This window comes from Halomonas sp. ATBC28 (assembly GCF_005937175.1).
Classification (GTDB): Bacteria; Pseudomonadota; Gammaproteobacteria; order Pseudomonadales; family Halomonadaceae; genus Vreelandella; species Vreelandella titanicae.
The window spans coordinates 1-56,218 of the sequence record NZ_VCQL01000027.1; the positions used below are offsets into that span (position 1 = coordinate 1).

At 54.6% G+C, this 56,218-nt stretch carries 50 protein-coding genes and 1 rRNA gene; 23 read left to right on the forward strand and 28 right to left on the reverse strand.

What is annotated here, in order from left to right; translation table 11 throughout:
• The 7 genes from E0L35_RS22435 to E0L35_RS22465 all read right to left on the reverse strand — a co-directional run.
• A 16S ribosomal RNA gene (locus E0L35_RS22435) occupies positions 1-117 on the reverse strand; the annotation flags it as partial.
• Between the two features lie 356 nt (positions 118-473).
• On the reverse strand, positions 474-1,466 hold the full coding sequence (locus E0L35_RS22440) for an adenosine deaminase (RefSeq protein ID WP_138801480.1): 993 nt from the start codon (positions 1,464-1,466) through the stop codon (positions 474-476).
• A 27-nt stretch (positions 1,467-1,493) separates the two neighbouring features.
• The gene (cydC, locus tag E0L35_RS22445) at positions 1,494-3,224 is read right to left on the reverse strand and encodes a thiol reductant ABC exporter subunit CydC (RefSeq protein WP_009286905.1); all 1,731 of its coding nucleotides are present in this window, start codon (positions 3,222-3,224) and stop codon (positions 1,494-1,496) included.
• Positions 3,221-4,894, reverse strand: a complete 1,674-nt coding sequence (cydD, locus tag E0L35_RS22450; protein WP_138801481.1) for a thiol reductant ABC exporter subunit CydD — start codon at positions 4,892-4,894, stop codon at positions 3,221-3,223. Before cydD ends, cydC begins: the two co-directional genes overlap by 4 nt.
• Positions 4,895-4,897: 3 nt before the next feature.
• Positions 4,898-5,899 carry a cytochrome d ubiquinol oxidase subunit II gene (gene cydB / locus E0L35_RS22455; RefSeq protein WP_009286907.1) on the reverse strand — a complete coding sequence of 334 codons (1,002 nt, stop codon included), beginning with the start codon at positions 5,897-5,899 and terminating at the stop codon, positions 4,898-4,900.
• 2 nt (positions 5,900-5,901) lie between these two features.
• Entirely contained in the window at positions 5,902-7,317 is a 1,416-nt protein-coding gene (locus E0L35_RS22460) for a cytochrome ubiquinol oxidase subunit I (RefSeq protein ID WP_009286908.1), read from the reverse strand.
• A 275-nt stretch (positions 7,318-7,592) separates the two neighbouring features.
• Positions 7,593-8,570 carry a calcium/sodium antiporter gene (locus E0L35_RS22465; RefSeq protein ID WP_138801482.1) on the reverse strand — a complete coding sequence of 326 codons (978 nt, stop codon included), beginning with the start codon at positions 8,568-8,570 and terminating at the stop codon, positions 7,593-7,595.
• A 345-nt stretch (positions 8,571-8,915) separates the two neighbouring features.
• Between E0L35_RS22465 and E0L35_RS22470 the strand changes: the two genes are divergently transcribed.
• From E0L35_RS22470 to E0L35_RS22510, 9 genes are all read left to right on the forward strand, one after another.
• The gene (locus E0L35_RS22470; RefSeq protein WP_249362177.1) at positions 8,916-10,289 is read left to right on the forward strand and encodes a paraquat-inducible protein A; all 1,374 of its coding nucleotides are present in this window, start codon (positions 8,916-8,918) and stop codon (positions 10,287-10,289) included.
• Positions 10,282-11,967, forward strand: coding sequence for an intermembrane transport protein PqiB (pqiB, locus tag E0L35_RS22475; RefSeq protein WP_022523274.1), 1,686 nt, complete (start codon positions 10,282-10,284; stop codon positions 11,965-11,967). The genes E0L35_RS22470 and pqiB overlap by 8 nt, the downstream gene beginning before the upstream one ends.
• Before the next feature lie 10 nt (positions 11,968-11,977).
• Positions 11,978-12,562, forward strand: coding sequence for an ABC-type transport auxiliary lipoprotein family protein (locus E0L35_RS22480; RefSeq protein WP_022523273.1), 585 nt, complete (start codon positions 11,978-11,980; stop codon positions 12,560-12,562).
• Between the two features lie 65 nt (positions 12,563-12,627).
• On the forward strand, positions 12,628-13,134 hold the full coding sequence (locus E0L35_RS22485) for a helix-hairpin-helix domain-containing protein (RefSeq protein ID WP_022523272.1): 507 nt from the start codon (positions 12,628-12,630) through the stop codon (positions 13,132-13,134).
• A 272-nt stretch (positions 13,135-13,406) separates the two neighbouring features.
• Positions 13,407-14,663, forward strand: coding sequence for a DEAD/DEAH box helicase (locus E0L35_RS22490; RefSeq protein ID WP_009286911.1), 1,257 nt, complete (start codon positions 13,407-13,409; stop codon positions 14,661-14,663).
• Between the two features lie 95 nt (positions 14,664-14,758).
• Positions 14,759-15,262: a hypothetical protein gene (locus tag E0L35_RS22495; protein WP_138801483.1), complete on the forward strand. Its 504-nt coding sequence runs from the start codon at positions 14,759-14,761 to the stop codon at positions 15,260-15,262.
• An 8-nt stretch (positions 15,263-15,270) separates the two neighbouring features.
• Entirely contained in the window at positions 15,271-16,479 is a 1,209-nt protein-coding gene (locus tag E0L35_RS22500; RefSeq protein WP_039859021.1) for an MFS transporter, read from the forward strand.
• Positions 16,480-16,504: 25 nt separating this feature from the next.
• Positions 16,505-17,581: an asparaginase gene (locus E0L35_RS22505; RefSeq protein ID WP_009286913.1), complete on the forward strand. Its 1,077-nt coding sequence runs from the start codon at positions 16,505-16,507 to the stop codon at positions 17,579-17,581.
• Between the two features lie 88 nt (positions 17,582-17,669).
• On the forward strand, positions 17,670-17,909 hold the full coding sequence (locus E0L35_RS22510; RefSeq protein ID WP_027957446.1) for a DUF2789 domain-containing protein: 240 nt from the start codon (positions 17,670-17,672) through the stop codon (positions 17,907-17,909).
• A gap of 37 nt (positions 17,910-17,946) precedes the next feature.
• On the opposite strand, the gene E0L35_RS22515 is transcribed toward E0L35_RS22510, so the two are convergent.
• Entirely contained in the window at positions 17,947-18,363 is a 417-nt protein-coding gene (locus E0L35_RS22515) for an SRPBCC family protein (RefSeq protein WP_022523267.1), read from the reverse strand.
• 221 nt (positions 18,364-18,584) lie between these two features.
• On the opposite strand from E0L35_RS22515, the gene queC reads away from it, so the two are divergent.
• Genes queC through E0L35_RS22535 form a run of 4 tightly spaced genes read left to right on the forward strand, consistent with a single transcriptional unit; the run spans position 18,585 to position 21,059 of the window.
• The gene (gene queC / locus E0L35_RS22520; protein WP_138801484.1) at positions 18,585-19,298 is read left to right on the forward strand and encodes a 7-cyano-7-deazaguanine synthase QueC; all 714 of its coding nucleotides are present in this window, start codon (positions 18,585-18,587) and stop codon (positions 19,296-19,298) included.
• Positions 19,298-19,954: a 7-carboxy-7-deazaguanine synthase gene (gene queE / locus E0L35_RS22525; protein ID WP_138801485.1), complete on the forward strand. Its 657-nt coding sequence runs from the start codon at positions 19,298-19,300 to the stop codon at positions 19,952-19,954. Before queC ends, queE begins: the two co-directional genes overlap by 1 nt.
• On the forward strand, positions 19,954-20,805 hold the full coding sequence (locus tag E0L35_RS22530; RefSeq protein WP_138801486.1) for a 6-carboxytetrahydropterin synthase: 852 nt from the start codon (positions 19,954-19,956) through the stop codon (positions 20,803-20,805). Before queE ends, E0L35_RS22530 begins: the two co-directional genes overlap by 1 nt.
• A complete protein-coding gene (locus E0L35_RS22535; RefSeq protein WP_022523263.1) occupies positions 20,802-21,059 on the forward strand; it encodes a YkgJ family cysteine cluster protein in 258 nt (85 codons plus the stop codon). The genes E0L35_RS22530 and E0L35_RS22535 overlap by 4 nt, the downstream gene beginning before the upstream one ends.
• 21 nt (positions 21,060-21,080) lie before the next feature.
• On the opposite strand, the gene E0L35_RS22540 is transcribed toward E0L35_RS22535, so the two are convergent.
• Entirely contained in the window at positions 21,081-24,980 is a 3,900-nt protein-coding gene (locus E0L35_RS22540; RefSeq protein ID WP_138801487.1) for an AAA family ATPase, read from the reverse strand.
• A 27-nt stretch (positions 24,981-25,007) separates the two neighbouring features.
• Complete coding sequence (locus E0L35_RS22545; protein ID WP_022523261.1) at positions 25,008-25,691, reverse strand: tRNA-(ms[2]io[6]A)-hydroxylase; 684 nt, start codon at positions 25,689-25,691, stop codon at positions 25,008-25,010.
• Positions 25,692-26,239: 548 nt separating this feature from the next.
• Here E0L35_RS22545 and acnB point away from each other — a divergent pair.
• The 3 genes from acnB to E0L35_RS22560 all read left to right on the forward strand — a co-directional run bounded on the left by acnB (position 26,240) and on the right by E0L35_RS22560 (position 31,514).
• A complete protein-coding gene (gene acnB, locus E0L35_RS22550; protein WP_009286917.1) occupies positions 26,240-28,843 on the forward strand; it encodes a bifunctional aconitate hydratase 2/2-methylisocitrate dehydratase in 2,604 nt (867 codons plus the stop codon).
• A 190-nt stretch (positions 28,844-29,033) separates the two neighbouring features.
• Positions 29,034-29,528: a ribonuclease E activity regulator RraA gene (gene rraA / locus E0L35_RS22555; RefSeq protein WP_022523259.1), complete on the forward strand. Its 495-nt coding sequence runs from the start codon at positions 29,034-29,036 to the stop codon at positions 29,526-29,528.
• A 42-nt stretch (positions 29,529-29,570) separates the two neighbouring features.
• The gene (locus E0L35_RS22560) at positions 29,571-31,514 is read left to right on the forward strand and encodes a glycerophosphodiester phosphodiesterase family protein (RefSeq protein ID WP_053857049.1); all 1,944 of its coding nucleotides are present in this window, start codon (positions 29,571-29,573) and stop codon (positions 31,512-31,514) included.
• 8 nt (positions 31,515-31,522) lie between these two features.
• On the opposite strand, the gene ggt is transcribed toward E0L35_RS22560, so the two are convergent.
• Together ggt and ppsA are read right to left on the reverse strand one after the other, a co-directional pair.
• Positions 31,523-33,313, reverse strand: a complete 1,791-nt coding sequence (gene ggt / locus E0L35_RS22565; RefSeq protein WP_022523257.1) for a gamma-glutamyltransferase — start codon at positions 33,311-33,313, stop codon at positions 31,523-31,525.
• Between the two features lie 107 nt (positions 33,314-33,420).
• The gene (gene ppsA, locus E0L35_RS22570; protein WP_138801494.1) at positions 33,421-35,790 is read right to left on the reverse strand and encodes a phosphoenolpyruvate synthase; all 2,370 of its coding nucleotides are present in this window, start codon (positions 35,788-35,790) and stop codon (positions 33,421-33,423) included.
• Positions 35,791-36,046: 256 nt separating this feature from the next.
• Between ppsA and E0L35_RS22575 the strand changes: the two genes are divergently transcribed.
• Positions 36,047-36,880 (forward strand): pyruvate, water dikinase regulatory protein, encoded by an 834-nt coding sequence (locus E0L35_RS22575; RefSeq protein ID WP_022523255.1) that lies wholly within the window; start codon positions 36,047-36,049, stop codon positions 36,878-36,880.
• A 40-nt stretch (positions 36,881-36,920) separates the two neighbouring features.
• On the opposite strand, the gene E0L35_RS22580 is transcribed toward E0L35_RS22575, so the two are convergent.
• The 4 genes from E0L35_RS22580 to E0L35_RS22595 all read right to left on the reverse strand — a co-directional run bounded on the left by E0L35_RS22580 (position 36,921) and on the right by E0L35_RS22595 (position 39,893).
• The gene (locus tag E0L35_RS22580; protein WP_009286922.1) at positions 36,921-37,499 is read right to left on the reverse strand and encodes a hypoxanthine-guanine phosphoribosyltransferase; all 579 of its coding nucleotides are present in this window, start codon (positions 37,497-37,499) and stop codon (positions 36,921-36,923) included.
• Between the two features lie 86 nt (positions 37,500-37,585).
• A complete protein-coding gene (nagZ, locus tag E0L35_RS22585; RefSeq protein ID WP_022523254.1) occupies positions 37,586-38,623 on the reverse strand; it encodes a beta-N-acetylhexosaminidase in 1,038 nt (345 codons plus the stop codon).
• 63 nt (positions 38,624-38,686) lie between these two features.
• Complete coding sequence (locus E0L35_RS22590; RefSeq protein WP_022523253.1) at positions 38,687-39,223, reverse strand: L,D-transpeptidase; 537 nt, start codon at positions 39,221-39,223, stop codon at positions 38,687-38,689.
• The gene (locus E0L35_RS22595; RefSeq protein ID WP_022523252.1) at positions 39,201-39,893 is read right to left on the reverse strand and encodes a TetR/AcrR family transcriptional regulator; all 693 of its coding nucleotides are present in this window, start codon (positions 39,891-39,893) and stop codon (positions 39,201-39,203) included. The genes E0L35_RS22590 and E0L35_RS22595 overlap by 23 nt, the downstream gene beginning before the upstream one ends.
• A gap of 267 nt (positions 39,894-40,160) precedes the next feature.
• On the opposite strand from E0L35_RS22595, the gene lexA reads away from it, so the two are divergent.
• Positions 40,161-40,841 (forward strand): transcriptional repressor LexA, encoded by a 681-nt coding sequence (gene lexA, locus E0L35_RS22600; RefSeq protein ID WP_022523251.1) that lies wholly within the window; start codon positions 40,161-40,163, stop codon positions 40,839-40,841.
• An 8-nt stretch (positions 40,842-40,849) separates the two neighbouring features.
• Here lexA and E0L35_RS22605 read toward each other — a convergent pair whose 3' ends face one another.
• Together E0L35_RS22605 and purU are read right to left on the reverse strand one after the other, a co-directional pair.
• Positions 40,850-41,521 (reverse strand): energy-coupling factor ABC transporter permease, encoded by a 672-nt coding sequence (locus E0L35_RS22605; protein WP_022523250.1) that lies wholly within the window; start codon positions 41,519-41,521, stop codon positions 40,850-40,852.
• 24 nt (positions 41,522-41,545) lie between these two features.
• A complete protein-coding gene (gene purU / locus E0L35_RS22610) occupies positions 41,546-42,400 on the reverse strand; it encodes a formyltetrahydrofolate deformylase (RefSeq protein WP_009286925.1) in 855 nt (284 codons plus the stop codon).
• A gap of 230 nt (positions 42,401-42,630) precedes the next feature.
• On the opposite strand from purU, the gene E0L35_RS22615 reads away from it, so the two are divergent.
• Positions 42,631-44,241, forward strand: a complete 1,611-nt coding sequence (locus tag E0L35_RS22615; protein ID WP_138801495.1) for a ribonuclease J — start codon at positions 42,631-42,633, stop codon at positions 44,239-44,241.
• A 217-nt stretch (positions 44,242-44,458) separates the two neighbouring features.
• On the opposite strand, the gene moaE is transcribed toward E0L35_RS22615, so the two are convergent.
• The 10 genes from moaE to E0L35_RS22665 form a co-directional block, all read right to left on the reverse strand.
• Positions 44,459-44,926, reverse strand: coding sequence for a molybdopterin synthase catalytic subunit MoaE (moaE, locus tag E0L35_RS22620; protein ID WP_223827940.1), 468 nt, complete (start codon positions 44,924-44,926; stop codon positions 44,459-44,461).
• A gap of 2 nt (positions 44,927-44,928) precedes the next feature.
• On the reverse strand, positions 44,929-45,726 hold the full coding sequence (moaC, locus tag E0L35_RS22625) for a cyclic pyranopterin monophosphate synthase MoaC (protein ID WP_138801488.1): 798 nt from the start codon (positions 45,724-45,726) through the stop codon (positions 44,929-44,931).
• A 4-nt stretch (positions 45,727-45,730) separates the two neighbouring features.
• Complete coding sequence (mobB, locus tag E0L35_RS22630; RefSeq protein WP_138801489.1) at positions 45,731-46,324, reverse strand: molybdopterin-guanine dinucleotide biosynthesis protein B; 594 nt, start codon at positions 46,322-46,324, stop codon at positions 45,731-45,733.
• Between the two features lie 70 nt (positions 46,325-46,394).
• Positions 46,395-47,627, reverse strand: a complete 1,233-nt coding sequence (locus E0L35_RS22635; protein WP_138801490.1) for a uracil-xanthine permease family protein — start codon at positions 47,625-47,627, stop codon at positions 46,395-46,397.
• Positions 47,628-47,714: 87 nt separating this feature from the next.
• Complete coding sequence (upp, locus tag E0L35_RS22640; RefSeq protein WP_009286930.1) at positions 47,715-48,344, reverse strand: uracil phosphoribosyltransferase; 630 nt, start codon at positions 48,342-48,344, stop codon at positions 47,715-47,717.
• Between the two features lie 95 nt (positions 48,345-48,439).
• Positions 48,440-49,123, reverse strand: a complete 684-nt coding sequence (gene ung, locus E0L35_RS22645) for a uracil-DNA glycosylase (RefSeq protein ID WP_009286931.1) — start codon at positions 49,121-49,123, stop codon at positions 48,440-48,442.
• 2 nt (positions 49,124-49,125) lie between these two features.
• Complete coding sequence (gpt, locus tag E0L35_RS22650; protein WP_009286932.1) at positions 49,126-49,605, reverse strand: xanthine phosphoribosyltransferase; 480 nt, start codon at positions 49,603-49,605, stop codon at positions 49,126-49,128.
• A 6-nt stretch (positions 49,606-49,611) separates the two neighbouring features.
• Positions 49,612-50,157 carry an adenine phosphoribosyltransferase gene (locus tag E0L35_RS22655; RefSeq protein WP_022523244.1) on the reverse strand — a complete coding sequence of 182 codons (546 nt, stop codon included), beginning with the start codon at positions 50,155-50,157 and terminating at the stop codon, positions 49,612-49,614.
• Between the two features lie 39 nt (positions 50,158-50,196).
• Entirely contained in the window at positions 50,197-51,495 is a 1,299-nt protein-coding gene (locus E0L35_RS22660) for an NCS2 family permease (protein ID WP_009286934.1), read from the reverse strand.
• Between the two features lie 228 nt (positions 51,496-51,723).
• On the reverse strand, positions 51,724-52,353 hold the full coding sequence (locus E0L35_RS22665; protein ID WP_022523243.1) for a riboflavin synthase: 630 nt from the start codon (positions 52,351-52,353) through the stop codon (positions 51,724-51,726).
• 565 nt (positions 52,354-52,918) lie between these two features.
• Between E0L35_RS22665 and E0L35_RS22670 the strand changes: the two genes are divergently transcribed.
• The 4 genes from E0L35_RS22670 to E0L35_RS22685 all read left to right on the forward strand — a co-directional run bounded on the left by E0L35_RS22670 (position 52,919) and on the right by E0L35_RS22685 (position 56,088).
• The gene (locus E0L35_RS22670) at positions 52,919-53,977 is read left to right on the forward strand and encodes a methionine ABC transporter ATP-binding protein (RefSeq protein ID WP_022523241.1); all 1,059 of its coding nucleotides are present in this window, start codon (positions 52,919-52,921) and stop codon (positions 53,975-53,977) included.
• Positions 53,958-54,611: a methionine ABC transporter permease gene (locus E0L35_RS22675; protein ID WP_022523240.1), complete on the forward strand. Its 654-nt coding sequence runs from the start codon at positions 53,958-53,960 to the stop codon at positions 54,609-54,611. The genes E0L35_RS22670 and E0L35_RS22675 overlap by 20 nt, the downstream gene beginning before the upstream one ends.
• A 102-nt stretch (positions 54,612-54,713) precedes the next feature.
• Positions 54,714-55,505: a MetQ/NlpA family ABC transporter substrate-binding protein gene (locus E0L35_RS22680; RefSeq protein ID WP_138801491.1), complete on the forward strand. Its 792-nt coding sequence runs from the start codon at positions 54,714-54,716 to the stop codon at positions 55,503-55,505.
• A 97-nt stretch (positions 55,506-55,602) separates the two neighbouring features.
• Positions 55,603-56,088, forward strand: a complete 486-nt coding sequence (locus E0L35_RS22685; RefSeq protein ID WP_138801492.1) for a GAF domain-containing protein — start codon at positions 55,603-55,605, stop codon at positions 56,086-56,088.
• Positions 56,089-56,218 lie beyond the last annotated feature (130 nt).

Below are 56,218 nucleotides of genomic sequence, written 5' to 3' on the forward strand. Positions count from 1 at the left end.
TACTCACCCGTCCGCCGCTCGTCAGCGGGTAGCAAGCTACCCCTGTTACCGCTCGACTTGCATGTGTTAGGCCTGCCGCCAGCGTTCAATCTGAGCCATGATCAAACTCTTCAGTTTAAGATCTATGTGATCCTTACATGTCACCCGAGGGCAACAAAAGCGGATCAAACTTGGCTCAAGGTTCAAACGAATTCATTCAAAACAGATATCAAAGGACGAATCCTTTAAAACCTTATTGCTTGAGTCGCTTGCCTTGATATTTGGTGATTTGTCACCAACGTCAGCAAGCGCCCACATGAATTACCTGATCAAATTGTTAAAGAGCTAGTCGATGAGGCCGTGCCCCGTTGACGTGTGCGTATACTACCCGATTCACCGCCAGGGTCAACAGCGATTTGAATATTTATGAGTAAAAACCTAGCACTGCATCTGATTAAAACAGCGCCTAGTCTGTGTGACTAGGCGCTGTAATGCTATACCCCAGCTAAACGAGCGAGAAGTTCTTCGCGTCGGCCTGGGCTAGTAAAGGCTTCCTCAATGGCGTTGCGGGTTATCTGACGAAAAACCGCCTCATCCCAGTCAAACGCATCGGCGCAAGCAATGTGATTGGTCAACATACCGCCACCAAAATAGGCGGGGTCATCCGAACTAATGGTTACTTTGAGCCCTTCAGCCAAAAGCTTGGGCAGCGGATGATCACGCAAATCCTCTACTACCTTTAAGCTGACGTTTGAAAGTGGGCAAACCGTTAGAACAATCTGTTCACTGCGCAAACGCTCAACTAGCACATCACTTTCTAAACAGCGCACCCCGTGATCAATGCGCTGAACATCAAGGATATCCAGGGCTTCTTTAATATAGTCTGCGGGGCCTTCCTCCCCGGCATGAGCCACGCGCACAAGCCCAAGCTGCTTAGCGCGCTTAAACACCTCAACAAATTTTACCGGTGGATTATTGTGCTCAGCACTATCCAGACCGATAGCATCTAGCATTTTCCAATAGGGAGCGGCTTGCTCAAGTACATGCAACGCCTCCTCTGCGGGACGGTCGCGGAGAAAAGCCATAATCATGCCGATAGAGAGGTCGAGGTTATCCTCTGCTTCCTGCTTAGCTTTTAATAGCCCAGCCATTACCACTTCAAGCGGCACACCACGCTGTAGGTGCGCCTGGGGGTCAAAGTGCATGTCGATATGCACAACACCCTCCTCCCGCGCGCGCTTGAAATAATCCATCGCCAGGTCGTAAAAATCTTCCTCGTTACGCAGCACACTCATGCCCTGAAAATAGAGATTCAGGAACCCCTGCAGATCATTGAAGTGATAAGCATCTTTGGCTTCTTGAACTGTCGTATAGGGCAGTTCAACTCCATTGCGCTGAGCTAGCGCAAACATTAACTCTGGTTCCAGCGAGCCTTCGATATGCAAATGGAGCTCTACTTTAGGAAGATTGCGTAAAAATTCGTGCATGGAGGGCTCCTGGCTATCTCTTATCAATTAATCAATATCGCTCATTACCGATTCTTTAAGTGCGAACTGGCTAAGTCTACCGGCATCTAAATGCCAGTGGTACTCGACCCCAGGCAATGGGTTCAGTGAACCAACTTGATGGACAAAGAATATAACCGTTCGATTAAGCAGCCATTGATCCAGGGAAGCCGCAAGGTGGTTTGCCGTCACCGCATCAACGCCTGCAAATGGCTCGTCAAGAATCACCACTTGAGGACTGCAAAGCATTAGCCGTGCTAATGCCAAACGCCGACCTTGACCACCCGATAGCTGCTGGCCTTTTTCGCCCACCGACGTGGCTAAGCCTTTCGGCAGTTGCTCAACCCAACCATCCAAGGCAACGGCCTTCAATACCTCCCAGAGGTTTTCATCGCTTGCGGTGGGGTTGGCAATACGCAGGTTCTCAGCAATAGAGGCATCAAACAGATCCACCTGCTGAGTGAGCATAGCAAAGTGATTAGCACGGCTTTCGACCGAGAGCTGCCACACTGGCACGCCACCCACCATCGCCTCACCCTGAGTTGCTTGTAAGCGTCCCATCAACACACTGGCTAAAGACGATTTTCCGGCACCAGAATTGCCGGTAATCACCGCTCGCTTTCCAGCGGGTAGTTGAAAATTAATACACCTTAGCGCGGGCTCTAATGTTTGCGCATAGCGCAGAGAGAGCTGATTAACCTGAACGCTGAGATCAACATCTTCAGGTAGCGTAACAACAGGGGCAGCCGACGATGAATCGCTGGTTAGCGCATTTAACCGACGCACCGCTGCATAGCTAGCGCCCAGCTTGATAAAGCTAGCAGGTAGTGCGATAAACGCCTCATTCACCCCCAGCACTATCAATGCAACCATCACCAAAACAGGGCCCGTGACCAGCTGCTGGCTAAATACCAGGCTAGCGAACCACATAACTGCCACTACCATTAATCCGCTTATGACACTCACCAGGCAGTTTATTAGCGCCGCTTTACGCCCCAAGCGGCGCTGATTGCCGAACGCTTGCTGCTCTTGAGTCGCGATCATCGTCCGGTGCCACTGGGTCGTTTGATAGCTCATCAACTCAGCCGAGGCCTGTACTTGGTCGACCACTAGGCGGCGCAACGACTGCTGGTCAACCACCTGCTGATAGCTTTGCGAAAATCCCCAGGCAGCCGCTAACAAGGTCGCTACCAGCCAGAGCAAGCCCAGCGTCACCGCCATCAGCACGGCAATGCTGGGTAACCAAATAGCCACAAAAAGCGACACAGCCAATACACCAAGCAGCGCCACCAATGGTGGCACCAAGAGTCGCAGATAAAAATTATCCAGGGTGTCGATATCAGCCGTTAAACGGCTCAGCCAGTCGCTGGCACGCTCACCCTGCAAGCGAGCGTCGTCGAAGCGTGTTAAATGGCCGAATACCCGATAACGCAAGTCGGCAAGCAGCGTTAACACCGTATTATGGTTATACAGACGCTCAACATAGCGCGCGATAGTGCGCGCCAAGGCGAAGAAACGAATGCCACCACCGGGAACATAAACATCGAGCCGCGCAGGAATACCCAGCGCTAAAGCGATACCGGTCAAAGCACTAGCGGTAATAAACCAACCCGACAACCCCAGCAGCGCAAGCCCGGCCATCAGGGTGACCCAAACCAGCAAGGCGCCCACCAAAAAGCGCCTGCGGCGGCGCACTAAGAGCAGCAGCCAAGGGCGGAAGTCACGGTAAATAGCCATCATGAGTCCACCTCTACCAGTTCACCCTGTTCAAAAGCCAGATGGCGTTGAGCGGCGGCGATCACGGCCGGATGGTGGGTCGCTATGACCAGGGTGCGCCCCTCTTGGGCAAGCTCAAGCAAAGCAGCCATCACGAACTGCTCTGTCTCTTGATCTAAACTCGCCGTCGGCTCATCTAACAGCACCAACGGCGCATTGCTAAGATACACTCGCGCGAGGGCAAGGCGTTGAGCTTGGCCACCCGATAACCCTACCCCACGCTCGCCGATTAACGTATCCAGACCCTCGGGTAGCTGAGTTAACAGAGGCCCAAAACCAGCGCGATGGAGTGCGGCAAGCATTTCTCCACGGGAAGCTTCGGGCGCCGCCAACCGTAGGTTATCGATCAAACTGCCGTGCAAGAGACAGGGCTGCTGATCCAGCCAGGCATAGCGGCTACTTTCTTGTCGAAGGTACTTGCCAGCGCTTGGGGCGATAAAGCCCGCGAGCAGCGCTAACAGCGTTGACTTGCCGCTACCGGAGACACCGCTAAGCACCACTACCTCACCCTGCTGAATGGTGAGATCGATAGGGCCTATCACTTGCCCACGGCTAGGATAAGCAACGCAAGCAGCCTTTAACTCAATGGCCGACCTATCTGACCGCGGAGCCATATAGTGATGCCCACTCACCAAACTTGGCTGATTGAGGATATTCACCACGCTCTCGGCGGCACCGAGTGCCGCCGCGCGATCATGGTAATGCTGAGAAAGCGTGCGCAGCGGTTGGAAAAATTCAGGCGCGAGCAGTAACACCGCTAAGCCCGAAAAAAGCGTCAACGATGCTGCCGGCCCGTACTCGATGTAGCCCAGCAGGCCGAAACCGACATACATAGCCACAACCGCAATCGCGACCGAGGAAAAAAACTCCAGCACTGCCGATGAGAGAAAAGCCAACCGAAGGGTACGCATGCTAAGACGTCGATAACCATCCGTGGCATACCAAACATCCTGCTGTGCGGCTGACGTACGGCCAAAAAGCTGCAGTGTGGTCATACCGCGCACACGGTCAATAAAATGCGCTGACAATCGCGATACCGCAACGAACTGGTCGCGATTAAGGCGCTCAGCCCCCATGCCGACTAATGCCATAAACAGCGGAATTAACGGAGCAGAAAGGAGCAGAAAAACAGCCACCAAGTAATCTAGCCAACCCGCCACCACCAGTATCAACAGCGGCAAGCAAAGCGTAATCCGTAACTGGGGATAAAAACGCGCGAAATAGCCTTCCAGCGCATCGATATGCTCGACCACTTGGTTAGCCAGGGAACCGCTGTGCTCGCTGGTTAGCCAAACCGGGCCTAGAGCGGAAAGTTTATCCAACAGCTGAGCTCTTGCACGCTGTCGAATTCGCAGGCTCGCCTCCAGGCTTAATGTTTCATGCCCCCACTGAAAGGCAGCGCGTAACAGCACACTGCCCACCAGAAGGGAAAATATCGGTAATAGAGAAATGGGTGATCGATGATGCACCACTAGCTGATCAATAAGCCACGCAAGCCCAACCACCACGACTATCGTTTGACTACCTGCCAACACGCCACAAAGCGCTGAACCAAGCAGGCGTTTACGCTCTCCCTTAGCCAACGCTTGCAGCCAACTGCGCGGCGTAAGAGAAAGCGTGTCTTCAGTTACCATGAATCAGTGGTATCCCTCGCCTACACGTACCTTGCCGCGGAACACCCAATAGGTCCAGGCGGTATAGGTCAATATAATCGGGATAACGAATACCATACCTACCAGCAGGAACAGCTGTGACTCCGGCGAAGAAGCCGCATCCCACAGCGTATAATCCGGCGGCACGATCACCGGCCATTTACTGACGATCAGGCCTAAATAGGTGAAGACATAAATGCCGATAGTGGCCAGGAAAGGCACCCCTTCACGCCGTTTTTGCACCGAACGGAAAACCACAAAAGCGCAAGCCAAGGCAGCAAATGGGAAAACCCAAATCAGTTGAATATTGCCGAACCAGCGCTCCCAGACCAAAGGATTCACAAACGGCGTCCAGAGGCTAATCACCGCAAAAACAAACAGCACCAGTGCCAGCAGCAGTGGAGTGATTTTATAGGCCCAATCCTGCACATGCCCCTCTGATTTCAGTATTAGCCAAGTTGCTCCTAACAGCGCGTAGCCTGCCATCAAGCCAAGCCCCGTTAGTACCGAGAAAGGCGTTAGCCAGTCAAAGGCACCGCCCACATAGGCAAAATCTTCAACCGGAAAACCCTGGATATAGGCTCCTACCACGGCACCTTGCGCAAAGGCGGCAACCGCCGACCCCCAGCAAAAAGCGCGGTTCCACCAGCGGCGGTTACGGCGAGATTTAAAGCGAAACTCAAAGGCTACGCCACGGAAGATCAAGCCTGCTAACATTAAGAAAACGCCGATGTAAAGCGCAGGCAAGAACACCGAGTAGACCAGTGGGAAAGCGCCTAATAGCCCAGCCCCGCCGAGCACTAGCCATGTTTCATTGCCGTCCCAAATTGGCGCCACCGAATTCATCATCACATCCCGAGCATCTTCATCGGGAGCAAAGGGGTAGAGAATACCCAACCCCAAATCAAACCCATCCATAAGCACATACATCATGATGCCGAAACCGATGATGAAGGCCCAAACTAACGTTAGATCAAACATTTCCATGTCTAGCTCCTCACCGGGTCAACGTCATCATCAAAAGGTGTATGCGCCGCCGACATAGGCCGCATGGGGCGCTTGAAGTTCTCGTCGGTGGTTTCGCGTTCCTCTTCCGGCAGCATGCCGTTACGCACCACACGGGTGAGGTAATAAATGCCCGCGTAAAACACCACGCCGTAGACCAAGGCATAGCCAATCAGCGTAAACAGCGCCATAGGGCCGGTGAGCGACGGGGTTAAGCCCTCGGCATGGGTCATCATGCCGTACACCAACCAAGGAGAACGGCCTGACTCTGTGACGATCCAGCCCGCCAAAACAGCCACAAACGGCATGGGAATCATTGCCGTCAGGCCTTTTAAGAATAGACGTTTGTCATAGATACGCCCTTTGCGGCGCAACACCAGCCCCGTCAGCGCCACCGCAATCATTAGCAGACCAATCCCTACCATAACTCGGAAGCCCCAGAAGACGATCAGCACTGGCGGCTGCTCTTCAGGCGCCGCTTCATTAATCCCCGGCACCTCCCCATCAACAGAGTGAGTCAAGATAATGCTGGCCAAGTTCGGAATAGCCAGCTCAAAGTGGTTGGTTTGTGCTTCCTGATCAGGAATGGCAAACAGCAGCAGCGGCACATTGCCAGAGGTTTCCCAGTGCCCTTCCATGGCAGCCACTTTAGTCGGCTGGTGCTCCAGGGTGTTTATGCCATGAAAATCGCCGATGACGGCCTGAGTCGGTGCCAAAAAAAGCAGCAGCCAGAGGCACATAGAGAGAGCTCGGCGATTCGCTTCCGGGTCTCGATCGCGCAACAGAAACCAAGCACTCACCCCAGCGACAACGAAGCCACCGGTCAAGAATGAGGCAACGGCCATATGCATAAAGCGGTAAGGAAACGACGGATTAAAGATCGCCTCGCTCCAGGAGGTCACGTGGAAGCGGAAGTCAACTAACTCTACGCCCGCAGGGGTATGCAACCAGCTGTTAGCGGATAGAATCCAGAAAGAAGAAATAAAGGTGCCCACCGCCACCATAATGGCAGCAAATAAATGAACCCCTTGAGGCACCTTACCGCGGCCGAATAGCAGGACGCCCAGGAAGGCTGCCTCTAAGAAGAACGCGGTGACAACTTCATAGCTGAGCATGGGGCCGAGGAAATTCGAAGAGGCCTGGGAAAAGTTGCTCCAGTTAGTACCAAACTGGAATGACATAACGATGCCTGACACCACCCCCATCCCAAAGACAACGGCAAACACCTTTGTCCAGAATAGCGAGAGGCGATCCCATGCAGGGTTCTTCGTTGTGAAGAACAGACCATGGAGCAGCGCAATATAAGACGCTAGACCAATCGTAAATACGGGGAAGATAGCGTGAAACGACACAACGAATGCAAATTGCAATCGCGATAAAACCAGCGGATCAAGTTCCATTTCACTCTCCTAAGACCTGAATCGATATCCCATCAATGGGCTAACACAAGCTTAGTTGAGCCTTTATGGCAGTGCACTTTTAGTTATAAGCACTAAGCTTATTTCTTTACGCTAGTTTTTTACACTACTATCCCTGCGTTACTTTGCTTCACGCAACTTAGCTTCCGTCACTAGCGCCCCTCTTGGACAGCCATTGTATTACAGTAGCCGGATGTCCAAGATGGGTCGCATTGACGCACCAATTACCCTTGCGGTGCGGTATGGCAAAGTAGGCACTATCGCGACATAATAACGACGCTGACCATATAGCTGGTGTACGCGACAAACAGCGCCAGCAGAATCCCCCCCTCCAAGCGATTAATGCGCCGCGGGCGACCACGCCAAGAAAACGCAAACAGGATCATCAGCAGCGTCATACCGGTCATCACGCTCCAGTCGCGCACGAGCACCTCTCGCCCCGCCTCAATCGGCGCAATGACACCGGCGAGGCCGACCACCGCCAAGCTATTAAACAGGTTAGACCCAACCACGTTGCCTAGCACCATATCGTGCTCTTTTCGACGCAGGGCAGTAATCGAGGAAGCAAGCTCAGGGAGCGACGTCCCGATGGCGACTACGGTCAAACCAATAATCAAATCGCTCACACCAAAGCGCAGTGCAATTTCAACGGCTCCCCACACCAGAAGCCGCGAACTAGCGATAAGCAGCACCAACCCCACCAGCGTCCACATGATGGCTTTACCGCGAGACATCGGCTTGCTATCCAGGGTTTCAGCGACCTCAGATACCAGCGCATCGTCGGACTGATTGCGAGAACGCAGAATGCTCACAACGATAAAGACAACCAATGCCAGCAACAGACCAACGGCCTCCCAACGCGCGACGAATCCATCCAGCAGCATTAGGCCCGTTGCTAACATGACCAGCATCAATATCGGCATCTCTTTACGGATAACGCTAGAGTGCACAGACAGTGGTGCAACAAGGGCTACCAAGCCGAGAATTAAACCGATATTGGCAATATTTGAGCCGTAGGCATTCCCCACCGCCAAACCTGGGTTTCCATCCATCGCCGCCAGCACAGACACCATCATTTCCGGCGCCGAAGTACCAAACCCAATCACCAGCATACCGATCAATAGGGGTGACAAACCAAGCCAACGAGAGGTTGCCGCCGCACCGTCGATAAATTTCTCGGCGCTCCAAACCAGTAAGATCAATCCAACTACAACGGCTAATGTGGGAAGCAACATTTCATTTCCTTCATGACATAATGATCGGTACTGTTTATAGGTTGTGCTTCTGAGCAACACTTCATTGCAACGGCAGTAAGATGCTATTGCTAGCAATGCCTGCCACTATGATGGCGACACTAGCACGTAAACCTGACGCGGAAGTACGCGGCCAATCAGGTCGAATCTAACTGTTCGCCATTGCGCCGCAGCATCGTTGTCTAAACTAACCCATTGGTCAAGCGGCTAGACTATGTTTTTAAACATTATTTCAGTGACATAGACTTGCTAAAATGCGTGTTTGACATGCTTAATCCGCCACATCCTAGTAGTTTTGCTAGGGGTTCGCACTGAGAGTTTTGGTTTTTGCGCCCACAAAAATTGATTAAGCGCCGTCCACTGCCCGTCAACGCCCCCATTGTTGACAGCTTGCCGCCTGAGGTTAGAACTCAGCGACGGCGTTTGCGTGCCTGCCACGAATGCGACTGGGTATCCGCGCTACCGCCGTTAAATTCTGGCGAGAAAGCAAGCTGCCCACGCTGCTCACACGTGTTGGTTAAGCGCCATCGCTACCCCGCTCAGCGCAGTATGGCCCTGGCCATCGCCTCGCTTGTCGCACTAATGCTGGCAGTGTCGTTTCCGTTTATTAGCTTTACGGTCAGCGGCGTAAGCAACCGCATCGAGCTGACCCAGACCGCCACCACACTGATTGGCTTTCACCAACCCGTGGTGGCTATCGCCGTTATTATGACCATAGTGGTGCTGCCAGCCGTGTATTTGCTTGGCGTTCTTTGGCTTCAATTTGGACTACTTCGCGATCGCCCCATGCCCTTTAGTCGCGATATTGCACGCTCACTGGCGCATTTAACGCCGTGGATGATGGCCGATGTCTTTATTATTGGCGCCTTGGTGAGCCTGATAAAAATAGCGGGCCTGGCCGATGTGGAAATAGGTATCTCCTTCTGGGCGTTTTGTGCATTTGCGCTGCTGTTGCTGATGACAAGCCAGTCCCTGGATGCCGATTGGATGTGGTTCTCGCTTGAGGGAGAACCACTGGCTCCCGAAGGTACCCGGACAGGCCTACCCGCTGGTGAACAAGGGCTGACCGGCTGCCCAACCTGCGGACTGATTAACCGCCTATCGCCCCAGGGCCGTGGGCATTGCATTCGCTGCCATGAAAAGCTTCATCAGCGTCTTCCTAACAGCTTGCAACGTACTTGGGCACTGCTGGGCGCCTCTGCCATTATGTATATTCCAGCCAATATCTACCCCATTATGACCACTACTAGCCTAGGCAACTCCTCGCCTTCTACGATTATTGGTGGCGTTGTTCAACTGATCCAGATGGGCTCCTGGCCGATCGCAGCGGTTATCTTTATCGCCAGTGTTATCGTACCTGTAGGTAAACTCGTTGCGCTAACTTGGCTTTGTTTGGTGGTTAAACGTAGCAGTGCGCTCAATGCTCAAAGTCGCACGCGGCTGTATCGTCTAACAGAGTTTATTGGTCGCTGGTCAATGGTCGATGTCTTCGTGGTGGCTATCTTAGTGGCACTGATTCGCGCAGGCTCCCTGATGTCGATTACGCCAGGCCCTGCGTCGCTCGCCTTCGGCGCCGTGGTTGTGTTAACCATGCTTGCAGCAATGACCTTTGACCCGCGCTTAATTTGGGATACCCCTCTTCCACATCGTCACCCTCTTCTTCGCCGTAAAGCGGCCACCAAGGAACCTGTTGATGGCTAACGAAACAGAATCGTCAAACACTGACCCGATTAACGATCAGGAGCTAAATAAGGCTAAAACATCGCGCCAGACCAGGTTATCGCCCATTTGGGTGGTACCGATCGTCGCGATTGCTATTGGGTTATGGCTGGTTTACGACAATTACGCTAGTCGTGGAACCCAGGTGACGCTGACCATGGAGAGTGCTGAAGGCATTGAGGCGGGCAATACGCTGATTCGCAGCCGTAATGTTGAAGTAGGCCGCGTACAAAGCGTGCGCCTGTCTGACGACCTTTCCCATGCAGTGCTGACCGCTCGTATTCAGCCGGAAGTGGAGGACCTTCTGCGCGAAGATACCCGCTTTTGGGTGGTTAAACCGCGCATTGGCCGTGAAGGTATTAGTGGGTTGGGTACCGTGCTCTCTGGCGCTTATATACAGCTTGAGCCAGGCACAGAGGAAGCACCACGGCGAGAATTCCCCGTTAGCGATATCCCCCCTGTTGCACCCGCTGGCCAAGCGGGACTGCGTCTTAGCTTGACGAGCCAGTTAGGTAACTCACTACGCGTCGGTGACCCGGTCTCCTATCAGGGCTACACAGTGGGACGCATCGAAGAAAATAGTTTCGAGCCTGAGTCACGCACCATGCAACATCAGCTATTTATTGAGGAGCCATATACAGACTTAGTCACCGACAGCACTCGCTTCTGGACCTCTAGTGGTGTCGATTTCCGCTTAGACGCCGACGGCGTTCGGGTTAACGTTGAGTCATTGGAAGCGCTGCTGGGTGGCGGCGTTACTTTCGGCGTGCCCGAAGATCTGCCCATGGGTCAGCCGGTTGAAGCCAACACACGGTTCACTCTCTACGCTGATGAGGATGCCGCTCGGGAAGGAACCTTTAATCGTTATTTGGAGTATGTACTGCTGGTCGATGAAACGGTACGCGGACTCTCCAAAGGCGCACCGGTAGAGTTTCGCGGGGTACGCATGGGCACCGTTGCCGCCGTACCCTGGAACTTTACCGCTCCGCAGCCCGACTCACGGGCACGCTTTGCCATCCCCGTACTGATCAGAGTCGAACCTCAGCGCCTAGGGATCGAAAATAGCGATATTGACCTGGAAGAGTGGAAGGCGAGATTCCAACGCATGTTCGGCCTCGGACTACGCGCCTCGCTAAAAAGTGGCAGCCTGTTAACGGGCGCTCTGTTTGTAGACTTGAACTTCCACCGCGACCTTGCCGATGAGTATGTCGCCGAGCGCTTCTCAGATCGAGATGTCTTCCCCACCGTAGCAGGCGGCTTTGCTCAGATACAGGCCCAGGTAACCGATCTACTTGAGAAACTAAACGCCCTTGAGGTTGAACCGCTGTTAACCGGTTTGGATAGTAACCTTCAAGCTTCTGAGAGCATGCTGAATGAGGTTCGCGACGTGAGCGCCTCTCTTAATCAATTGCTCAATGATCCTGAAACCCAGGCTGTGGGCGGCAACCTCAACGCAACCCTGGAGGAATTGCGCAGTACGCTACAGGGGCTATCGCCGTCATCGCCGGCCTATCAAGAGCTGACAACCGCCATTGAGCGACTGGATCGCTTGATGCGTGACCTGCAGCCTTTGACTCGCACGCTAAACGACAATCCCAGAGCACTGTTGTTTGATAATCTGGATGCTCAAGACCCCATACCGCGTGCGCCACGTGATTAAGGAGCGAACGATGTTTACATGGATGAGATATTCACTGCTGCTGATCTGCTTGTTGCTATCCGCCTGCGCCAGCAGTGTCACGCCCCCCGCTCGCTATATGCTGCCAAGCGACCCATTGGCTAGCACACCCCGCCAGCCCGAGGGTACGCTTATAGTGAGCGCACCACGGCTAGCCCACTACCTGGATGTCGACGGCATTGTGATGCAGCTAGACGACATTACACTGAATGCCGCTCGGGAACACCAGTGGGCAGAAGGCTTAGGCAGGCAATTAGAGCGGAGAGTGCGCGCCAATCTATCCAAAGCGTTGCCAACACTTAGGGTTATGCGTGGTGAAGGTGATCAATCCAACGCCCTCACCCTGCGCCTGAACGTAGATCAATTCCAGGGCCGCTTTGATGGTATCGCCGTGGCTAGCGGCCAATGGCAATTGCTCAACGATGCCGGCGAGCTGTTAGAGATGGAAACTTTCTATGCCGAAACGCCTCTTGCAGAAGATGGCTATCCCGCCCTGGTGCGTGCATTAAGTGATAGCTGGGATCAAGCTGCCGAACTTATCGCCACTAAAATACGTCAGGGCGATTATTTTGATTAATCAGTGCTTTTCTAAACTGAGTTTGCTGCACTACGCTTAATGCTAACCCTCTCAGGGATGTCAATATGCCAGCTGAACCAAGCCAGACCACGGGTCTGCCCGCTGAACAACTACGCGATGCCATTAACGCCCTAATGCATACCGTAACGGCACTGCTTGAGGGCGAACCGACTCAAGGAGTCCTCGAAACGGCTTTAAATAGCCACGATGCTCTGCGCGATCAGTTAGCAGCCCAGGCTCACGATGCCACAACGCTAGCCGCGCTTCAGCGCATTGAGCAGTTTATTACTATTCAAGCTGGGCACTATTATCAAATGGCTAGCGTCGATTTTGATGAACAGCAAAACAGTCGTTTTCTCACCCTCTTTGCGCGACAACTACTGGGGCTCGACGGCATAGGACCAGCCACGGCCCGCCAACTGTTTCAACTTGGTGTTTTCACCCCTGAGCACTTTTTTACATTAGCCCCCAAGGAAGTGGCCCAGCTTGATTTGCCTGCGGCTACTTTAGCGCGGTTAATCCCACTGCATGCCCAGGCCCCATCGCTGGAACGATTCAGCGAAACAAGCTGAGGCCCTATAACCGTGTTACACTACTCGGCTTATTACTGACACGTAGTTTTCTGGTGTGTCCGTGCACACCAGGATGATAGTGCTGCTTGGCGCTATAACCTTCACGTCTCCTGTCACGGTCATCCACGGCTACCCAACGACCATCGCGGCACACTGAATTATCTGGCACACTTCGCTGCCGCGAAGGTGAATCAACCTCGCTTTTTGAACATTACATCTAGTGATAACAGCCACTTACCGGTATTAACTCACTAGGTGACTGCGGAGAACGCATGAGCTTTTCTGAACTTGGCCTGCACGCCGATTTATTACGCGCTGTTACAGCGCAAGGTTACACCGAGCCTACCCCGATACAACGACAGGCTATCCCCGTCGTACTAGAAGGTCGTGACATGCTGGCCAGCGCCCAAACCGGCACGGGTAAAACCGCTGGTTTTACGCTGCCAATGCTGCAACGTCTAAATACCGGCAAACGACCTACAAAGCGTCAGGTACGTGCACTGGTGCTAACCCCTACCCGTGAGCTTGCCGCTCAAGTAGGCGAAAGCGTGTCGACCTACGGTCAACATCTGGCACTGCGCTCCCACATTATTTTTGGTGGCGTTGGCCAGCAGCCTCAAATCGATGCCCTAAAAGCCGGTTTGGATGTACTTGTAGCTACCCCTGGCCGCCTGCTGGATCTTCACCAGCAGGGGCATGTGGATCTCTCCTGCGTTGAGATTTTAGTGCTTGATGAAGCTGACCGTATGCTGGATATGGGCTTCATTCACGACATTAAGCGCCTGCTGCGCCTGGTGCCTAAAAAGCGCCAAAACCTGCTGTTCTCGGCGACATTCTCTAACGAGATCCAAACCCTGGCACAACAGTTGCTGGATAACCCGGCGATGATTGAGGTAGCGCCACGGAATGCCACAGCCGACAAAATTGAGCAGGCCATTTACCGTGTCGACCGCGAGAAGAAGCGCGAACTGCTGGCTCACTTAATTCAACAGAACGGCTGGTTCCAGGTTCTGGTATTTACGCGCACCAAACATGGCGCTAACCGCCTTGCAGAGCAGCTCTCCAAGCAGGACATTCCTTCCATGGCGATCCATGGCAATAAAAGCCAGGGAGCTCGCACTCGCGCGCTAACGGCATTCAAGAGCGGCGACCTGCAGGTACTCGTGGCCACCGATATCGCTGCTCGCGGCCTGGATATCAATGAGTTGCCCCACGTCGTCAATTTTGACCTGCCCAACGTGGCGGAAGATTATGTCCACCGCATTGGCCGCACCGGCCGTGCGGGCAGCAATGGCGAAGCCGTTTCGTTGGTGTGTGTCGATGAAGATGCCCTGCTGGGCAATATTGAGCGGCTAATCAAGCAGAAGCTAACAAAGCACATTGAACCTGGCTTTGAGCCCGACCCCAGTATCAAACCTGAGCCCATCGAGAATGGTCGACGCAACCAACGTCAGCCTCGCGCCAAACGCAAGCCCGAAGGCCAGAGTGCCAATACCGGCGGCGAGCGTAAACGCCGCGCGCGGCGCTAGCTCAGAGCGCAGGAATATGCGAAGGTGTCGCCTTTGCATATTCCAAGCCGCTGTTTCCAGCAGCTATTTTAGCCAATACTTTTCACGGAGTGATTATGGCGTCTTCTCAACTGATGGCCGAGTATCGCCAATGGCTGACGTTCCAACGTCAAGAGCAGCTCAGCCGCGAACATCAAGGGATCGTGCAGCGTTTAGAGGACGCCCGTGCGTCAGCTAATCAGGTGCTTCAAGCCTACCGCAGTATGGCTGAAAAGGCCTCGACCGAAGGGGCCTGCTACCGCACGATTTTCTTGCGTCAACGGGATGACAACCACGCCCTCCCCTGCGAAGGCTGGCTTTTTGTACGCCGAGTACTGAGCGAAGGCAATAGCACCCGCGTACGTGTCACCCTGCTTGAAACTTTTACCCTTGAAGATGGCATCATGGCGCCGGGCGATAAACCTGCTCGCAAGCTTACTTTAGAAATATTTGACCAGTTGAATATGGATAAAGGCATGCGCACAAACGTCAGGGTCGACTGCCTGGATACTCCCCAGGATTACCACTTCATTACGCTACTCGATGCCGTTCGCGGAGACTTGCGTCCCCACCTCAAGTAAGCACTAGCATGGCAACGCGTCGCTCGGTTACGTTTATTTTGCTGATGGTCGTGGTGGGGCTTAATTTACGCCCCGCCATGTCTTCGGTTGCCCCACTGCTTACTCGCCTGCAAGAAAGCGCGGGGCTTTCCGCTACCGCTGCGGGGTTACTCACCACGCTCCCCGTGCTGTTTTTAGGCCTCTCCGCCCCGCTTGCCCCTGCCCTGGCTAGACGTATAGGCAGTGAACGGGCGCTAAGTTCGGCACTGGCACTACTGGCTGCGGGGTTGGTTTTACGTGGTTTACCTTTCCCCGGTGGGCTCTTTATTGGCTCGGCGATGGCAGGCTGTGCGATCGGCATTGGCGGCACCCTGCTACCGGCCCTGGTTAAGCGTGAACTTCCCGATAGTGCCGACCTGCTTACCGGTTTATACACCATGGCACTCTGCTTAGGTGGCGCCTTAGGGGCTGGATTTAGCGTCCCATTAACGCAACTGCTCGGCAGTTGGCAGGCGAGTTTGATGAGCTGGTCACTGCTGGCGCTGTTCGCACTGGTGCTTTGGCACTTCCAAATGCCCCGAACCACAATGGCCAACACGCCGACAGCGCCCAAAAGCGGTATTTTACGGCTTCTTAAGCAACCGCTTACCTGGCACGTCATGCTGTTCATGGGCATTCAGTCGTCCATGGCGTACATCGTATTTGGCTGGCTGCCTACTCTGCTGGTTGATCGCGGTTATAACGAGGCCGATGCGGGCTGGACAATGGCGGTTTCTATTATGTGCCAGCTAGCCTCCGCCTTAGGCGCCCCCTGGCTTGCACGCATGGGGCGTGACCAGCGTCCCGCGCTATTGGCTGTGCTGCTTAGCACCGCCATTGGCCTATGGATGCTACTTATTGCGCCATTAGTGTGGCAATGGCCAGGCGCCGCTTTACTGGGTATCGGTCAAGGCGGCAGCTTTAGCCTGGCACTGAGCCTACTCGTCTTACGCACGGCCAACTCCCGCCTTGCCGGTCAACTTTCTGGGCTGGTTCAGGGCGGTGGTTATACACTGGCAGCACTTGGGCCTTTTGGTGTGGGAGTTATGTTGCAAACAGGCGCCAACACATCACAAATCGCTTGGTTATTGATTATTCTGATCACGGTTTGTTGTGGCTTTGCGCTACTGGCGGGCCGTAATCAGCGTCTAGATGACCAGAGCGGCGAACTTTTGATACAGCGCGTAAGACCCACTTAGCAGGTTTCGCACAAAGCCCCAGGAGATGGCGATGATCCCTCACTCCCCTCTTGCCAGCAGCGTTCCCGCCCAAGAGCGAATATTAGTCATTTACACCGGCGGCACTATCGGTATGCAACAGCATGCTGAAGGGCTTGCGCCTAGCGGTGACTTTGCCACTCGCATGGCAAAGGCCCTGAGCCAGCTACCGCTTGCCCAACAGCAATCCCTTCCACCTTATAAGGTCGTCAGCTACACCACGTTGATTGACTCAAGTGCGGCCACCCCGCTCACTTGGCAACAGCTCGCCCAGGATATCGACGACCGGCTAACGGCCTTCGCCGGTTTCGTGATTATTCACGGCACTGACACACTCAGCTGGACCGCTTCCAGCCTCGCCTATCAACTCCAGGGGCTAGATCGGCCAGTGGTCGTCACGGGCTCGATGTTGCCACTAGAATCGCCCGACAGCGATGCCTTGCACAATTTGCACGGCGCGCTGCAGTTCGCTGACAAGCCTGAGCTCCAAGAAGTGGCGATTTACTTTGCAGGGCAATTGCTGCGGGGTGCCCGCGCCATTAAGCAGCACAGCGAAGCAGCCAACGCCTTCGCAAGCCCCAACTACCCACTGCTCGGTGAGCGGGTAGGCGATGATTTCGTTTATTACCCCAGCCGTGGGCTTGGCCTTCAGCAGCGTGGCGCGCCACGTTTCGAGCTCCCCGACTACCGCCTGGTCAATCAGGGAGAGATCGTGCGCATCGCTCTTTGGCCGGGCGTAGCAGCCTGGCAGCTGGATGCTTGGTTGAGTGATTCACGGGTAAAAGGGGCGTTACTTCAGCTCTGGGGCGCGGGTAACCTCCCCGACGATCCCCACTTGCTTAACGTACTTGCCAGAGCCACCGGCGAAGGCAAACTGCTTGCCGCCATTAGCCAGTGCCCGCAGGGCAGTGTCCACCTGGGTGCTTATGCGGCAGGTCACGGCCTGAGCGATGCAGGCGTTGTGGCAGGCGATGATATGACGCCGGAGGCGGCGTTCACCAAGCTAGCCCATTTACTGGCCCAGCCACTCGCGTTAGAAGATCAACGACAGCGCTTTTTAACACCACTGGTTGGCGAACGTTGATCAAACAAAGGCTTTTGTGTGCTGGCGCAGACTGAGAATCAAGCTATGTTATAGGGAGCATTCTAACCGTTTGAAGGAGCAACAGATTATGGAAAAGCCGGTACACCATTTCAGCGAACTATTCGAGCAGTTGGGATTGGCGTCTGATGCAGCTTCAATCGAGCGCTTTATCCAGCGCAACGCCCCACTTCCGGAAACGATGCCATTGTCTGAAGCTCCCTGCTGGAACGAGGGCCAGGCAGAATTTCTGAAAGAAGCCGTAGATGACGATGCCGACTGGGCAGAGGTCGTTGACCACCTTGACGCCTCAATGCATAAACCACAATAAGTCGGTGGCCTGATCACCAATGCGCTGCTAAGCGGCGCTACTGATTTAAACGTGCCTCAACGCGCTCAAGAATTTGTCGGCTGACTTTGCCGACTAGTGGCTTGGCCGCTTTGTTGACGGCTTTCTCCATTAAGCGGTTGCGAATTTCATAGCTCAACGTTAATGCCACTTCGGTACCTTCTGGCACCTCGCGAAGGCGATAACGTCCCTGGTTCTTCACACCATCCAAGGACTCCCAGGCAAGCACATAAGGCGGCTGAACCTCGGTAACCATGACATCAAACGCCCAGTCCATACCCACGGCACGTACGTGCCAGCGGTAACGGTTTTCGCCCAGCGTTTCTATTGAGCGAATCAGATCCGAGTAATCGGCAAAATCCTCGACACGACGCAATAGTTCAAACACTCGTTCGGGCGGAGCGTTAATGATTTCACTATGTTCAATAGTTGCCATTGGTTCGCCTCTAACGACATGGATGGATAGCGTAGCATGTTGATATTCATGCTGCCCGCCTACGCACTTTTTTACTTCAATCAGGTACATGGTCAGCGCTAGAACTGGTCAGACTAACGGCTATTGCGTAAACTGCCGCCCTTCCGGACCGGACCCCGGAACGCCGCGTCAGCTAAACGCTGCTCGCGATTAATAAATTCTCCGACAAAGAGTGTTTTCTCATGTCATCAATACCCCCAGTGGCGGCTGATACAGCCACCACAACCGTCGTTATCTATTCCGGTGGAATGGACTCTTTTACCGTGCTTCATCGCGCGCTGCGAGAAGGGCTTAGCGTACACGCGCTTTCGTTTGACTATGGTCAGCGGCATGCTCGCGAACTCGACACTGCACACCAAGTGTGCGCCTCGCTGGGGCTACCCCATCAAGTAGTCGATATTCGCGCCATACACGGCCTGATTGATCATTCGGCGCTCACCAATCCAGACCAAGCAATGCCCCAGGGCGACTATGATGCGGACAACCTGCGCGCTACCGTCGTACCCAATCGCAATATGATCTTGCTCTCCCTGGCGATTGCCAAGGCTGTGAACATTGGCGCAGAACGAGTCGACTACGGTGCCCATGGCGGCGACCACATTCTCTACCCCGACTGCCGCCCCGAATTCGTCGAGGCAATGAACCATGTCGCGGGCATCGCCAACTTCGAGCCAGTGAAGCTACACGCCCCTTATCTCAAAGTAAGCAAGGCCGACATACTGCGTGAAGGCTTGGCAATGGGATTGGATTACCGCCATACCTGGACCTGCTACGAAGGCCGTGAACTTGCCTGCGGCGTATGCGGCAGCTGCCGCGAGCGACTGGACGCCTTTGCCGCCAACGGTGTTACCGATCCATTGGCTTACAGCGTAGACAGCGCAGTAGGTCAGCGCTGATGTATCAGGTCAAAGAAGCCTTTTACACCCTCCAGGGGGAAGGTGCTCAAGCGGGCAGAGCGAGCGTTTTCTGTCGTTTCAGCGGCTGCAATCTGTGGTCGGGCCGTGAAATTGATCGGGCGACGGCTAAATGCACCTTTTGCGATACTGACTTTATTGGCACTAACGGCATAAATGGCGGCAAGTTTGCTACTGCTACCGCCCTTGCTGAACACATTGCCGGGCTCTGGCCCAGCCAACTCGGTGACGCCAAGTCGCACGCGACGCCCTATGTGGTGTTTACCGGTGGCGAGCCGCTGCTGCAGCTTGACGCAGCGCTGATTGCCACACTGCATAGCCATGAGTTTGAGGTGGCCGTCGAGACCAACGGTACGCTGGCTCCGCCACCAGGTATTGACTGGCTGTGTGTCAGCCCTAAGGGTAGCAATCCGCTAGCCATTACCCAAGGCGACGAGTTAAAGCTTGTCTACCCTCAGGTGGACGCTCCCCCGGAGCAGTTTTCAGGCCTAGGGTTTCGCCACTTCTTTCTACAGCCGATGGATCTTGCCCCTCTCAATCAGGATAAGACCACCGTTGCTGAAGCGACCGCCTACTGCATGGCTAACCCCCAGTGGCGCCTATCGCTACAAATGCACAAATTAGCAGGTTTTGATTAATGTCCCTATTCGTGAACCAACTGACCCATATTGACGTTTCCCTTTGGTGTTCCGAGCGCGGCCTAGTAGGCTGCAGCTGGCAGGTGGACGCAGTGCTGGATGGCGAGCTGGGCGAAGATGGCATGCTGTTCGATTTTGGTGAAGTCAAGCCGTGGATCAAGCGCACGCTAGACAGCGGCCTCGATCATACTCTGCTGGTACCTACTCAGGCGCCTGGGGTCACGGTGACGGAGTGCCCCGAAGGTGTGTGCGTGCGAACCACCACGCCCTATCCGATGGAAGTGCGCGGCCCCAAGGAGGCGTTTAGCCTGCTGCCGTGGCAAACCATTGAGCTTGACACGGTCGCGGAGCACTTAAGTCAGCAGCTGACTGAAGAACGGCCTGAGAATGTCCATCAGGTTACCCTTACGCTTAGCGACGAGGCCATCGATGGCGCTGCCTATGGCTACTCGCACGGCCTGAAGCGCCATTTAGGCAACTGCCAGCGTATCGCTCACGGCCACCGTTCACGGCTACACATCTTTCAGCAAGAGCTGCGTCAACCTACGCTCGAACAACAGTGGGCCGCATGGCTGGAAAATCGCTACCTGCTTGAAGAGGCGGATATCACCTCACGGGATAACGATTTCCTTACCTGCGGCTATCGCGCCGCCCAAGGTGATTTCTCCATTACGCTGCCACAGTCGCTATGCGCAGTCCTCCCCGGCCCCACCACGGTAGAAAATATCGCCGCCTGGCTGGCAAAAGAGGTTGCCACGCAAAGCGGCGTAACCACGTGTATCCAGGCCTTTGAGGGCATCAACAAGGGCGCGATTGCCGTATGTTCACCTAGTCCAAGTGCTAGGCTATGAGTGAAGGGTGTCGTGCGGGGTGTGGCGCCTGCTGCATCGCGCCTTCAATTAGCTCAGCTATCCCCGGCATGCCTGAGGGCAAGCCGGCGGGCGTTCGCTGCGTGCAGTTAGACGAGGATAACCTGTGTCGTTTGTTCGGGGATCCGAGCCGCCCCAGGGTCTGCGAGCGGTTTAACTTTGACGCTAGTGTGTGCGGCGAGAACCGGGAAGAGGCGCTCGCCACGTTGACGTGGCTGGAGCAGGACACCCGTTAAAGAGCCCCCTGCTTTAGCTTATCAACCTTCAGCGCCTACCGGCCGAGGCAAACGGCGATCCAACAAGCTGATCCAACGGGTTAGCACCGGCGCATCGCTGTGGCTGACTTCGCTCAATAACTGCCTAAAACTCTCTTTCGCCTGCTGGTCGTTGGGCTCAATACGCGTCAGCCATAGTTCAAGGGCCGCTAGCTCCTGGTGGCGATTGCCGTGCTCGCGGGACTGGTTTATCGCCATCTCAGCCAATGCCTTGACTTCATTGGCGGGGTGTCCAAGCAGATCACGCACTTTAGCCAGTTGGGTGGCTAATTCGGGCAAAAATAGCGTGGTACGCTCACGGGCAATCACCAAGCACTGATCGAGGTACTCCTCTGCGGCATTTAACTCGCCTAGTTCAATGCAGGCATCCGAGTACCACAGCACCGGCCGCTGGTAGCGGTCACGGCCGTTCAGCTCCACCATCTGATCCAGGCTATCGCGTAACTGAGTCAACCCGGTAGTATCACCTGCCAGAGCTCGTTGCCAACCAAGAATACACTGGCTGGAGATTTGCCACAGCTGTAAATCGGGCGTTCCGGTCATTGCCGCCGCCCGCTCCGCATGCCGCGCGGCCAAATGGACGTGGCCCAGCTGACGATAGAGCGCAGCGGCAAATAGCAGCGCCAGCGCCAAGGTACCGGGGTGGGCAATCTTCTCCGCCAGCCGAATAGCCGCCGACACTTGCCGCTCGGCACGCTGATAATCACCACGCAGGCAGAGCGCCCAGCCCTGAAAGCAGGCGGCCGAAACTTGCGGATGATCGGAGAACGGTAGCCACTCGATCATCATTTGCGCATTGAGCGGATCGATTTCATCTAAATGGTCGTGAGCCTGCTGAATGCGACCCGCCCAGTACTCGCAGTTAGCGCGGGCATAGTCGGCCAAACGACGATAGCGAGGGTCTTCAAGGCGTGAAGCGAGATCAGCGAGCGTCGACGCCAGTGCAAAGGCATCGGCATGAGCATAGCGCTGACTACGCCCCACCCAAAGCCCCCATTTGACTAGGAATATCTGCTCAAGATCTTCTGGATCCTCCAATCTATCGGTACCCGATTCGCGCAGCAGTTCCCTCGCACGCACAAAGCTTTCGTGAGCGGTAGGCGAGCCGTGGCCCTCAAGCGAGAACGCCGCCTGACCGCGCACGGTGAGCAGACTTACTTCACGCTCAATCTCATGCTCGACGTGGCGCAAGCTCGCCAAACCGAAATCGGCCATGCGTAGCGCGGTTCGGTTGGCACTCACCTTGAGCGCTTCACGGGCGGCCAATTCGAAATAGCGTGCACCACGGGCATAATGACCGCTCCGGCGCAGGTGAGTGGCAAAATCGCCGGGGTGGCGACTAATCCAGACAGGGAAGCGCTCCTCTATTAGGGTCACTACCTGTTGGTGCAGCTTGACCCGCACATCCCGCGGGCAAGAAAGGTAGGCAGCTTCTTGCAGCAACTGGTGGCTAAACTGATATTCGTGCTCGCCGCTCTCTTTATCGACCGGCTCGACAATCTCCAGCGCCCGCATATGTTCGAGCGCCTGGTTAAGTCGCCCTTTTTCCCAGCCGCTACACTCCAGTAGGAAATCCAACCGGAAACGCTTACCCAGCACTGCCGCTACGTGGGCAATTTCGCGGTCACCCTCAAGCTGATCAATACGGCTTGCCAGCAGCCCTAACAATCCTTTGGGCAGTTCATCGAACTGGACACTACGCCCTTCGCGACGATCCATATCCAGACGCCGACAAATTTCCTGCATATAGAGCGGCACGCCATCGCAGCGCTCAATAATCTGGTTACGTAACCGTGGGCTCAAATGAATGCGGTAGCGCCGTGACAGCTGTGACAATAGCCGTGAAGACTGCTGCGGATCCAGATTCCCCAAACTAATCTGTTGATCCCAATGCAGCTTCACCGGCAGCAGTTCTCGGCCGTGGTGGCTAGCCACCAACATGAAGGCGGTATTGATAGGTAAACGTGCCTGAAGCCCCGCGAGCACTTTAAACGACGGCTCATCAAGCCACTGTAAATCATCGACCATCAGCACCAGGGTATGAGTGGTCGCCTGGCGCTCGATTAAGCGGTGCAGCAACATCACCACCAATTCAACGGCTTCACCGCTTTGGGCAAGCTGGGTGATCTCCTGAACTTCGTGCACCCCAAGCGCCTCTTCCAACAGGTGCTGACGCTCGGGCGTAAGCTGGTCAAACTCAAGCGTTGCCTGTAGCTCGTGAATCGCCTCGATAGTCAGCGGTTGCTTGAGATACCAGCCCACCAGAGTCCGGGCAACGCCGTAGGTATCTAGCACCGACAGCCTCGTGGTGGGCTGCCAGCAAATTGCCGCATCGCGACTAAGTTCTAACTGGCGGAAACCGACCATCAGCGCCGATTTGCCCATGCCAGATGCCCCGCGAACTAACACGCTTTGACGCAAACCTATACCTGCCCGCGCCAACGCGTCGCGCAGCGTACGCAGCGAGGTTTCACGCCCGACCAGGCTAGGCGGCAGTGCATCGCGACCGCCTTCGTTTAGGCCCAGCACTAAAGCGCGCAGTCGAACGCGACCGTCGCTAGCCACCAAACGCGATACCAAGCGTGGCTGTAGATCAAGCGCGGGCGGCATGTGCTGACTGGCTTCTTGTGAGATAACCAGCTCACTGCCTTCAGCTGCGCTCATTAGCTCCAGCGAGGTTTGGGTGACTTGCCCCAGCGGATCCGCCAATTGCCGCTCGGGCAAGTAGACGACTTGCCCACTGTGCAAACCAGCAGCTAACTCAAATTGCGGCACTTCGCCTTCGCCAGACCAGTGGCGAGCACTCTCCTGGGGAAGCGCCTGACGGCAGTGCTCATAGAGCGCCACTAACTCAGCCAGTTGGTGAGCAGGCCCATGGGTACCGAAACACGCCAGCCCCAAGCCACCAGTGGCGCCAGGCAGCCAGAAGCCGCCCAAGTGATGGCACTGCTGCTCTAGCCATCGCAACAGCTCTAACTGCAGAGTGAGGCAATGTCGGGTCGCGGCTCGGTCTTGCCACTCCCCTTTCAGGCGCAGCCGGATAGCCATCACGGAAAGTTGGCGCAGCTCAATCTCATCTTCACGCAGCGGTTTACTGTCTGCCGCCAGCGCGCGGGAAAACGCGCCCTGGGGACTCATCATCCGGGGGTCATGGTGGCCGTCAGACCAGTAGCTTGCCAACTGTAAGAAGCTAGGTTCAGGCTGCTGGCCTGACAACGCCAGTAGCTGCAAGTAGCTATTATACTGCTCGTGCGCGGCGGCCATTTGATTCTGTTCAGCCAGTTGGCGAACCAAGCGCTCATGAAACGGGCCATAGCCGGAAAAGCGACTGACCAGTGTTTCCAGGATCAGGTCAGGCACATCGGTATGTGCTTCGAGTACTTGTTCAGCAAAACGAATGACGCGCTGGCGCCACTCATTGCGCACCTGGACTAACCAGCGCTGAAACTCACTACAGGTGGCCAATTGAAGTTCTTCAATCAGGTCACCTTGGTAACAGGTCATCAGTGCTTCCAGGGTATCCAAGTCGCGCGGCCCTTCAAGCAGTTGTTGCAGTGTATGCAGGTCGACTTTCCAATTGGCCGGAAGCTGGAAGGCAATCGTTTGCCGTGAGACGCTTAATACTTGGTCGGCGCTCTCCCCCAACGACTGGCGTAAACAGTGCAGCGCGTGACGCAGGTTAGTTCTGCCTGAGGATAACCCTTGGTCAGGCCACAGCAGTTCCGCCAGCGCGGCGCGGTTAACCGGCTGACGATGCAGCAGCAGATAAACGAGCAGCGCCTTCACTTTGTCATAGCTAAAGTGGGTTAATACGTCTTCGCCCTGGGTAAGCGAAAAGTGACCAAAGAGAGTTAACTGGTCTGTCTCACGAGCATCGCGCATGATAAACATCCTGCCGGGCTAAGCGGGTTAAGCTGGCACACCGCTATGGAAACGAAAAGCCGTATCGGGCGTAGTAATCAGCTCCGCTTCACGCGCTACAAAAAAAGCGATCCGCTCATCAATAGAGCCCGATGTCTGCTGGCGAGCCAGTAATAGGTAGTCCTCAAAGTGACGGCCTTCTGACTTCACCAGGGTGCGATAAAACTTGGCGAGCTCTTCATCTAAATACGGAATCAAGCAAGCGAATCGTTCGCAACTACGCGCTTCGATAAGGGCGCCAATGATGAGCACATCGATTAACCGTTCGGGATCATTGCTGCGCAGGTGTCGCCTAAGGCCTTCCGCGTAGCGTGAAGCGGTCAAGTGTTGGTAGGTCACCCCACGCGCCTCCATGAGCGCAACCACTTGCTCGAAATGGAGCAACTCTTCGCGCGCCAATTGCGACATTTTGCTTAGCAGAAGTGGCTGATCGACGTAGCGATAGAGCAAACTCATGGCGGTGGAAGCGGCTTTTTTTTCACACTGAGCGTGGTCGACCAGCAGCGTTTCAGGATTCTCTAACGCCCATTGCAGCCACGCCTCAGGTGTTGCACAGGCCAAAAACTGGTGCAAACTTTCCGGCAGCAGATCATCCGCTTTCACCGCATGATCAGCCGTTTGTAAGGCATTCTTTTGTTTAGAGGGCGGAAGTGTACCGGGTTGTATCAACATAACACCATTACCGAGCTTATATCTCACTATTGTACAACATATAAGCGCGCAAGGCGCTTACAGTTCCCTGTTGAATTGCGTTCTTCATACCCTGAATCGCTTATTACTAATGTAGTTGCGCGCTTAAAAATGCTCCACACACTTTTAATCAGCTCGCTTACGTAAGTACCACAGCAGTTAGATAGCGCTAAGGTCATAAAGTGAGGACTATGGTAACGCGCTGTAACGACAATCACACCTACACAACCTGTGGTTAGCCCGTAAATGGGGAAAAAACTTTCCTGTTTTTACGCCAATAGGCTAATAAAAAGCGTTTTTTTGATCCGTTTAAATCAAGGTATCAACATAAAGTACAAGAGTCGTCTTTGCTTGCCAGCTTAACATTGTCGACAGTTTGCCGTAGAATCGCAGCCATCCAACCACACGCTGTTTGTCAAGCGTATGTCATATGTGATCGGCTCCACTCTACACCCACTGCGCGGCCACCACCGTGCACCGTGCAGGCCATCACCATAAAGTAAATGAAACGTGAATGAGAGGGCCCCAACGTGCTTGAAGCTTACCGCCAACATGTCGAGGAACGTGCAGCTGAGGGCGTCCCGCCCAAACCCCTAAACGCCGAACAAGTAGCCTTACTGGTTGAGCTGCTGAAGACGCCACCGGCCGGTGAAGAGGAGTTTATCCTCGACTTAATCACCAACCGCGTTCCGCCGGGCGTTGACGAGGCAGCTTATGTAAAAGCAGGCTTTCTTACCGCCATTGCGAAAGGTGAAGCGAGCTCTCCGCTGATCGACAAGATTCACGCCGTCAAGCTACTGGGTACCATGCAGGGTGGCTACAACATCGTTTCAATGGTAGAGCTACTCGATAACGAGGAGCTTGCCCGAGAAGCAGGCGAGCAGCTCAAGCACACACTGCTGATGTTCGACGCCTTCCATGATGTGGAAAGCCGCGCCAAGAACGGCAACAGCGTCGCTAAAGAGGTTATTCAGTCCTGGGCAGACGCCGAGTGGTTCCTGTCTAAGCCGGCACTGGCTGAAAAAATCACCTTGAGCGTGTTTAAAGTCCCGGGCGAAACCAATACCGATGACCTATCTCCCGCGCCGGATGCCTGGTCACGTCCGGATATTCCGCTCCATGCCAACGCCATGCTCAAAAACGAGCGCGACGGCATTGAGCCAGTGGTTCCAGGTACCACTGGCCCGCTCAAGCAGATCGAAGACGTTAAAGCCAAAGGCTTTCCCGTCGTTTATGTAGGCGACGTGGTCGGCACCGGCTCATCGCGTAAGTCAGCCACTAACTCGGTACTGTGGTTCTTCGGCGACGATATCCCCTATGCTCCTAACAAGCGCGCTGGCGGTTTCTGCTTTGGTAGTAAAATTGCGCCTATTTTCTTTAACACCATGGAAGATTCGGGCGCCTTGCCGATTGAGATGGACGTCACCAACCTGAATATGGGCGATGTCATCGATGTTTACCCCTACGCAGGTAAAGTGTGCAAGCACGATAGCGACGAGGTAATCACCACCTTCGAGCTTAAAACGCAGCTGATTCTGGATGAAGTACGCGCTGGCGGCCGTATTCCCCTGATCATTGGCCGTGGTTTGACTGGCAAGGCGCGTGAGTCACTGGGCCTGCCCACCTCTGACGTTTTCCGCCTACCTGACCAGCCTAAAGATACCAGCAAAGGCTTCACCTTAGCGCAGAAAATGGTCGGTAAAGCGTGCGGTTTAGAGGGCGTTCGTCCCGGCATGTACTGCGAGCCCAAGATGACTACCGTTGGCTCGCAAGACACCACCGGCCCGATGACCCGTGATGAGCTGAAAGACCTTGCCTGCCTGGGCTTCCAAGCCGACCTAGTCATGCAGTCGTTCTGCCACACCGCGGCTTATCCGAAGCCCGTAGATGTGGATACTCACCACACCCTGCCCGACTTCATCATGAACCGTGGCGGCGTTTCGCTGCGCCCCGGTGACGGTATCATCCACAGCTGGCTCAACCGCATGCTGCTGCCTGATACGGTGGGCACCGGCGGTGACTCGCACACCCGTTTCCCGCTCGGCATCTCATTCCCGGCGGGTTCAGGCCTGGTAGCGTTTGCCGCGGCCACCGGCGTTATGCCGCTGGATATGCCGGAGTCGGTACTGGTTCGCTTCAAGGGCAAGCGCCAGCCTGGTGTTACGCTACGCGATTTGGTTCACGCTATTCCGCTCTACGCCATCAAGCAAGGCTTGCTGACCGTTGATAAATCCAACAAGAAAAATGCCTTCTCCGGGCGTGTGTTGGAAATCGAAGGACTTGAAGATTTAACCGTTGAGCAAGCCTTCGAGCTTTCTGATGCATCCGCCGAGCGCTCCGCCGCTGGCTGTACCATTACGCTGTCTGAAGAGAGCGTTGCCGAGTACTTGAAGTCCAACATCACCCTGTTGAAGTGGATGATGGGCAACGGTTATGGCGATGAACGCACCATTAGCCGTCGTATTGAAGGCATGGAAGCGTGGCTGGCCAACCCCAGCTTGATGCGTGCCGACCAGGATGCCGAGTACACCGAAGTTATCGAAATTGATCTGGCTGAAATTAAAGAGCCGGTTCTTTGTGCACCGAATGACCCGGACGATGCGCGCCTGCTGTCTGAAGTCGCTGGCCAGAAAATCGACGAAGTCTTTATCGGTTCATGCATGACCAACATCGGCCACTTCCGGGCTGCTGGCAAACTGCTTGAGAAGCAGCCTGCCGGTAGCTTAAAAACCCGGCTGTGGCTGGCACCACCGACGAAAATGGATCAGCATCAGCTGACCGAAGAGGGCTACTACGGTATTTATGGCCGTGCCGGTGCCCGTATGGAGATGCCGGGTTGTTCATTGTGTATGGGTAACCAGGCCCGCGTTGCCGCTAAGAGCACCGTGGTGTCTACGTCTACACGTAACTTCCCGAACCGTTTGGGTGACGGTGCCAATGTGTACCTCGCCTCTGCGGAACTGGCGGCCGTTGCCGCAGTAGAAGGACGCCTACCCAGCGTTGAAGAGTATCAACGCTATATGGGTGAGTTTGACGCTATGGCGGGCGAGATTTATCGTTATATGAACTTTCACGAGATTGAGGAGTATCAAAAGATAGCCTCAAACGTGATTCCGGTCGCTCAAGAAGCCTAACGCTTGTTAAGCACTTGAGATAGACCGCCCCATCGCCGATGCTCGCACCATCGCAGAAGATGTGACACGTTGCATTTTCTGAGTCGATGACCGAACGCCCCGCCACTGTTTTACAGGGCGGGGCGTTTTTTATGCTCTACCTTTCTAAACTGTCCGGTAATCCAACAGTGTTTACCCTTAGGAGCTTGTGATGACGAAGTCGATTGATATAGTGACGCCCGATCTCTGCGATGCGCATCCAGAGGTTGCGGTGCTTGACCCGTTATTTGCCAATTTTGGCGGGCTTGAAGCTTTCTATGGCCCTATTCGTACAATCAAATGCTTTGAAGATAACTCCATGGTGAAACAGGCCGTTGCCGAGCCGGGTAACGGCGCGGTGCTGGTGGTGGATGCGGGTGGTTCGCACCGCTGCGCCATGCTGGGGGATATGCTCGCCGAGCAGGCCGTCGCCAACGGCTGGGCAGGGATCGTTATGTACGGCTGCGTGCGCGATGTGGATATACTAGCCGCCCTGCCGATTGGCGTTCAGGCGCTAGGCAGCCATCCGCGCAAAAGCGAAAAACGCGGCGAAGGACAACGCGATATTGACGTCACCTTTGCTGGTGTTACTCTGCAGCCTGGACAGTGGCTGTATGCAGATAACAACGGCATTATTGTTGCCGAGCAAGAGCTGCCACTTTCCTAACAAAGACCTCCGTAGTCATTAAATTTGTCTTAAAAGAGCCTCTTGCCAGGTGTGGCGGTTACTGCCACCCTGGTGGCTCATTCTTACCGTTTAATGACGATGCAGCCTTTGACCTACCTTGGCTCTGCCTTACTACACACGCTGCGCGATCATCTTCGCCCACTGATCGCCTACCACCTGTTTTTTACCCTACTTGCCTCAGCCTTGCTGCTGCCAGCGATCACCTGGATGACACGCTGGCTGCTTGCCCAACTCAACCGTACAGTGGTCACCAACGATGAATTGATCGCACTACTGTTTAGCCCGCTGGGTTTGGTAGGCATGCTGGTAGGGCTTGGGTTCGCTTTTTTGATTATTTACTGGCAGCAGGCAGGCATGCTGCAGGTCGCCGTCAGGCCCCGTGACAATCACTATCGGCTGGCCCTTGAAGCGCTCTGGCTAAGCACCCGTCGGCTACCTGCCCTCGCGGGTCTTGTCATACTCCAGGTAGGCACCCACTTAGTACTGCTCGTGCCCTTTATGGCTGGGCTCGCGTGGCTTTACGATTTCTGGCTGAGTGGTATAGACCCCTACTATCTTCAGCGCGTGCGTCCCCCTGCACTGTGGTATTTCATGGCGTGCGCGCTGCCACTGATTATTGCCTGGGTATGGGTAGCGTCATGGCTCTACCTGCGCTGGCTATTGGCGCTCCCCCTCGTTGCGTTGGAAAGCTGTAACCCCTGGCAGGCACTTAAACGAAGCGTTAGCTTAACCCGCGGCTGGCGCCGCTCCATTGGCGCTGCGGTACTTCTGCTATTGGTCGTGATCGTTAGCCTGCCGCTACTGGTGACACTGCTCTTTGACCGCCTATTCACGCCACTTCTGTGGTGGCTGCCTGAGCATAATGCCGTGCTCATCCCAGCCATGCTGGCCTACTTACTCGGCTATGTGCTGATCACCCTGGCCATTACCTTCATCGGTATTGCCACCAATGCGCTGCTTTCCGCCTGCCTCTATATGCAGCTGGCCCACAGAGAAGCTCGACCCGCACCGCCACCTGAGGATTTTAATGCAGGCAAACTGGCCTGGGCGGTAGAGCTTAGCGTACTCATTTTTGCCGGCCTTCAAGCATGGTGGATACTCAATAGCTTTGAGATACGTGACAACGTCGCGGTGATTGCCCACCGTGGAAGCTCCATGGTGGCCCCCGAAAATACCCTTGCCGCGCTGGAGCAGTCACTACTTGATGGCGCCGACTATATCGAAATAGACGTACGTTTGAGCCGTGACCAACAGGTTATGCTTTACCACGATCGCAGCATGGCGCGGCTAACCGGCGACCCCCGTGAGTTTGGCGAGCTAACCAGAGAACAACTCAGCCAATTCGATGTAGGAAGCTGGTTTGGTGATGCTTATCAAGGTGAGAACATTCCAGGCTTGGATGAAGCGCTGCAAAGAGTGCGCGGAAAAGCCGGACTAATGATCGACATCAAGCCTCTGCCGGGGCAAGAACAGGCGCTAGCCGATGCTGTTATCGAGACTTTGAATGCAGAGAGTGACGTGCGCTATCGCTGCTGGGCGACCCAACAAAGCGCCTTCGACGGCTATACAGCGTGCGGTTTTCCCAATGCGCTAATGGATATGCGCATGGCTACCATGTCCCCATCATTACTTAAACATATCAAAGCCCAAGCACCTGAATTGCGCGTTACCTTACTGGCCCAGCTTATACTGCCCGGCACGCTAAACCGGCGTGACTTTGATGCCCTTGGGCTACGCCATAACCGCATCACGGAAGGGGAAGTTCGCTTAGCGCGACTATACGGTTACGAAATACACGCCTGGACCGTCAATGACCGAGCTCGCATGTCAACGCTGATTGATCTGGGGGTCGATGCAATTATCACCGACTACCCAGATCGTTTAAACGAACTTATTCAAGTCCGCCGCGAATTAAGCGACGGTGCGCTAATGCTAGTGAAGCTGCGCAACTGGCTTCGCCAATAGAGGTTGGCCTAATCGCCCATTACCACCCCTTCGCGCCGAGGGTCAGCACCACCAAACAGAGTGCCATCTTCAAGGCGCATAATGGCCTGAAGGCCGCTGGTTAGCTCCCGCTCGCTGACCGTATGACCACGCTCACGCAGTGATTCTATGGTTGCCTCAGGAAAACGCCCCTCTTCCACATAGACATCCCCACCCAAAGTAATAGCATGGGGAAGGTTGAGCGCCTCTTGAGCGCTTAACCCCCAGTCGCGCAGTGCGACTAATGTACGGGCGGTGTAATGAATAATGGCGGCGCCACCTGGTGAGCCCAAACTGGCTACTAGCTCGCCGGTTTCTTGATCAAATACCAGGGTCGGGCTCATGCTGGAGCGGGGACGCTTGCCGGGCTCTACCCGGTTCGCTACGGGCTCGCCATCCACTTCAGGGGTAAATGAAAAATCGGTGAGCTCGTTATTGAGCAGGAAACCACCCGCTAGCCCCGTGCCACCGTCGGACATAACTCGCGAGCCAAACGCCTGCTCGATGGTGGTGGTCATAGCCACCGCGGTGCCCTCCTCATCGACAATACTGATATGGCTAGTACCGTACTCGGGCTGTTCGGGCTGGCTAGCCCAGCTCACGTCAAGCTCCCCAGGGTTACCCGGTTCAGCGCTGTCGCCCATGCTCATCTCTTCGATAAGTGCACTGCGCTGCTCCAAGTATTCCGGGGCTAGCATCAATGACCAATCGCCTCCCGGCGCCTCGACAAAGTCAGGATCGGCGATGTAACGGCCACGATCCGCAAAGGCCAGGCGTGAGGCTTCCAAGAATTGATGCAGCCACCCACTGCTTGCAGCACCACTGTCTAACGGGGCTTCAAGCAGTGGCTGCTGATCAAGCATGCCTAAAATCTGCATCACGGTCAGATGACCCGATGAGGGTGGCGGGAAACCACATACTTCCCACTGTTGCCAAGGCGTACACAGCGGTTCTCGGTTAAGCGCCTGGTAGCCACTCATATCCTCAAGCGTCAAACTGCCTGGACGCTCAGGGTGGTTCTGAACGCGCTCAACGATGTCTTGTGCCACGGCTCCTTCGTACAAGGCGACGCTGCCTTGCTCAGCGACGCGGCGAAGAACGGCTGCCAACGCTGGGTTTTTGAGCGTTTCACCAACGGCGATAGGCTCACCGTCTGAATCATAATAAAACTGGCTCGCTACTGGGTCTTGGCGCAGAAACTCATCACCAGCCAAGCTGGTATGCAACCGATTGCTAACCTCAAAGCCCTCCTCGGCCAGGGTGATTGCCGGGATAAACAGCTCTTCCCAGGCCAGCTCACCGTGCTCAGCGTGGGCTTTCTCAAGCATACGCAGCGTGCCTGGCACTCCCACTGAGAGGCCGCTAACCACTGCTTCATTAAACGCCAGCGGCTCGCCATCCTGCATAAACAGCTCACCGTTAACGCCTTGGGGCGCGGTTTCACGACCATCGTAGGCACGCACTTCATCGCCATCGAAGTACATCAAAAAAGCACCACCACCAATACCACTGGACTGAGGCTCAACCAGGTTCAACACCATCTGCACCGCAATGGCCGCATCAATGGCGTTACCACCGGCTTTAAGTACTTGGTAACCGGCATCGGTGGCGAGCGGGTTAGCTGCTGCCACCGCAAATGACTCGGCTTCCCAGCCGGGCTTCTCTTCATAGCCCGATTCGCTTTCAGGGGAAATGGAGGGTGTCTCATAGCTAAACCCCCAACTATACAATGGCGCTACCAGCAGAACAGGTAGCGCATACTTAACCGATTTTGGTGACATCTCAGCGCTCTCCATGACAAGTTAAAAAACCACTCCAAAAGAGTAGCCTATAAAAACAGCGACGCCCGGCACAATGGCCGGGCGTAAATTAGTTAAAATAAATATAACTACTCGATTTTTTGCCCTGCCAGCATAAACCAGGTTTCCAGCACCGCATCGGGGTTGAGTGATACAGAATCGATACCCTGCTCCATCAACCATTTAGCCAAGTCAGGATGGTCTGACGGCCCCTGTCCGCAGATACCAACATATTTGCCCTTCGCCTTACAGGCTTGAATGGCCATGGCCAGGAGCTTTTTAACCGCCCCATTACGCTCGTCAAACAGATGCGCCACGATGCCGGAATCACGATCCAACCCTAACGTTAGCTGGGTCAGGTCGTTTGAGCCAATGGAGAAACCATCAAAATACTCCAGAAACTCATCGGCCAGCAGTGCATTGGCGGGAAGCTCGCACATCATAATCACTTTAAGCCCTGTGGGGCCGCCACGTTCGAGGCCATTAGCCGCCAACAGCTCTACCACCTCACGTGCTTCGTCGGTGGTACGCACAAAGGGCACCATGATTTCGATATTCTCGAAGCCCATCTCTTCACGCACCCGCTTGAGCGCTTGGCACTCGAGTTCAAAGCAGGGCCTGAACGCCTCTGAAATGTAGCGCGATGCCCCCCGGAAACCGAGCATGGGGTTCTCTTCCCCCGGCTCATAGAGTTTGCCGCCAATCAGGTTTTCGTATTCGTTGGACTTAAAGTCGGACAGCCGCACGATGACGCGCTGGGGATGAAACGCTGCCGCTAGCGTGGAGATACCTTCAACCAGTTTATCGACATAGAAGCTGACCGGGTCGGTGTAACCCGCAGTACGTAAATCGATCACCTGCTGTAAATCAACCGGCAGCGTGTCGTACTCCAACAGCGCTTTAGGGTGGACGCCGATCATGCGGTTAATGATAAATTCCAAACGCGCTAAACCCACGCCTGCGTGAGGCAGACTGGCAAACCCAAAGGCGCGGTCAGGGTTGCCCACATTCATCATAATTTTAAAGGGGATTTCCGGCATCGCATCGACGCTGGAGACTTTGCAATCAAACTCCAACAACCCTTCATACACATTGCCGGTATCGCCTTCCGCACAAGAAACCGTGACATCGATACCCTCTTTTAACTGGGTAGTCGCATCACCACAGCCAACGACAGCGGGAATACCCAACTCACGGGCGATAATCGCTGCATGACAGGTACGCCCACCGCGATTGGTGACGATCGCGGAAGCACGTTTCATGATCGGCTCCCAATCCGGGTCGGTCATATCGGTGACCAGGATATCGCCATCATGGATCTTATCCATGTCATCAGGGCTGAGCACGACTTTGACGGTACCCCGGCCAATACGTTGACCAATCGCTCGGCCGGTTATTAACGTACGACCCTTTTCACGCAGCTGGAAGCGCTCGAGTTTACCGCCCTCCTGCTGAGAGACCACCGTTTCAGGACGCGCCTGGACGATGTAAAGCCGACCATCATCGCCATCCAACGCCCACTCAATATCCATGGGCCGCTGGTAGTGCTGCTCGATAGTCATCGCCTGTCGGGCCAGATCCATCACTTGCTGATCGTTGATACAGAAGCGGCCGCGGTCGGCATGGGGCACATCGACGGTCTCAACCGATTTACCGGCGCTGGCATCCTGCCCATAAACCATCTTGATCAGCTTGGAACCTAAATTACGGCGCAGCACCGCCGGGCGGCCCGCCGCCAGGGTCGGCTTGTGCACGTAGAACTCGTCGGGATTGACTGCACCCTGCACCACGGTTTCGCCCAAGCCCCAGGAGCCAGTGACAAAAACGGCGTCTTTAAAGCCGGATTCGGTGTCCAGGGTAAACATAACGCCTGCCGCACCGGTCTCTGAACGCACCATTTTCTGAACGCCCGCCGACAAGGCAACATTTTCGTGGGCGTAGCCACGGTGCACTCGGTAGGAGATCGCACGATCGTTAAACAGCGAGGCAAAAACCTCGTGCACTGCACGCTTGATATTGTCGAAGCCTTCGATATTCAGGAAGGTTTCCTGTTGGCCTGCAAAGGAAGCGTCGGGTAGATCTTCCGCGGTGGCTGAGCTGCGCACGGCTACTTTCAGTTGCGGGTGCTGCAGCTGGCCGTAGGCATCGCGCAGGGCCGATTCAAAGGTAGGAGGTAGCGGCGTATCGATGATCCATTGGCGTATATTGCGGCCCGCCTCAGCCAGCGCTTTAACGTCATCGACGTCCAGACGGGCCAGGGTGGCATTAATGCGCTCGTTTAATCCTTCGTGGGAGAGAAATTCACGATAAGCGTGGGCGGTGGTGGCAAAACCGCCAGGAACCGTCACGCCAGCACCGGACAGGTTAGAAATCATTTCACCCAGCGAGGCGTTTTTACCACCTACGCGTTCGACGTCCGCCATGCCCAGCTGATCGAACCACAGAATGTACTCTTCCACGTAACCCCCTCGCTCATAGATATCTGCATGACCTTGACGATCATGGATAATTGATTGAGACACCCTAGCACCACGCCAATATATTCGCCATTGGTCTAATAGCGAAGAGAGTGGAGGATTTTTACAACAGCAGGGCTTTTTGGGCTATTTATGTAGTCAGATACATTTGAGCCCGCCAAAACGCCCAATGATGACACGTTGTGCTGACAAACAGCTCGGCTCACAATAGCCGTATCACTCACCCGTGGACTTAGTTATGAAACGTACGGCTTTTTTTATTTCAGATGGTACCGGCATCACGGCGGAAAGTTTAGGACGTAGCTTGCTGGCCCAGTTCAGCGATGTTGAGATCGATATGCAGACCAAGCCCTATATCGATACGTTGGAAAAAGCGCAGGCGTTAGCAGCGATTATTGAGTCGACAGCCAACCGGGATGGTCATCGCCCCATTATCATTGACACCATTGTGGATCAACAAATACGCGACGTTATTCGTAAGGCGTCCGGCTTTAAGGTCGATATTTTTTCCACCTTTCTGGAGCCCTTAGAGCAAGAACTAGAGACCCACTCCTCCTACAGCGTTGGGCGCACTCACTCGATAGGCAGCGATGATGTCTACATGGATCGTATCCACTCCGTCCACTTCGCGCTAGATAATGATGACGGTGCACGCACCCACCAATACGATAAAGCGGATATCATCCTGGTTGGCGTCTCGCGCTGCGGCAAAACACCTACCTCGCTTTATCTGGCGCTGCAGTTTGGCATTCGGGCGGCTAACTACCCGCTGACGGAAGACGATTTAGACGAAGATGGCATGCTGAAGCTACCCAAGGCGCTCGTGCCCCATCGGCAAAAGCTGTTTGGGTTAACCATCGATGCGCGACGCTTGTCGGCAATTCGCAACGAGAGACGCCCCAATAGCCGCTATAGCTCGATGGATCAGTGCCTACAAGAAGTGGAACAGGCCGAGTCGCTCTACCGCACCATGCACATTCCCTTCATCGATGCGACACGCTTCTCGGTGGAGGAGATTTCAACGCGGATGATTGCTGAAACCGGCTTAGCGAGGCGTTTCTCGCCCCGCTAATGTAAAAACTACTACAAAAACTACGCAAGCCCCCAGTGGATTACATGCCTTTGGGGGCAAAAATTCCCGGCGCGTTGCGCCAGTAGCCTTTGTAATCCATACCAAAGCCAAACACATAACGGTCGGCAACTTCCAGGCTGCAGTAGTCGGCTTTCAACCCAGGCACTGCTTTGCGGTTGTGCTGTTTATCGACCAACACCGCTGTGGTAACGCTGGCGGCCTGGGCCTCTTCGCAGTAAGCCAAAATGGCCGCCAGGGTCGCCCCCTCATCCAGGATATCGTCAACAATCACTACGTGACGGCCCGCCATGGGCACTTCAGGGGAAACGCGCCAAAAAAGCTCGCCGCCGCGCAGCTCGTTGCGGTAGCGAGTGGCATGCAAATAATCTACTTCCAACGGAAAGCCCAAGCGGGTAAGCAGATGACCGGTGGTAATCAAGCCACCATTCATTACGCAGTAAAAAACCGGCAGTTTATCGCCTAAATCCCGAGTAATCTCTTCCGCCATACGATCCAGCGCCCGCTCTACCTCTTGCTGAGAAATTAGGCAGTCGGCGTTATCCATCAGCTCACGCATCGAGTCCAGCGACTCTAATGCTTCTTTATCCAACTTTGACATCTACCAACTCCACGGCGGGTTAAAACTTCATTTATTTAAGTAAGAGATTTATTCAGCGCTGGGCTTACTCTGCTTCCGCACTGGGCTTACTCGGCTTCTGCGCTGAACTGGGGCTTATCCGCTAGCGCTTCCAGCTTAGCGTGAGTACGACGCCAACGGCCCAATGCACTCAGCGCATCTAGGTCTGGGCGCGCACGGCTATAGCGCAACTTAGCGGGGCGCTTAGAATTGATTCCGTGGCATGCCTCCATCACTTCAAGCGCGGAGGCTCGGTCATTACATACCAGCAGCATATCGCAGCCTGCTGCCAGCGCTGCCTGGGCACGCGCTTTGGGGTCTCCCGCCTCGTGGGCGCCGGCCATACTCAGGTCATCTGAAAAAATGCAGCCTTTGAAGCCTAGCGATTCCCGCAGCATGCCCAACCAGTTGGGTGAAAAGCCTGCTGGGCGCGTATCAAAAGCACTATAAATAACGTGTGCAGGCATAATCCCATCTAACTGTGAAGCTAACTGGGTAAAGGGCACAAGATCGTGCTGTTTCATCACTTCTAGCGGGCGATCGTCTATCGGCAATGCAACGTGTGAGTCCGCCGCGACACCACCGTGGCCGGGAAAGTGCTTACCCACAGCGGCCATACCGGCATCGTGAAGCCCCTGAATAAATGCATTGCCCAGCTGGGCTACGTGCTGTGGGTCACTGCTGAAACTACGATCACCAATAACGCTGGATAGACCGCTCTCCACATCAAGTACCGGGGCGAAGCTCAGATCCAGACCGCAGGCAGCCATCTCCATCCCTAACAACCAGCCGGCATCTTTAGCTAACGCCAGCCCCTCTCCCTGGGCAGCGCGGTAACACTCGCCGATACGCGCCATGGCAGGCAGGCGTGTTAACCCCTCTTTTATGCGCTGAACGCGACCGCCTTCTTGATCCACGGCAAGCAGTAAATCAGCACGCACACGGCGAATATCGCTGCAGAGCTTGCGAACCTGATAGCCATTTTCAACGTTGCGGGCAAACAAAATTACGCCCCCTACCGTCGGTTCTAGCAGCAAGCGTTTTTCTGCAGCCGTCAATTTTGGGCCTTCAAGGTCAAGCATGACCGGGCCTAACGGTTGAGTCATCGTGATAGGTCCATGAAAAGGGGCGATGATTCTAGACGATCGTCTAGCGGTGTCAAAATCTGATCAGTCAAAGGACTGGCGTCCACCGTGCAACCAAACAGGGGTGCCCGGCAACGCTAACGAAAAGATATAGAGCAAATCACTATTGCGTAAACGAATACAGCCGTGGGACGCAGCAACGCCCATGGGCTCGTCAGGCGGCGTCCCGTGCAGGTAAATATAGCGCCGTTGCGAGTCCACCTGACCACCGCGGTTCACGCCCTTTTCCAAGCCACACAGCCACAGTATGCGGGTCAGAATCCAGTCACGCTCTGGATGCTCTTCGGCGAGTTCGGGCGAAAATGTCTCGCCCGTCCAGCGGCGACCTCGAAACACCGCATTTTCGGGCATATCACCGCCAATGGCCGCGCGCACATAGTGCCACCCGCGAGGGGTTTTACCACTGCCGTTGCGCTCCCCGCTTCCGGCAGCACCGGATGAAATAGAACACTCATGGAGCACTTTTGGCCCTCGCCAACAGCGCAGCAACTGTTCGGTAGTATCAATCTCCAGCCAGATATGTTCCGTTGGAGGTAGCTCAGCTAGCGTAGGAGTTCGCATGTTTTCCTTCTTCTGGCTTGGCACCGTCAAGGGCTATGGGTAACGGCGCATTCATAGCAGCCACCACTACCGGGAGCAATCGCCTGACCAAATCACGCACAGAGACCTGCTCGTGGTAATCCTTCTCCGCGATATCGCGTAGCGCATCGAGGCCAGACAAGGTAAAGATTACCGTGCCGAGCACAAAGTGTAGCCGCCAAAAACGCTCGGCGTCAGGCAGATCCGGCGTTGCTTTGCGCACAAGCTCGGTGAAGCGTGTAAACACATCGCCATACTCTTCCTGGATATAACGTCTTAGATGTCCCTGTGCTTGACTGTAGGCAAGACCCAGCAGGCGCATAAACACTTTCAAACTATTGCGCTCGGCGGGCACCGCGAGAACGGTAGTTGCCATGGTCTCGAGCAGTGTTTCCAGCGGGATAACGCGCCCGGCGTGTTGGCCCTCGAGCTCATCTAGAGCAGTATGAAAGCGCTGACTAAACGGATCCAGGTAGCGGGCAAAAACGGCCTGAATCAAGGCTTTTTTGGAACCAAAATGGTAATTAACAGCGGCTAAGTTAACCCGCGCTTTGCTAGTGATGTTGCGCAGCGAAGTTTCAGCAAAACCCCGCTCTGCAAACAGCACCTCGGCGGTGTCGAGTATACGGGTCACCGTATCAGATTGAGCCATGTCGCTCTCCAGGGAAACAGTTGTTTAAAACATAGCAAAATACTATGCCATAACGTAGGCGGGCTCAACGCTTGATTTATTGACAAAATGTGACGTATTAAATAAGCAGAAACTTAGTTTCAAACGATTAGAAAAATTGCATAGACATCGGCAATAGGCACTGACAAGCCATATACTGGACAGAGGAACATACTGTATACTTAAACACTTATTGATTAAGTCGACATTTAACTTGTTACTGTCTATTCACTATTTATGGAGTCTGGTATGTCGCGTCCGCTAACCGCTCGCCAACAGCACGTGTTTGATTTTATCGTTAAGACCATGGGCGAATTTGGCTACCCTCCTACCCGCGCCGAGATTGCCAAAGCACTTGGCTTCCGCTCACCCAATGCGGCTGAAGAGCACCTGCGCGCGCTGGAACGCAAAGGTGTTATTCGCATTATCCGCAACACCTCTCGCGGCATCCGCCTGCCCAACCAGGAACCTCAAGAAGTCCTGGATAGCGCAGTCACCGCCTTACCCACAACCAACGTGGAAGCCCCACCCACTGGCCTGCCTGTGATCGGGGAAGTAGCTGCCGGCAGCCCCATTTTGGCCGCCGAACATATTGATCGCTACTGCCCGCTACCGGCCGAGTACTTCACTCCCAAAGCTGACTATCTGCTGCGCGTACGCGGCCTTTCCATGAAGGATATTGGCATTTTGGAAGGTGATTTACTGGCGGTTCATCGCACTGACCGGGTTCGCGATGGCCAGATCGTGGTTGCCCGCCTGGACGATGAAGTAACGGTTAAACGCTTCAAACGCCAGGGGCACCAAGTGACGCTGTTTGCAGAGAACCCTGATTTTGCGCCCATTGAAATCGACCTGCGCTCTCAAGCGCTCGATATTGAAGGCGTTGGAGTCGGCGTAATTCGTGGTGGCAACGGCCAGGCACTCGGCTAATAAATCCGCTACTGCAGGTCGATATAGCGGTGGTCATTGAAGGTGGCCACCCAGTTTGGGTGATAGACCAGCAGGATGCTCAGCAGCATGCCAGTAATAAATGCCTCTGAAGGCATTAGCAGTGGTAAAAAACGCGCATACTCCTGGGCGAGATAGATCGCCTCAGGGTCTGTACCCGCGACGATAATCAGCACTACCGCCGCCAAGCCTCCTCCCAGCGTTGCCAGCGCCGCGCCAAAAAAGCCGCAGGCAAACAGAAATACCATCAAGTTATCCGGCAGGCGGCGATCTACCAGCCGCCATACCGTGCCAATAACGGCCGCCGGGACGATCCCGGTAACCAGCACATTTGCCCCCAGCAACATCCACTCATTGCTGCCAATCACCACCATGGCAATGTTGATCAGCACGTTGCTAATCAGCGCTAATGGCGCTTTAAAAACGAGTGTCATCAATACTGTAAAAACAAGGTGTAGCGTTAGCCAATCAACAGCCTGGGCACGAAGCTGCCACATCAGCATCACCGCCAGCGTAGCACCCAGCCAGCGGTGCTGAAGCGCTGAATCCGCTATCAACACCTGCCAGGGCCGCCCCCAAAGCGCCCATGCGATCACTGCTAACGAGAGTAGCCAGGTGAGCAGCAGCGCCCAGGGCGCTAATACACTTTGCGCGAATGACATGGCTGCCTCTCAGGTTGATGAGCGTTAGCTAAATACCACTGTCTTGTTACCGTGCACCAGCACGCGGTCTTCCAAGTGCCAGCGCAAACCGCGAGCGAGCACGGCTTTTTCTACATCACGTCCAAAGCGCACTAAATCCGTGGGTGTATGGCAGTGGCTAACGCGATGGATATCCTGTTCGATGATAGGGCCTGCGTCGAGTTCCTCGGTCACATAGTGGCAGGTAGCGCCAATCAGCTTAACCCCCCGCTGGTAGGCCTGGTGGTAGGGCTTAGCCCCGGCAAAAGAGGGCAAAAAGCTGTGGTGAATATTGATCACTCGCCCCGCATAACGCGCGCACAGCTCAGGGGGCAGTATTTGCATATAGCGCGCCAGCACCACGCAGTCGGCGCGGGCACTGTCGATTTCGGCCTGAACCTTGGCAAACGATGCTTGCTTATTGTCGGGGTCGACCGGTACATGGTGATAAGGAATACCGTACCACTCCGTCAGCGAACGCATATCATCATGGTTGGAGATAACCCCGACAATGTCGCAATCCAGTTCCCCCGCCTGCCAGCGGTAAAGTAGATCTACCAAGCAATGTGACTCCCGCGACACCATCAGCACTACGCGCCTACGCTGCTGGGTATCCACCAGCGACCACTGCATATTGAATTCGCTGGCTATCGGTTCAAATGCCGCGCTCAGCGCTTCCGCCGACATACCTACCGAATCCGCCAGAATTTCGTAGCGCATAAAAAAGCAGCCGGTTTCTAAATCGGAGTGCTGGCTGGCTTCGGTAATGGAGCCGCCCTGCTGGGCAATAAAGCTCGATACCCGTGCAACAATACCCACCCGGTCAGGACAGGAAACTACTAAACGATAATAATGAGACATGTGAGCTACTCTTGACCTATTGCTAAGTTAATTATGACAAACCAGCGGCTTAGGTCGCATAGTGTATCGGAAGGCCATGGATGATTGTTAGCTGCCCCTGCCTTCCCGTATAGTTAAGTCACTACTTTTTAGGTTTTTCATAACAGATGCATTCACCACGCGTTCAAATTCGTCCCCGTCGTCGTCCACCGCTGCGCATGTTGCCGCTGGGGGGATGCGGTGAGATTGGAATGAATCTAACGCTATACGGCTATGACGATCACTGGATAGCCGTGGACTGCGGCATGATGATCCGCCAGGATCTTCCCAACTCGCCACTGCAGGTACCCAATCTTGATACGCCGAAAGCACTAGAGATCGTGCCCAAAGCGCTATTTATCACCCATGGTCACGAAGACCACATTGGTGCCGCAGCCTGGCTATGGCCGATGTGGAACTGCCCCATTTACGCCACCCCGCTGGCGGCAGGCCTGTTGCGGCTAAAATTTGCCGAGCATCAGCTTAGCAGTGCGGCTATCCATGTCATTGAACCTGGCGAGGCCCTAGAGAGCGGGCCATTCACGCTGCGCTATTTACTTTTAACCCACTCCATTCCCGAAAGCTGTGCGCTAATAATGATGGCCGGTGGCTATCGCGTTTTACATACCGGCGACTGGAAACTCGATCCTGAACCGATTATCGGCACGCCGATCAGTGCAGCCCTCTTCAAGTCCCTTGCCCCGGTTGACTTGGTAGTGGGCGATTCCACTAACGCCCCCATGCCCGGGCACTCCGGCAGCGAGGGGGACGTCGCCCGCGCCCTGACAAAAACCCTCAGCAACTGCCAGGGCCGGGTGGTGGTCTCCTGCTTTGCCAGTAACCTTGCCCGGGTGTTAGCGATAGGGCGCGCCGCTCAGAAGTGTGGCCGACGCATTAGCTTGATGGGCCGTTCAATGGAGCGCATGGTCAGCGTTGCCCGGGGGCTCGGCTATATGGATGATTTACCGCCGCTGGTGCCCAATCATGACCTAGGCTACCTCCCCCCGGATGAAGTGGTGATTATCGCCACCGGCAGCCAGGGCGAACCCCGTGCTGCGCTACAGCGTCTCGCCCAGGGTCGCCACCCTTTTGTGGATCTTCAGCCGGGCGATAACGTTATTTTTTCGGCTAAAGCCATTCCTGGCAATGAACGCCCCATTGAACAGCTTAAAAAGCGTTTGGCGCACTTAGGTGTCAACCTCTACGACGAGTTCAACCACCCTGAGCTGCACGCTACCGGGCACCCCGCCCAGGATGAACTGATCAAGCTGTATCAGTGGGTCAGGCCAAAACATCTCATACCGGTGCATGGCGAAGCACGCCATCAGCAGGCTCATCAGACTATTGCCAAACAGCTAGGCATTAGCGCTCCATTGGCGCCGGTGAACGGCGATCTAATTTGCTTTGACAGTCACGGGCTGCGCTGTGAGTCGCGCTATCCGCAGCCGCCCTGCATAGTCAGTCAAAACAGCGTGGTGCCCCATCCTGGTCTTGACGTGCACGACGCCAACAAGGCCCGTCGCGGTAGCTTATACTTAGCGCTGCCAGTGACGGCGACTGACACTGGATGGGCGCGTATTGGCCGTTTGATGCTGGATGCCTCGGGGGCCAGCCCGCTGGATGAAGATAGCTTTAATGATTGGCTGGATGATCAGCTTGAGGAGATTGCAGCAGAGACGCTTGCCGACTTGCGCCAAGCATTACAGCCTCGCATGGTTCAGTGGCTGGCGGAGCATATGCAGCACCTGCCCGACGTGCATCTACAGATTATGGCCGCCGAAATGCCAGAACCTGCTGCGTATGAAAGTGCCGCTAACCGTTAGAGCGGCATCATTCAACGACGGCTATAAAACCCAGATTGCTTCACTGCGTTCGCAATGACAGTTTCGTGTCACCGCGAGGAGCCTTCTTATTATGTCATTGCGAGGAGCGCAGCGACGCGGCAATCTCAACCAGCGGTGGCGCCTACCCCCGAGATTGCTTCACTGCGTTCGCAATGACAGTTTCGTGTCAGTGCAACGAGCACAGTGACGCGGCACTTCACTCCCACCGCGCTGCGTCCTGTTGATCAGAGTGACGCTCTTTGACCCAATACTCGCCCTGGGCAGAGTGCTCTTTCTTCCAGAAAGGCGCCTGGGTTTTCAGGTAATCCATAATAAAATCGCAGGCTTCGAACGCCTCACGCCGGTGTGCGCTGGCTACGAGTACGCGCACAATCGGATCGCCTGGTCCCAGGTAACCGACACGATGAATAATCCGCACCGCTTGGAGCGACCAGCGCTGCCAAGCCTGTTCACCAATCTCCGTCAGCGTACGCTCGGTCATGCCCGGGTAGTGTTCCAGCGTTAACCCTGTGACGTCCGGCGTTTCATTAAAATCACGCACTAAGCCGGTAAAACACACCACCGCGCCAATATCACTACGCCCCGCCAAGGCATCGTCATAGCCGTAGTCCATTGGAAACGGGGCTGCTTGAATCGTTACTTTAATATCCAGCTTATTATCCACCCTCACCCCCCTGTTACTGGCGGGAAAAACGCCACTTCGTCATCATCGGTCACTAACGCCTCGTCATTGGCCATGACCTGATTAATCGCACACAGCGTACGCCGGTCGGTGAGTTGTTTAAAGCGACTATCCTGCTCGGCCAGCGCGGCTTTTAATCCACTAATGTCGCGGCTAGCCAGTTGATCGAGGCTCACGACGGTCTCACTTTCGCCTACCCGCTCGCGCAGTTCGGCTAAAAACTTAACCCGCACACAGGGTGAAGGGCAGCGCTCCCCCAAGCTGACTTCTCCGGCTACGCCGTCACCGGTAACAATCGGCGCCTGGGTGCTCATACGTTGGTAGTCGCCACGCTGACCACCTTGCTTGCTCTCGAGTTGTATAGCCTCGATACGCATACCTTTATCGACCGCTTTGCACATATCGTAAAGCGTCAAACAGGCTACCGAGACAGCGGTAAGGGCTTCCATTTCGACCCCGGTGCATCCATTCAAGCGACACAGCGAGGTCACATGAACGCAGGATTCGGCCACATCAATATCGAACTCAACAGAAACCTTGGAGAGCGCCAGTGAGTGACAGAGAGGAATCAGCTCATGAGTACGTTTGGCCGCCTGGATACCAGCGATACGCGCGGTGGCCAACACATCGCCCTTGGGCAGTTCACCATCGCTAAGTAATTTCAGCGTTTCAGGCTGCATTATAATGCGCCCGGAGGCGACTGCTTCGCGGCGGGTTTCCAGCTTATCGCCGACGTCCACCATATTGGCTTCGCCACGGGTATTAAGGTGGGTCAGATGCATGTTGTCACCATTGCTGTTTTGAAGACATATGTTTTGAAGACGTATTTTTTGAAGACATCGTATCGTTTTTAGCGCTTAACCAGGTTACTACCCATTGTGCAACCGCTTCGCTATCGTCTAGATCTAACTGAGCCACCGAAGCCGCCAGGTCGATAGGCGGTGGCGCACTGAGAGCGACTGCCTCAACCCATCGGCCGGTTAAAATATCCACATCGCCAATCCCTTCGCGGTATAGCACCAGCTTGGGAATCGGCCAAGCCTTGAAGCCTTCGACAATCACCAGGTCAGGTTTGTGCGGCACCATCATGGCAATTAGCTGGGCTAAATCAGGCTCTTCCTGGTCAGGGGTTTCCTGCATCAGCGCAAAGCGCTGACGGGAAGCCACCAGTATCGGGGCGGCACCTGCGCTACGCAGCTTATAGCTATCCTTGCCGGGCTGGTCGACATCAAACGAGTGGTGAGCATGCTTGATGACAGCGACGCTCAAGCCATACTCCCTTAATCGTGGCAGCAGCTTTTCTAGCAGCGTCGTTTTTCCGGTACCGCTCCAGGCAGCAATCCCCAGTATGGGAAAAGGTGCGGTTAGTTCGTTTTCCATGCTGCCTAAACTCCTGATGATCACTCACGCTACCATTCTAACGATTCACACAGCGTTATAGAGGATGACTCTACTCGCCCTCTTGCTCACGGGGTAATAGCCAGTTCAACGCAATACCCACCAAAGCGGCCAGGCTAACGCCCTGCAGCGTAAACTGGCCTCCACCAAACTGCATGCCGCCAATCCCGAACACCAGTATCAGCGAAACCACGACCAAGTTGCGCGGCGCCGTCAGCGACTGTCCTGCACGTACCAGTGTGTTCATACCGACCACCGCAATGGAGCCAAACAACAGCGTCATTATACCGCCCATTACCGGGCCAGGAATGGTCTGCAGCAACGCGCCAAGCTTGGACACAAACGCCAGCACAATGGCAATAATCGCGGCAACAATCATGTACTTGGGATTAAATGCCCGAGTAAGCGTTACCGCCCCGGTGACTTCCGAGTAAGTAGTATTCGGCGGCCCGCCGAACAGCGCTGCTACGCTGGTCGCCAGCCCATCGCCTAACAGAGTTCGATGCAGGCCAGGCTTTTCCAGGTAGTTTTTGCGGGTCACCGAACCAATGGCCACCATATCACCAATGTGTTCTACCGCTGGGGCAATCGCGACCGGAATCATAAACAGAATGGCAGCCCAGTGAAAACTGGGTGCGGTAAAGCTGGGTATCGATAACCACGCCGCCTCATGCACTGGCGTAAAGTCGACTACCCCCATCAGCAACGCTAAAAAATAGCCGGTGATAATGCCCCCCATAATCGGCACTAGGCGAAGTAGCCCGCGACCAAAAACGGCCAACACAAGCGTGACTAGCAAGCTGGTCATTGATAAGAAAATCGCCGCGCCATAGCCGATATTGTCGCTGGTTTCACCGGTCGCCATACTTACGGCCACCGGCGCCAGCGCCAGGCCAATCACCATAATCACCGGCCCCACCACCACAGCGGGCAGCAAGCGATGCAGCCAAGCGGTGCCTTTTAAGCGCACAACCTGAGAGATCGCCACATAGACCAGCCCCGCTGCCATTAGCCCGCCCATGGTTGCCGAAACGCCAAAGCTCGCCACAGAGCCTTGAATAGGCGCTATAAAGGCAAACGATGAGGCTAAAAACACCGGCACGCTCTGCTTGGTGACCCCATGAAATACCAAGGTTCCCACCCCAGCCGTGAACAGCGCAACGCTTGGGTCGAGTCCTGTCAAAAGCGGTACTAACACCAAGGCGCCAAACGCCACAAATAGCATTTGTGCGCCGGTTAAAATGACTTTTGGCCACGACTCAGCCTGACTGGCAGCTTCACGCATAAGTGAATTCCTAGTGATTATTCGATTGTAGGTGTGCAAAAAAATGCCCCTGACGCTAAGCGTAAGGGGCAATCAATATAAGGACGCTTAGCGCGTTCCGAAAATCTTATCGCCAGCGTCACCTAATCCGGGGACGATGTAGCCATTTTCGTCGAGGCGGTCATCGATTGAGGCGGTGTAAATTTCAATATCGGGGTAAGCGTCCTGCACCCGCTTGATACCTTCAGGGGCCGCGACGAGCACAATCACCTTCATATGCTCACAGCCACGCTCACGCAGCATATCCAGTGTTGCGACCATCGAACCACCGGTGGCCAGCATGGGATCTATCACGATCGCCATGCGCTCTTCGATATCGTTGGCAAACTTGGCAAAGTAAGGCACCGGTTGCAGCGTCTCTTCATCACGATACAGACCTACGACGCTAACCCGTGCACTCGGGATTAGATCCGTTACGCCTTCCAGCATGCCGAGCCCGGCACGCAGAATCGGTACGACGGTGACTTTTTTACCTTTTAATCGGCGCGTTGCAATTGGCTCACCGTTCCATCCCTGGATTTCATGATCTTCCAGTTCAAGACCTTTGGTTGCTTCATAGGTCAGCAGCTTGGCGACTTCACCTGCCAGTTCACGAAAGCTCTTAGTGCTCAGGTCAACTTCGCGCATCAGACCCAGCTTATGTTGTACAAGCGGATGGTTAATGGCGTAAACACTCATGGGACTTCCTCACTGCAGGGGATTCAGAATGGCAACCAAAGTTGCATCAACTAGGCACAAAATTGCGCGTATTCTACCCGCAACCACTTACGAGGTTAAGGGGTTTCAGGCAATTGCCATTCGATAGGTGCTCGCCCTTGCGCCTGAAGAAATTGATTGGCTTGGGAAAAATGCCGGGTACCAAAAAAGCCCCGATGCGCAGAGAGCGGTGATGGGTGCGGGGCTTCCAGTATTAAATGGCGCCTTTGGTCGATTAACGCCTTCTTCTGGCGCGCATGACTGCCCCACAGCAGAAACACACACGGCGGCGCGTGCTGGCTGACGGTTTCAATCGCGCGGTCAGTGAAGGGCTCCCATCCCTTACCGCGATGAGATGCCGCATTGCCCTGCTCCACAGTCAGCGAAGTGTTTAACAACAACACACCCTGCTTGGCCCATGCTTCCAGATGGCCGTGGCGCACGGGGGTAAAACCAACATCAGTGGCCAACTCCTTGTAGATATTGACCAGCGACGGTGGCACGGGTACGCCGGGCTGCACGGAAAAGCATAAACCGTGAGCCTGATTGGGCCCGTGATAGGGATCCTGGCCTAAAATAACCACCTTCACTTCGTTCAACGGGGTCAGTTCAAAGGCACGAAACCACTGCGTTGAGTGGGGATATATGATCTTCTTCGCAGCTTTTTGCTGCGCCAAAAAATCTTTTAGCGCCAGCATATAGTCAGCCTGAAACTCATTACCCAGCCACTGACTCCAATCGTCGGGAAGTGGATTGGCCATTATTACCTCTTCATTTGATCAACAAGCGGCTCAACGTATGCAACACCCATATCCCAGGGGAACTGAATCCAGCACTGCTGGGCAACTTCGGTCAGGTATTGATCCACCAAGGGACGACCATCCGGCTTGGCATAGATAGTCACAAAGTGAGCTTTAGGCAGCATTTTACGTACTGCCCGCGCTGTTTTGCCAGTATCCACCAAGTCATCGACCAGCAACCAACCTTCACCGTCATGATCGACGCCCTTCATGATATCCAGGCCACCCTGATCCATATGGTCGTAGCTTTTAATACACACGGTATCGATCAGCCGGATATTAAGCTCCCGAGCAATCAGCGCGGCGGGAATTAAACCGCCGCGGGTAATCGCTACGATGCCTTTAAAATCACGCTCGATCATTTGATGGCATAAGGTGCGCACATCGCGGTGCAACTGATCCCAGGAGACAGTGAAGTGTTGGTGGTAGCGATCGCTGCTCATGGGGCATTACTCGTCTTCGTTGAAAGAACAAACTGCGAATACACTGAAACCAGCATCGCGAATTTTCTGCGATCCGCCCAGCTCGGGCAGATCAATAATGGTGGCGGTCTCAACCACCTGACCACCGCTGCGCTGAATGAGGTTGGCCGCGGCCAGCATGGTGCCGCCGGTGGCGATCAGGTCATCCATCAGCAGGATACGGTCATCTTTCTGGAACGCATCGGAGTGCAACTCCACCTCTGAATGTCCGTACTCCAGCTTATAAGTCTCGCTGATGGTCTTGAAAGGCAGCTTGCCCTTCTTACGCACCGGTACAAAGCTGCAACCCAACTCATAAGCGAGCGGCGCACCAATAATAAAGCCACGCGCATCAATGGCCGCGATGGCATCCAGGTTCATTTCCTGATAGCGGTGAACGAAGCTATCGATCAGCTTGCGAAAGGCCGCGCTATTTTGCAGCAACGGGGTGATGTCGCGAAAGTTCACGCCCTGTTCAGGCCAATCGGGAACCGTGCGAATGACGGACTTAATGTAGTCGCCGTAGATGCTCATCGCGTCTCTCATTGAGTAATAAAAAGTGGTAATGATCAATCAAACCAAGAAAAGGTATCTTGTCGCAAACAGCAACGCCAAAATAATCACCGCCGGATTCAGGTCGGCAAAACGGCCCGACAACGCCTTGATCGCTACATAGCTAATAAAGCCAAGCGCAATACCTTCGGCAATCGAGAACGTCAGCGGCATCGCCAGGGCGGCAATCAGTACCGGCGCGGCGTCGGTGGGGTCTTCCCAGTTCGCGTGAGCCAAACTTCCTGCCATCAATACCGCCACATACAGCAGCGCACCTGCGGTAGCGTAGGCCGGAATAGAACCCGCCAGCGGAGCGAAGAACAGGCTGATCAGGAACAGAACACCAACCACTACCGCCGTTAACCCAGTACGGCCACCCGAAGCGATACCCGCCGTCGATTCAATGTAGCTTGTGGTGGTGGAAGTACCCAAGGCGGCACCCGCCATTGACGCGGTGCTGTCGGCCATCATGGCGCGACCAATGCGCGGTAACTTGCCATCCTTGTCCAACAGCTTGCCGCGGTGAGCAACGCCTACCAGGGTGCCGGAGGTATCAAATAGATCCACAAACAGGAAGGCAAAGATCACGCTAAGCATCGCCACATCCAGCGCGCCCATCAAATCCATCGCCATAAAGGTAGGTGCAATAGAGGGTGGCATCGACATCAGGCCCCCATACTCATTATGGCCGAGCACCATTGCAACAATAGTAATCCCCAAAATCCCGATCATGACGGCACCAGTCACTCGCAAGTAAGAGAGCGCGGTAATCACAAAGAAGCCCAGCAGCGCATAAATAGCCGCGGGTTGGGAAAGATCACCTAAGGAAACAAAGGTCGCGGGGTTGGCAACCACGATACCGGCGTTCTTAAGCGCTATCATTGCCAGGAAAAGGCCAATACCAGCGGCGATCCCCAACCGTAACGTCATAGGAATGGAGTTAATGATCCACTCGCGAATTTTAAAAATACTCAACAAGAAGAACGTTAGACCTGAGAAGAACACCGCCCCCAGCGCAGCTTCCCAGGTATAGCCCATCCCCAGAACCACGCCGTAGGTGAAAAAGGCATTCAAACCCATGCCTGGCGCCTGAGCTATCGGGTAGTTAGCCCACATCCCCATGACGAAACAGCCAATCGCTGCCGCTAGGCAAGTGGCGACGAACACTGCGCCGTAGTCCATCCCCGCTTCAGACAAAATGCTCGGGTTGACAAAGATGATATAGGCCATCGTCAGGAAGGTGGTGATCCCGGCGATAACTTCTGTCTTCACGTTGGTTTTGTGCTCGGAGAGCTTGAAATAGTTATCCAGAAGTTTCATGAATCTTTTTATCCTTAGCGCTAACGCCGCATGAGTATGCGTTCTGGTGCTGAGAAAAGCCGCACATACTACCGAAACGCTCGCTGTGATGCGAGCGCCTCAGCGTAGCGACCAATGTTGGCGGAAATCGCCCGCCGCCTAATGTCTAGCAATCTTTAGGCCATAAACTAACCGATCGGTCAACCCATTAACCAAAAAAGCTGATTATTGCCATTGCCGCGTCACTTACTAAACGCCGCTTTTTTGAGAAAGCACTCGCTCAACGGTTTCAACGATCACCTGGGTTTGCGGGTCAATTTCAATATTGACCTGATCCCCGGGGGCTCGATCCTGAAGCGTGGTACGCGACAGTGTCTCAGGAATTAAATTGACGCTGAACTCCACATCCCCACTTTCAGTGGGGCGTACATCCCCAATGGTCAAACTAATACCGTCCACCCCGATATAGCCCTTTTCAAACACGAATCGGCCTAGTCGTTCCGGCAGCGAAAACCATAGCCGACGGTTGTTGGGCGCCTCTTCGATGGCCACCACTTCTGCCATGGAAATGATGTGGCCTGACATGGAGTGTCCGCCTATCTCATCACCAAAGCGCGCCGCGCGCTCTATATTGACGCATTGCCCAGGGGTGATTGCACCAAGATTAGTCAATCGCAGCGTTTCACGCATCAAATCAAAACTAACGCTATCCCCCTCTATGGCCGTTACCGTCAAGCAAACGCCGTTATGAGCAACAGACGCTCCGACCTCAAGCCCTTCGCGCATCGCGGGGGGCATTTCCAACACATGCACGCGAAAATCATCCAGCTCGCGTACCGCCACAACCCTGGCTACCCCTTGCACAATGCCAGTAAACATAAGGCGCTTTCTCCTCATCTAATAAAAAAGCCGTGTAATTCAAATAAGTCGTAAAGAGCAAGTAGCAAAAGCGCTCAATGAATGGCGCAAGCTTCCTACTGCTCCCTCACCGCCGTGCATTCTGCCTTGAGGGTTTCTTGATCCCGCCATTCTACGCCATTGACTTTTCTATGGCTGCTTTCAACTCAAGGTAACTTCATCCAGTTGCACATCTTTAAAAACGCACGCACAGAACTAAAAACTTAAATATTTATAAAAATCAGAAAATAATGCTGACTCGGCGACTTACAACATAAAATCAGATGGATAAAATTGACAAGGCAGCGACCTATCTCTAAAATTTTGCCGCAAATGTAATGACGCCGATTTGTACCCAGATTGCGGGCGTCCACCTAGTCTATGGCTTAGTATTTAGCCTACTGATTGAGTGAAGTGCAGCTAAACGGGTGTGTCCAGCGTTGATGGCCACCCATTGGGGTGGCCTTTTTTATTTTCTATTCGATACTGGCCCTCCCCCAGCTCGCATCCCGCACTCCGTCTTCGGCCTACCGTTAAGGCAGACGCTATGATTGAACTTAGCAACGTCAGTAAAACCTATTTCAGTAACAACAAGGGCAGCGGCGCAAATGCCGTCCATGCACTCAAAAATGCCACTCTCAGTGTGCCCAAAGGCACTATTCACGGCGTCATCGGCCTCTCCGGCGCAGGTAAATCAACGCTAATTCGCTGCGTTAATCTCTTAGAGCGCCCCACGAGCGGCAGCGTCACGGTCGATGGTCAGGAAATGACCCAGCTGAGTAACGCCGCGCTTAATCGTGCGCGTCACCGTATTGGCATGATTTTTCAACACTTTAATCTATTGACCACACGCACGGTGTTCGACAACGTTGCCCTGCCTCTAGAACTAATGGGGCAAAAACGCCACACCGTCCGCGATCGCGTTATTCCGCTCCTGGAGATGGTAGGCCTGGCAGATAAGGCCAACCAGTACCCTGCTCAGCTTTCCGGCGGTCAAAAACAGCGTGTGGCGATCGCCCGGGCGCTAGCCAGCAAGCCGCAGGTGTTGCTCTGTGATGAGGCAACCTCTGCGCTAGACCCACAAACCACCAGTTCAATACTGGAACTGCTGCGCGATATTAACCACCAACTGGGCATTACCATCCTGCTGATCACCCACGAGATGGAAGTGGTCAAATCGATTTGCCACCGGGTGAGTTTGATCTCGGACGGCGAACTGGTGGAAGACGCTGAAGTCGGCGACTTCTTTACCGCTCCGCGTACCCAGCTTGGTCGTGAGTTTCTTAACGACTTCCTCCAGCTAACACCGCCCAAAGAGCTGATTGAGAGACTCCTTGATGCCCCAGGCGAAAACACCCACCCTGTGGTACGCCTAACCTTCTCTGGCGATGCAGTCTCGACGCCGCTGATTTCCCGCCTTGCTCGAGAGTGCGGGGTCGATGTCAGCATTTTACAAGCAAAAGTAGAGTCGATTCAGGAGCGCACCCTGGGCCTTATGATTGCGGAACTACTCGGCTCTCCGACGCAAACCCAGCAAGCCATGCACTATCTCGAATCTCATCAACTGCAAGTGGAGGTACTCGGCCATGTCCAGCGCAATGATTGATCTCATTTTACAGGCCACGCTGGATACCCTTTATATGGTGGCCGTTTCAGGACTTATTTCTACCCTCGTCGGCTTGCCCCTTGGGGTAATGCTGTACGTTACACGCCCACGGCAAATATTGGCGAAGCCCGTACTTAATCAAGTACTGAGCATTATTACCAACGTTGGTCGCTCCATCCCGTTTATTATTTTGATGGTAGCGATCATTCCTTTTACGCGCATGTTGGTGGGCACCTCGATTGGCATTAATGCCGCGTCGGTACCGCTCACGATTGCCGCTATTCCGTTTGTCGCTCGGCTTGTCGAGGCTGCACTTAATGAAATCTCGCCAGGGTTAATTGAAGCCGCCCAAGCCATGGGCGCAACGCCTTGGCAAATTATTCGCAAGGTGCTGATTCCGGAAGCTCGCGGCGGGATCATGACGGGTTTAACCATTACCGTTGTCACGCTGGTAAGTTACTCCGCCATGGCCGGCGCAGTGGGCGGCGGCGGGCTCGGCGACTTAGGTATCCGCTACGGCTACAACCGCTTCAACCCAACCATCATGCTGATTACCGTGGTGATTTTGGTCGTCATGGTGCAGGGTTTTCAGAGCTTGGGCGACTACTTGGTACGCAAAAGCGATCGCAAATAGCCACTCGCTTATTTGTCATCCATTATAACCAAAATGCATTAGACAACGGTTTTTTATTGCCGCATCATTGCACCATCTATCAAAATGCCACTGGAGAGATTCATGCAAAAACTGATTATTGGCAGCCTTACCGCCCTGGCGCTTGCCGTCAACGTCGCCAATGCTGAAACGCGCAGCATCAAAATGGGCACCGTTGCGGGCCCTGAAACAGAAGTGATGGAAGTTGCGGCGCGCATTGCCAAAGAAGAGTACGACCTTAATGTAGAAATCATCGAGTTCACTGACTACGTTACCCCGAACGCAGCCCTTGCAGACGGCAGCCTAGATGCCAATGCCTACCAGCATGAACCCTATTTGCAGTCGATGGTCGACGATCGTGGCTATGACCTGGCAATCGCTGGTTACACCTTCGTATACCCGATTGGTGCTTACTCAGAAAAATACGACAGTATCGACGACCTGCCTGACGGCGCACAAATCGCACTGCCCAATGACCCTTCAAATGAAGGTCGCGCGCTGATCCTGATGCACAACGAAGGCCTGATCACCCTTAACGATCCAGAATTTCTCGAATCAACACCGATCGATATCGCTGAAAACCCCCGCGACTTCCGTTTCCGCGAAATTGAAGCCGCCCAGCTCCCCCGCGTGCTGCCCGATGTCGACATGGCGTTCATCAACAACACCTTCGCTCAGCCTGCTGGCCTAAGCCTGGATGACGCCTTGATCAAAGAGGGCCCCGAGTCTCCTTACGTCAACCTGATCGCGGTTCGCGGCGGTGACGAAGAGCGTGAAGAGATTCGTCAACTGGTCGACGCCTATCAGCGTGATGAAGTGATCGAGAAAGCCGAAGAACTATTCAAAGGCGCAGCAGTTCCTGGCTGGATCGAGTAATACCGCAAGCCATCAATAGATGACGTCAGGCCGACACGCATAGGTAACCCCAAATGCAAAAGTGTCGGCCTGTTGCGTTTGTAGCAAAGGATCCCTCATGCAAAACAGTGTTGACTACCCTCTTCTCAATCGACAGCTTGAAGCGCTGCTCGATACACGTGATTGGCTCACCAACAGCGCGCAAACCTGTGCGTTTATTCACCAACAGCTTAGCGACTTAAACTGGGTAGGCTTTTACCTTCAACGCCAGCCTGATGTGTTAGGTCTAGGCCCTTTTCAGGGGCAGCCCGCCTGCCACCCGATTCCCTTTAGCAAAGGCGTATGCGGCGCGGCTGCTCGCCAACAAACTACCCAGCGAGTGGACGACGTACACGCGGTTGCCGACCATATTGCCTGCGACGCCAACTCTCGCTCTGAACTGGTGATTCCCATCGTAGTCGATGGCAACCTATGGGGCGTACTGGATTTGGATAGCCCGCTGGAGGCGCGCTTCACACAACAAGACCAAGCAGGCATTGAGGCCCTGGTAGCAACGTTTATGCGCCAAACTGACCTGCCCGACCTAATTCAAAGAGCTAGTTAAAAGGGGTATACGGATTTAATGGTTGATGGGGCACCTTCACCCCATCAATCTGATACCACCCTCAGATGGTTGATAGATCGACTCCGTAGTTGAGTTCCTCTGCGAAGTCCGGCAGTCCGTAACCGATGGT

Bases quoted from the DNA above. Each gene is read 5' to 3' on its own strand.
- E0L35_RS22440 (WP_138801480.1), bottom strand. From the start codon at position 1,466: ATGCACGAATTTTTACGCAATCTTCCTAAAGTAGAGCTCCATTTGCAT.
- cydC (WP_009286905.1), bottom strand. From the start codon at position 3,224: ATGATGGCTATTTACCGTGACTTCCGCCCTTGGCTGCTGCTCTTAGTG.
- cydD (WP_138801481.1), bottom strand. From the start codon at position 4,894: ATGGTAACTGAAGACACGCTTTCTCTTACGCCGCGCAGTTGGCTGCAA.
- cydB (WP_009286907.1), bottom strand. From the start codon at position 5,899: ATGGAAATGTTTGATCTAACGTTAGTTTGGGCCTTCATCATCGGTTTC.
- E0L35_RS22460 (WP_009286908.1), bottom strand. From the start codon at position 7,317: ATGGAACTTGATCCGCTGGTTTTATCGCGATTGCAATTTGCATTCGTT.
- E0L35_RS22465 (WP_138801482.1), bottom strand. From the start codon at position 8,570: ATGTTGCTTCCCACATTAGCCGTTGTAGTTGGATTGATCTTACTGGTT.
- pqiB (WP_022523274.1), top strand. From the start codon at position 10,282: ATGGCTAACGAAACAGAATCGTCAAACACTGACCCGATTAACGATCAG.
- E0L35_RS22480 (WP_022523273.1), top strand. From the start codon at position 11,978: ATGTTTACATGGATGAGATATTCACTGCTGCTGATCTGCTTGTTGCTA.
- E0L35_RS22485 (WP_022523272.1), top strand. From the start codon at position 12,628: ATGCCAGCTGAACCAAGCCAGACCACGGGTCTGCCCGCTGAACAACTA.
- E0L35_RS22490 (WP_009286911.1), top strand. From the start codon at position 13,407: ATGAGCTTTTCTGAACTTGGCCTGCACGCCGATTTATTACGCGCTGTT.
- E0L35_RS22495 (WP_138801483.1), top strand. From the start codon at position 14,759: ATGGCGTCTTCTCAACTGATGGCCGAGTATCGCCAATGGCTGACGTTC.
- E0L35_RS22500 (WP_039859021.1), top strand. From the start codon at position 15,271: ATGGCAACGCGTCGCTCGGTTACGTTTATTTTGCTGATGGTCGTGGTG.
- E0L35_RS22505 (WP_009286913.1), top strand. From the start codon at position 16,505: ATGGCGATGATCCCTCACTCCCCTCTTGCCAGCAGCGTTCCCGCCCAA.
- E0L35_RS22510 (WP_027957446.1), top strand. From the start codon at position 17,670: ATGGAAAAGCCGGTACACCATTTCAGCGAACTATTCGAGCAGTTGGGA.
- E0L35_RS22515 (WP_022523267.1), bottom strand. From the start codon at position 18,363: ATGGCAACTATTGAACATAGTGAAATCATTAACGCTCCGCCCGAACGA.
- queC (WP_138801484.1), top strand. From the start codon at position 18,585: ATGTCATCAATACCCCCAGTGGCGGCTGATACAGCCACCACAACCGTC.
- queE (WP_138801485.1), top strand. From the start codon at position 19,298: ATGTATCAGGTCAAAGAAGCCTTTTACACCCTCCAGGGGGAAGGTGCT.
- E0L35_RS22530 (WP_138801486.1), top strand. From the start codon at position 19,954: ATGTCCCTATTCGTGAACCAACTGACCCATATTGACGTTTCCCTTTGG.
- E0L35_RS22535 (WP_022523263.1), top strand. From the start codon at position 20,802: ATGAGTGAAGGGTGTCGTGCGGGGTGTGGCGCCTGCTGCATCGCGCCT.
- E0L35_RS22540 (WP_138801487.1), bottom strand. From the start codon at position 24,980: ATGCGCGATGCTCGTGAGACAGACCAGTTAACTCTCTTTGGTCACTTT.
- E0L35_RS22545 (WP_022523261.1), bottom strand. From the start codon at position 25,691: ATGTTGATACAACCCGGTACACTTCCGCCCTCTAAACAAAAGAATGCC.
- rraA (WP_022523259.1), top strand. From the start codon at position 29,034: ATGACGAAGTCGATTGATATAGTGACGCCCGATCTCTGCGATGCGCAT.
- ggt (WP_022523257.1), bottom strand. From the start codon at position 33,313: ATGTCACCAAAATCGGTTAAGTATGCGCTACCTGTTCTGCTGGTAGCG.
- E0L35_RS22575 (WP_022523255.1), top strand. From the start codon at position 36,047: ATGAAACGTACGGCTTTTTTTATTTCAGATGGTACCGGCATCACGGCG.
- E0L35_RS22580 (WP_009286922.1), bottom strand. From the start codon at position 37,499: ATGTCAAAGTTGGATAAAGAAGCATTAGAGTCGCTGGACTCGATGCGT.
- nagZ (WP_022523254.1), bottom strand. From the start codon at position 38,623: ATGACTCAACCGTTAGGCCCGGTCATGCTTGACCTTGAAGGCCCAAAA.
- E0L35_RS22590 (WP_022523253.1), bottom strand. From the start codon at position 39,223: ATGCGAACTCCTACGCTAGCTGAGCTACCTCCAACGGAACATATCTGG.
- E0L35_RS22595 (WP_022523252.1), bottom strand. From the start codon at position 39,893: ATGGCTCAATCTGATACGGTGACCCGTATACTCGACACCGCCGAGGTG.
- lexA (WP_022523251.1), top strand. From the start codon at position 40,161: ATGTCGCGTCCGCTAACCGCTCGCCAACAGCACGTGTTTGATTTTATC.
- E0L35_RS22605 (WP_022523250.1), bottom strand. From the start codon at position 41,521: ATGTCATTCGCGCAAAGTGTATTAGCGCCCTGGGCGCTGCTGCTCACC.
- purU (WP_009286925.1), bottom strand. From the start codon at position 42,400: ATGTCTCATTATTATCGTTTAGTAGTTTCCTGTCCTGACCGGGTGGGT.
- E0L35_RS22615 (WP_138801495.1), top strand. From the start codon at position 42,631: ATGAATCTAACGCTATACGGCTATGACGATCACTGGATAGCCGTGGAC.
- moaC (WP_138801488.1), bottom strand. From the start codon at position 45,726: ATGCATCTGACCCACCTTAATACCCGTGGCGAAGCCAATATGGTGGAC.
- mobB (WP_138801489.1), bottom strand. From the start codon at position 46,324: ATGGAAAACGAACTAACCGCACCTTTTCCCATACTGGGGATTGCTGCC.
- E0L35_RS22635 (WP_138801490.1), bottom strand. From the start codon at position 47,627: ATGCGTGAAGCTGCCAGTCAGGCTGAGTCGTGGCCAAAAGTCATTTTA.
- upp (WP_009286930.1), bottom strand. From the start codon at position 48,344: ATGAGTGTTTACGCCATTAACCATCCGCTTGTACAACATAAGCTGGGT.
- ung (WP_009286931.1), bottom strand. From the start codon at position 49,123: ATGGCCAATCCACTTCCCGACGATTGGAGTCAGTGGCTGGGTAATGAG.
- gpt (WP_009286932.1), bottom strand. From the start codon at position 49,605: ATGAGCAGCGATCGCTACCACCAACACTTCACTGTCTCCTGGGATCAG.
- E0L35_RS22655 (WP_022523244.1), bottom strand. From the start codon at position 50,157: ATGAGCATCTACGGCGACTACATTAAGTCCGTCATTCGCACGGTTCCC.
- E0L35_RS22660 (WP_009286934.1), bottom strand. From the start codon at position 51,495: ATGAAACTTCTGGATAACTATTTCAAGCTCTCCGAGCACAAAACCAAC.
- E0L35_RS22665 (WP_022523243.1), bottom strand. From the start codon at position 52,353: ATGTTTACTGGCATTGTGCAAGGGGTAGCCAGGGTTGTGGCGGTACGC.
- E0L35_RS22670 (WP_022523241.1), top strand. From the start codon at position 52,919: ATGATTGAACTTAGCAACGTCAGTAAAACCTATTTCAGTAACAACAAG.
- E0L35_RS22675 (WP_022523240.1), top strand. From the start codon at position 53,958: ATGTCCAGCGCAATGATTGATCTCATTTTACAGGCCACGCTGGATACC.
- E0L35_RS22680 (WP_138801491.1), top strand. From the start codon at position 54,714: ATGCAAAAACTGATTATTGGCAGCCTTACCGCCCTGGCGCTTGCCGTC.
- E0L35_RS22685 (WP_138801492.1), top strand. From the start codon at position 55,603: ATGCAAAACAGTGTTGACTACCCTCTTCTCAATCGACAGCTTGAAGCG.